Raw genomic sequence first — 45,144 nt, 5'->3', positions numbered from 1 at the left:
AAGCTGTCTGATTTAGTGTTGACAATCCATTTAGGGGTAGAGAACAGGGAGGCTTTTGCAAGAATTGATGACAAAGTTCCTCATAATAAAGAGATGAATCATAAACCGAAACATCATCTTTATGTCTGCAACAAGGAAAGTGATGCATTGCAGAAGCACATAACATTCAGAGATATATTAAGACAACAGCCGGATTTAGTAGCCGCATACTCATCTTTAAAGAAAGAGCTTGCAGAGAGATTTACGAATAACCGTACAGCATATACGGATGGAAAAACTCATTTTGTAAATACTGTTTTGAACGAATACAAGAGTATTTTGTAGGTGACTAAACCAGGAACTTCTCATAACACCGGTTTTCACATATTGGGACTACTGTGCATTGGTTGTCAGATGTATAAATCATGGAAGAGGCTCAGACAACAAACGACCCAGCCATAGATAAGAGCTATCTAAGGCTGGGTCGTTTCGTGAATACAAGAACGTTTTGCGCAATATTGCCAACTCATTGCTCACAACAAGGGAGCTAACTATGAAGCCTATTGGTCAAGGTAGGACGGCTGACATATTTGAATATAAACAAGGCAAAATCATTAAAACACCAGAACCCTATGAATTAACTTATTTAGACGTATTTAGTTCACAACCTTGCGATGCAAAGTTAGTCCGTCGGACTTGGATTTAAGCCTCTCGGGTTCGTAGATACAAGGACGATAGGCGAAGTATTTTTTATGAAAAGGAAAATTCAATCGATGAATATTAGAGGAGTTATTCTTGAAGGATATTCAAACGCGGGTAAGACTTCGCTGCTCAAAGCGATAAAACAAACTCAAGCACTCGATGAATCAGCGGAGTTGAGTGCTGTAATACTTGGGGAGCATTACTCTCAGATTCTGAATAATGTTCAAGGCGAATTTGTTCGATTATCAAGAGCTCAGCATCTCGAACTTTTGCGAAATAGGGTTGGTATGCTGAAGAATCTAAATGATTGGGCAGCCTATTTAGGCCCAGGGAAAAGAAAATCAAGAGGCCTTTTCTTTATCCTAGAGCGGTTCCATTTAAATCACCGAGTCGCATTCTCGGATTCAGATGATGCAGAAATAACAAGTATAGAGCATGATTTAATCAAATTAGGAGCTAAATGTTTATTGCTGACTATTTCCGACGATATAGTCGAGGAAAGAATAAAAAGTAGAAACCCTGAGGTTTGGATTAACAAATCAAGGGATGAAATCGATCTGGCATGCAAAGAATTGATTGATACGCAAAATAGTCTCAGGATTCAAGCATCCAAATCAATGGTACCGACAATCGAAATAAATACGGATAATAAAGAATGGGACAAGTATGCAGGATTAATCATAGAAGACAATGACTTCGCCTGACTATCCCACGATTATGCTATACGTAGAAATAGAAGGTATTAATGGATTTATTCAATTGATCAAAGAGATACAGGTTGTTAAGGATAATAACGATTGGGCTTACTTTGAAAGTATTGCTGGAGATTTTGGGATAGAAGGTTTTAATACTATCAATTTGAAAGTGATGGCTGAAGTTGCGATGAATGTGTATCACAATATATCTGCAGAGGGTAATAATTGATAATTACGAATATGTGGCCACAAGAAATTCATAAAAAATTTAATAACAGGAGTTGAGCACATGGCTATTTATTTACCACCATTATACTGTGGGTACGAAGCCAGATTGAAATTAATTAGAGACCTTATTTGGAATGATTTATTTGTACCTAAAGAAAAGGAATGCAGAGTTGTTGATATTATTGGATGGACGTATATCATTTGTCCAAAAGGAAGTAATGGAACTATTGAACATCGAATGAAGAATAGCATTATGAGTGATTATTTTGAAGTAATTGAAGATGGGATAAAACCGTGGATCGAAGATAATAAACTTTCCATAAGTGAACAAACACTGAGGAGCAAATTAGTTAAAGATATTAAAATACATATCAATAAGAGAGAAACCATTTGTATTGAGAAAGGAAGAACATATTATTGTTTGAAGGATCAAGCAACAGATGGAAGAATGTTTTGGAATCTAATCGAAGAAGAAACCTATGACAAAACGTTAAGACTTAATAATGAAGAATTTCTAAAGCATATGAAGATTCTTTAAGTAGAATTTCGAAATAGAATTTAGAACGAGATGATCAACTAAGTGAACTGGAGTGCAAAAGGTGAAGGAATTATGGGAGAGATCAAGTAAAAGCAAAAATATGCATATTAAATATGAGACTCTAAATAGTATGATTAGCCAAGTTTTCAGAGGCAAGCGTCTCATCAAAGCTGAACGAACACAAACAGGACTTAGTAATGGTACCTATAAAGTGGAGATTGAAGGAATTACTGCACCTTACTTTTTAAGGATCTTTGCTGGAGGTTCAGACGTAGCTTCAAAAGAAAAAGCAATCGCTGAGAGATTGCGCGGCATCGTGCCAGTTGCCGATTATATATATCTGGATGCAAGCAGAAAGCTAATTGAATATGATTGGGCAATAATAGAGTGGAAAGAGGGAGTGTTATTGCGTGATCTTCTACAAAGAGGAGATGAACGCCAGATTGCAAAAGTTGCGGAATCTGTCGGCAGTGTACTAGCTCGTATTCACAGTCATACATTTGAATGTCCAGGCTTTTTTGCAAGGGATCTTACCATCTCCACCCCATTTAACATGGATGAGAACGAATTTATCTCTTTTATTTCTGAAAGCTTGGAAAAGGGTGAAACTGGGGAATGGCTGGGAGCGGAAGCAACGGAGAAGGTTCGATCATTCTGTGAGTCTCACCGTTCACTAATATCCGAAATTCATGAACCGCCAGTCCTCGTTCATTCGGACTTCAATGGTTTAAATCTTTTGGTGATTGAAAGGCAAGATGGGTTCGAAGTATCGGCGGTATTGGATTGGGAGTTTGCCTTTTCAGGAAGACGCTATGTTGATATCGGGAATATGCTTCGGTATGAACACGACAATTCCTTGTTCGAACATCATTTTATAAAGGCATACCGGGGTTCAGGTGGATTTCTGGATGAGAATTGGGTTCTATTATCTAAGCTGGAGGATTTGATTGCCTTGTGTGATTTACTGAATCGTTCGACTTCGGAAATGCCGAACAGAATCGCGGATGTAAGACAGCTTATCATTAAGTCTGTACAATAAAATTCGACTAACGGAAACATGATAATAACTACCCTAAAGGATTAAAAAGGGGGTTAAAACCCATTAAAAAGCTAAATACAATCAATTTATTTGTTCTTTTTATTGTAATGAATTTGATATCAGGATGCAGTTTACAAAATAACAGTGATCGCAATAATCATGACGTTAGTAGTATTAAGCTGGAATGTATACAACTTTGTTTAAGGATGAATGAAAAGCCATTTGAAGATAAACAGTTTAAAGATTTAGATTCAATAGCTCTTTTTATGCAGGCTATTAATGAATCGAAAAAAATGAATGGAATTCTGGATTACGGAGCAATATTTCTTATGACTGTGTATTCTGTAGATGGAAGTCATTTGAATATAGAGAATATTGAATATCCGCAAAAAGGTCTCCTATTAAAGCTTCCCAATACGGAACAAGGTTATGAAATCCCAGAGAATATAAGTAAAGATTTGAAAGACCTAATATACAAAGCTCCCAAAGCGGAAACTTCTTAGAACACCGTACTCACGCATCAAGAATGCACTAGAACCTCGGTAAGCAGAGTTAGACGACAATCACGCGACTTCGTCACCTTAAACCATTCAGGTTCACACGGCACAATGAACACGAATCCTGCAAATAATAATTGGAGGCATAGTTATGACAGCAACAACATTAGTTAATAACAGGTTTATGCCGTTAATTTCATATACAGAAGGAGCGGGTGAAAAGTTTGGTTCTTCCGCTGCTTCGATAGTGATAATTCAGGACAACAAAGTGTTAACAGAATGGTATGCGGGACAGCATCATTTTAAGAAGGGAGCTCTCGCCGTAGCAACTGATTCTATGTTTAACTTATATTCACTAAGAAAGACATATGTCGGACTTGCTACAGCAATCGCGGTTGTAGAGAGCAAGTTGTCCGTGGACTGTAAGGTTTCTGATGTGCTCACGAATATACCTGACTACGAGTTGGGCAGTACGACAATAAGAGATTTAGCAACCAAGTCAGGTGCTAAATATTTTGGGCCAAACCGTATTGAGCGTGAGGAAGTAGCTTGCGACCTCATAAGAGAACTGACGGGATGTAATATTGCGGAACTGCTTACAGAACGTATATTTAAACCGATGGAGTTAACGGATACGGAATGGGCTTCGGTACCAAAAGAGAAATTAGTTTGTGATTTTCAAGCTGCAGACGGCTATGCGTCCGTTCGAATTGAGTCCAATGAGGGTCATGAAAGAAATCTGTATTCAAGTGCGAGAGACCTGGCACAGTGGGGAAATTTACATCTCAATAGAGGTTTCATCAATCATAGTCAGTTAATACCTGCTGACGTATTCACGCTCATTGAACAATTGCGGGTGGATACGGAGGATAAGAAGCGTATTTTTGGATGGTACTATCAGGATAAGTGGTTATTATGCATCGGGTGCAGCAGGTTGCCACTGTGTAGTTGTGCCAGATTTTCATGCAGTTGCGGTGCGAATGTTCAATAAATATATTGAGGACTACACGGAAGATCAGAATACTTTTAATCAAATATTCTATAATTGCCTTCAAGGAGTCTAACGAAAGTGAAACAATAAATGGTCGAGGGTGTGAATCATATGCAGAAAATACGAAGAACAAAAGTGGTAGAAGGTGTAACAGTTCCTGGGATCATTAATAATGGTGGTTCTTATTTCTATATTAATGTTGATGTATACGAAGATGGAATGTCAAATTGCTGGGAGCTTGTGGATTTGAAGGGGCTTCAAGAAAAGCTTCGTTCTGATTGGTTAACTCCAACAATCCCAGAACAGGAAGAACTCTCTATACATGGTCTAGGAATGTATACCGTTCAAGAAGCCGAATGGAAATTTGATAAGCCCGCATACTACAAGCATATAGAAAGCAAAATTAGAATGATTAATCCTGACTTCGAAAATATCTATGAAATCACTTCTTGGCAAAAAGAATTGGCGGAGAAACGACGAATAACGTACTCGCCTACAGCCATTAATTATTATGTTGTTCGTGAAATGTTCTATGAAACAATAACTGGCGATGAGTTTTCTATCTTCATGAAGTACGAAGGTACGAATTATTTAGTAAATCTAGTTGTTTACGAAAATGGGGAAGTGATTTGCTATTTCCAGGAGAATGAACTGACTTATCGTATAGAGGAGATTGCCGAACTTTTTAGAAATGGCACCTTCTTCACTGACTTTAATGAACCAACAAAAGTTATGTTATCTGATTTAGGTGAAGTAACCTTCTCACAAGCCATCTATCCAACAAATATTGAGGATAAATATACCGAGCTGATCGATATGTATAAAAAAGTTAAAGGAGAGAAGACATCTTTAGAAGAGTGTAGAGAAGCATATTATCGATATCTAGAGGATCCGATTGAGTTTTACCGCCAAAATCTAAAAGTAAAATATGAGCTTGTACCAGAGCATGAGAGAATGTACTTAGGTGATATGGACATTAAGGATTGGGATTATCGGAGAATCATCTACAGACCCGATGAGAAACGCGAAGTGTAATTGAACCGGTAGAGTCCCATAGTACATAGTACGGAGGCGACGTATCAAACAATTCGTACAAGGAGGTTTCATATAGGTGGATTGGTTATCCAAAGTTGAACCAATCAAATTCGATCCAGAAGAAATAATGCGAATACAAGAAATGCAATTGAAACCTTTCCGAATAGAACGGATAGAACTAGCATCTATTGATAAAATAAGCGAGCTTGCAATACTGTTTGTGGCGGGTTGCGTTTTGGGATCTGAGAGCACGATGGTTAGCCTGCCAACAAGGAATGACTGTTCAAGAACGAAAATACTAGAAGAAGTAGCGCCACACTTTAGAGATATCAAGTTAGTCTGGCGGGACAATCAACTTGATAACATCAATATGCAGCATATGAAGGAAGAATCGAAACAATTATTTTTGAATAGTGACGTAGAAATGATCGAAATCGTCAGAGACTTATACCGAACAGTTGATTTGACCAATCCGATGCATTCATCACATCGTCCAATTCAGCATTACCATATAGATGCAGCAGCTATCGAAACACTGCAAGTGAATCATACGGAGAGTATGAAGGAGTACATATGTAGGGAGTTTATGCATGAGAATGAGGAGCTCGTATTCCTTCCTTCTGGATGGTTTTTGAGCGATGCGTTAAAAGAATCTATTTTTTTGAGGTTCATTGCAGGATTTGTTCCTACGGTGCATTTATTAGCGGATCAAGACAACAAGGTAATAGCAATCGAATGCAAGAATCTAACTAATAGGTGTTAGGAAAATACAATCATTTAAATAAGTGGCTGAGTGATATGGATAAAAAATTGGCCTGCTTTAAGATACTGGATTAAATCCGGGTTTAACAAAGTGAAGGGAGTGTTGAGTTCATGAGCAGCATGACTTTTGAGAAAGCTATGCAATATGATAAATATCGGTTGCCTTATTCCGCGGAGGCGTGCACATTTGTCTTGAGAGAAGCCAATGCGAATCAAGGAATTATCGCTGATATTGGCGCAGGTACCGGGCTCCTTACTCGGCACTTTGTTGGGAATGTACAGAAGGTCTATGCCATAGAACCTGAAGAGGAAATGCGCAGAGTAGCATGTGACATTATCGGATCAAGAGAAGATATTGAATATATAGATGGAGTGGCTGAGGATACGAAAATACCAGATCAGTCCGTCGATCTAATTGTTGCGGCCAATGCATATCACAGGTTTCAACCAGAGAGTACAATACAAGAGTGGAAGAGGATTATGAAGCCAGGGGCTTCGCTGGCATTATTCTCCTATCATGATGATACTGGATTTTTAAGAGATACGATACATGTGTGCAATATAGACCATTATAAAACGAGACTAAGCGAAACACGACACAATAAGCCCGTATCCTATTTCTATGGCACGACAATACCGAGTAGGTATTTGTATGAGCAAGAACATGAAGAAACTTGGGAGGAATATTGGGGAGCAATCGTATCGGGAATGGAATCACCGAACGAGAGTGAAGCATGGTTTCCTGAATTTAAAGAAGCCCATCTTCGTAGATTCAATGGAATGGAACGGAATGGAGTAATAAGAGTCAGTTACAGTATGGAAGTATGGATAGGAAAACCGGAGTACAGAGAATGTTGAAGGAGAGTTGAAACCTAATGAAGGGAAGTCTATTAAAACCGTTGCATAGCTCATATGGTAGTAGGGCTACGCGTTGGGGTCTATCCTCCTTTGGATTTAGGATGTATAATCATGGAAACAGCGCCTCAGCCTAAGATAAAAGCTATCTAGGGTTGGGGCGTTTCGCAAATTCAATCGTTTTATTAAACAGAGCATGCGAGTATATCAATTATGTAGCGGGTATGATTCGTTCTCATGATCATGTTGTCATACATATTCAGGACATCGAAGGAATTACGGATACAAATCGTGATGACTATCGTACGATTTCGGAAATTGAAATTCAAGATCAGGATATCATTTTGACAAAAGAGAATCCAAATGCTTTCTGGGAGACAGAACTTGAGCAGATTCTCAAGAATCATGATATTGAATTCATTGTCCTGGCAGGGTATGCTGCAGAACATTGCGTATTGTTTACCTATAATGGCGCTCGTGAAAGAGGCTTTAATGCGGTGATATTACAAAATGGAATTGTAAGCAAACATCAGGATGTAATCACATCAACGTATAGAGATCGGAATATCATTTCGTACCCCGTAATTCAATATATGATCAATAAATGAAATAAGGGTATTTAATGAATGCCCGACCGAAATTACTGCAATTCAAAATAGTAGAGGGAAAAATGAAACATATTGTTTGGTTCGGATTGAATTTATGTCTAATAACCTTGATTTTCGTTGTTTCTATTTTTGCTTTTTCCTACTTTATACACGCCGAAGAGTACATAACACAATCCGTCGGCTTCATTGATGCTCAATTAAAACCTACTAGAGATGCCGTTATGTTTACTGTGTTATTTATAAGTTCTGGCTTACTTTTTATATCATTATCTAAATTTCAATTGGGGACATATGTAAGTAGATTGCTTACTTCATTTTTGATTATTTTCCTTCATATAATATTTATACTATATGGACTAGTGCTCTTCGAAGCAGCGTTTCCATTAACCGTAATGAGATTGGTCACAGTGATAGTAGGATTAACTGTTATTATAGTAAGCATTTTTGATTTATTAAGAAACACCAAAAAACAGAGAAGAAAAATAATGCAAACAACCATGGAAGGTTAAGTGCTACAGCTTAATCGCTTACGACCTTTATGCATGGTTTAAAGAATGCGAAATACCTGTGAGTCCGATAAGATCTGGAGATCTCGCACTCACACCGCGCTGATAAACTGCTCTTTGATCTAAGCAAGTAATTTTGGGGAAATTGGGCCAGACATCTAATCAGCAAGACTATTTTACGAAGCCACACAGCAGTGTGTTACTTTGAGCGTTCCAGATTGATGGATACAACAACTCAATAGGACTAAACGGCTATTAAGAAATCCAAGAAAGACGGTAATGTTATGGCATTCTGTATTGAATTCAAATTACTTGAAATGAATGATAACAAAGCCATCTATGTATATGGGGATTGTTCAGAGAATTTTGAGGGGATATTTGAATTAGAGCTAGAAAAGTTATTCACTGGTGAGATTCCTAGTGATACGAGCATGACACAAATAGTGAAAGTAATTCGACCCTGTCTAAGTGACGGAGCTTATCAGCATAAAGCAAACAGGGCATTTAGTAAGATCTATAAGCATTATAAAGAGACAGGAACCTATTTAATAGAAGGTGGCTATTATGCATAGCATAGAAGTAGGAAATTACTAATTTCACAAATTAGTACATCATAAGCCTAAGGAGATCATCATTATGATTCAGAACTTATATGAGACACATTTACAAGTGAAGAACCTGGATAAATCGATTGAATTCTATAAGAATCTAGGTCTTGAACTATCTTTACTCGATGGAGAAAGAAGAGTTGCCTTTTTCTATATCGGGAAGGATCGACAATTGCTTGGTCTTTGGGAAGTTCCGGAGAGTAATGAGGTGCAAAGAAGACATTTTGCATTCGGAACAGATGTGGAGTTATTAACAACAGCATTTGACTGGTTAAAGGAAAAAGGGATAGAGCCGATTCAAGCTCTTGGCAAAGAGCCGACGGAACCGATCGTACATACATGGATGCCAGCGGCAGCCATTTATTTCAATGATCCTGATCATAATGAACTTGAACTGATTGCATGGTTGCCAGATCAGCCTCAAGATATAGGATATGTGCCTTATTTAAGCGAGTGGAATGAAATTGCGAAAACAAGCAAGAGTAGTGGGAACTAGCTGTAATACAATAAATCCCGTAAGTATCATTCGAAGACGTCTTGTGAACAAAAGGAGAAAATGAAGAAAGATAAAATAGGAGCTGCTCGTACAAAGATCATCACTCTGAATTTTATTACATTGCTTACTCTTTTAAGTTCGACCTACAACTTTGTTCGTGCTATTACGAGTGATTTCAAAATGATTCACTATAAAGGCTCGATGATTACTGATGTTGTTTTTGAGAATTTACTTTTTCGTATACATACAGACTCGGAGATATATAGTCGATTTTGTCATCCTATACTGATTATCCTGATTGGGATAGCAATAAATATAATTTATTATATGGTTACAATCATAATTGAAGGTAAAAAGGTTCATTCTGGATGAACTTAGGTCAATACATCAGATACAAATAACGCCCCAGTCCGAGATAACAGCTATCAAAGGCTGGGTCGTGTTGTATTTACAGCACCGATATAGTCAATTAAGAAGTGAGGATGCTAATGGAAATAGTAGGGGCAGAAAATAGAGAAGATATACTGAGATTAGTCGGTCACATATCTCCTCAAGCTAGAGAATTTGTGAGCGAAGCGTTTCATGAGCAAGCTGTATCCGTCTTTCATTTTACTCGAACGGAAGAAGCTCATGGTGTATTTTGTGTAGCTGAGAATGATGATTGCACGATTGCGTATGTTTCCTTTCTAAAAATGTCAATGAACGAATCAACCCTCATCCTAGGGGTAATTGCTGAAACAATCCGGACGTTCTTGGCGAGAGTCGATGGTAAGGAACTTTGCTTTAATGTATATGGGGAAAATGAAGAGGTCATTGCGTTTATAAGAAGCATCGGATTTCAATCGGATATGGAAGGATATCATCTCATATATACCAAGACAGAAGTACCAGATGTGCCGCCGTCACAATTGATTGAAAAGCAGTTTGAACCTTCCATGCTGCAAGAATTTATTGAATTATTTGATCGGTGATACCTCCAATTACAGCTGGAAAATGGTCAGATAACGGATTGGCATAGCTCTAATCGGGTAGAGTTCCTTAACTTGCTTCAAAACAAGACACGCAGCGATGAACTTCGTTCATTTTGGCTAGAGAATCAATTGATCGGTTCTTATCTCATCCATAACAATTACATTCAAGACTTGGTAGTGAATCCAGATTACCAGAATTGTGGGTATGGCGGTGTGATATTGGCACACTGTGTTGCACATATGAGAGCGAACAAGGGGATAGATAACGTTTGTCTGCGTGTGGCGAAATCCAACTGGAGAGCTAAACGATTCTATGAACGAAATCACTTTGAAGAACTGGCCAGTTTTGCAGAGCATACTTACATTCCAGGTTAAGCAGAAACAATGTGCAAAGTGATAAATTCTAGCTGAGGGAGTATGTTATGAATAAGACATGGTCGAAGAATATACCCGCTGTTCAATTTCGAGTGGCAAGGCCCACCCATCAATTACAGAAGATTGTTGAATTCTACTCGGAAGGTCTTGGTCTCGAAGTTGTAGGTTCTTTTGTAAATCATAATGGCTACGATGGCGTAATGATCGGTCTTCCGGATGTTCACTATCATTTGGAGTTTACACAGGATGTACATGCAGTGCCTGTACCGCCCCCCTCTTCAGATAATTTGCTGGTGTTCTATATACCAGACGTACAGGAACGGGATGATATCGTTTCTAGATTAGTCACTTTGGGCTACCCTATTGTGGAACCAGAAAATCCTTACTGGCAGCAAAATGGGATAACCATTTGTGACCCAGATGGATGGAGAATTGTGTTGCAAAATACGACCGGGCTTTCATAAGGCGGATGGAGATGAGTGATGTAGTGATGATCAGATTAATTCCGACTACACGAGAGAATTGGAAAGATGCATTAAACTTGCAAGTTCAAGCACATCAAAACCATTTTGTTCCAACAGTAGCAGTGTCTTTAGCCAAGGTACATATCCGTCCAGATGGCAATGAATATAAATATCTACCATTTTGTGTGTGTAATGCAGAGGGGCGATTAGTGGGCTTTGTCATGATTACGGTAGATGATACAACAACCCAGTCCTATTGGCTAAATGGATTGATCATTGATAAAAATGAACAAGGTAAGGGATATGGGAAGGAAACGATCAATTCTGCAATTCGATATATTAGAGAAAATTACTCGCAAAGCGAGTGTGTGAATCTAACAGTATGTGTAGATAATGTAGCAGCTAGAAAGCTGTATGAAAAGCTCGGGTTTTGTGAGACTAGGGTTGTATATGAGGATGAGATTGTTTATCGATTCACATTTTAGCTATATCCAAAGGTAGTGGGTATGCCAAAGAAGCAATGAAACAATGACTAGTGACATTTCGAGAGGAATGGGGCAGGAGAATGAATATACGAGTTCTTCAAGATAGTGATGCACAGGCCTATCAGGAGCTTAGATTAATAGGGTTGCGGACAAATCCTGAAGCATTTGGTTCTACTTATGAGCGGGAAGCGAAATTCACACTGGAAACGGTAATGGAGCGAGTCAAACCAAGTAAGGACAAATTTGTGATGGGTGCGTTTGATGACGAAGGAATGCTGATAGGAATGGCTGCTTTTGTGCGAGAGAATGGGATGAAAACTGCCCACAAAGGAAATTTGTTCGGGATGTATGTAAGAGAAGAAATGCGTGGGAAAGGGGTATCGAAAAATCTGCTGCTTGCTTTAATTGCGAGGGCGAGCGAAATCGATGGCGTAGAGCAGATCAATTTAACAGTGGTATCAAGCAATGAACCAGCTAAGAGGCTGTATTCCTCGGTCGGATTCCAGACCTATGGCATTGAGCGCTGTGCCTTAAAATATAATGGGCAATATTTCGATGAAGACTGGATGGTCTTGCGACTTACTGGTGGTGTATGAATTGATGATTAGAAAAGCAGGAATACAAGATTTGAAAGCTATGATTCAAATTGATATGCAAGTTGAGGGCGTTATTCAATCCTCAATGTCGGAACAACAATTGAATGAGCATGCGAAGAAAATAAAGAGATTTGCTAGCGATGAAGACAAAGGTGCATTTATTTATGAAGATGAGAATAGTAACGAGAAAATAGGCTTGCTCATGTATACGGTTGTGAATCGGGATGCTACTTATCTTTGGACATAGACCACAAGGTGCTGCGCATTCCCATAGGACATTATCTATTCGCTCCACTTCAAAGGAGGATATACATGCTTGGACTGCCAACTGGTCAAGTCTCTCTCATTCCTTGGACGGAACAATGGACGATTGAATTTATGGAAGAAGAGCGAAGAATAAGACGTGAAATCCGTGAAAGCATCGTGGCAATTCATCATATTGGTAGTACTGCCGTACGAGGGTTATCTGCCAAGCCGATCATAGATATAGCTATCGAGATACCGTCATTTGATGAAGGGAATCATTGTGTTCCGGGTTTAGAGAAGCTGGGGTATTCATACAAAGGCACGGATGTACTGCCTGATCGCCATTACTTCAATAAAGGTGAGCCAAGAACACATCAAATCCATATGTATGAGAGTGGAAGTGAATATTTATATAAACAAGTAACACTTCGAGATTATTTAAATGCAAATGAAGAAGCAAGAATTGAGTATCAACTCCTGAAAGAAAGATTGGTGAAGGAGTACTCTACCAATAAGTTTGCTTATTCTGAAGCAAAGACAAATTTTATCAAAACAATCATTCGGAAAGCAGAACGTACTAACAAGTAGTATCAGCCTTGCTACACCACATCGTTGGTGTCTCTTTACGGGGCTCATTCAAAAATACTGGAGTCGAAAGATGAATATAAACAGCTTCCGGCAGCAAACGGAGGTTATGAGTAAACTAGCAACCGCTGTAAATAGCAAGCGAAATAATATTGTTCCTCATGTCGATCGGATGGTGACCATAACTTAGATGGAAGGTGTAAAGAGCATTGTTATTGGCGATTGGCATATCTCTGTTATTGACGTTCTCTTTCATAATCGTTCAGAGCATTTTGAAAGTAGTAACTCGAGTTGATGTCGAGAAATCAACAATCATTTTTTGGGGAATGACCGTAATTGTAGTATCCGTTATATCTCTATGGTGTGGGAAGCAGTATATTTATAAAATACCAGAACGCGTCATGCCAGTGATGACATTATTCTTCATTGTTGCAATAGTAAATGTCTTCTTGGCTCAAAGGTCAGGATATCGTCCGATCGGGATTTACGATACCATTCACTTTTGTTTAACTTACCCTCTGCTTGAAGAGATGGTATTTCGAGGTTTAGTGCTTCCGCTATTAAGCAGCAGCTTGCCCACAAGCTCATCCCTAACCATAATGGGGTTATCGGTTACCCCTGCTGTTCTGATAACAGCCTTTCTTTTTGCCATCTGCCACCTTCAATATTATAGGTTGTCACGCATGAGTATCCGATTTATGCTATTTGCATTCTTTGGGGGTATTTTCTTCGGCATAATCGCTGATCATACCCACTCCATATTGTTGCCTCTTATGCTGCATATCGAGTTTAATGTACTAAGTGTCTATTTTAGCAGAAGAAGAATGTCGGTAGGCAGTTGAAAAGGAGAATGATAGATGATATACCCAGAACTTGAAACGGAAAGATTGCTGATGCGGGAATTAACTATGGAAGATGCGGATGCCGTATTTAGACACTTTTCCATCCCAGAAGTTACGAGATTTATGGAGATAATATTCAATCGCAGAGGCTGCTTAAGAAAATGGGATTTGATCAAGGGAAGAAATTGAAGGACAATCTCATGTACTTTACATTAAGAGCAGCTATGGATTCATCCAAGGCGTAAGCTGTTGAAGTTCACATACGATTTGAGTAATATGCAGTAAAAATAGGAGTGATCCCTGATGAATCAGTTGGATAAGCGATACCCCATTGGTAGATTTGAGCACACCGGAGAGATTTCGTCTTCGCAACGCGATCTTTGGATCAACGAGATTGAAGAGTTCCCTGTCAGACTGAAGGATGCCGTAAGAGACTTATCTGAAGAGCAGTTAGACCTGGAATATCGCGAAGGTGGATGGACAATACGCCAAGTTGTACACCATCTTGCAGATAGTCATATGAATAGTTTTATCAGATTCAAGCTTGCTCTAACGGAAGATACACCTGAGATTAAGCCCTATTATGAAGAACGATGGGCTGAACTGCCGGACTCGGTACATACAAATATCCAATTATCGATTCAGTTGCTCGAAGCATTGCATCAGAGATGGGTTGTGTTATTGCGATCGTTATCTGAGGCTGATTTTCAAAAACAGTTTTACCACCCGGGTTCCAAAGAAGTAATTCGATTAGATTATAATGTGGGATTGTACGCTTGGCATGGCAATCATCATATTGCCCATATTACCGTGTTAAGAAAAACACAGAATATATAAGTGCACATGATGCAAGAAGATGAAACGTATCCAAGTAACCGTACTATCGGGTTATCGGGGTACGTTTTCTATTTGATAGAGGAAAATGAGAGTGAGGATCGAACATGTTCTATAGGAATATAATGGGTATCGATGGCCAGTGAGTGTTGCCACTTCATGGAGGACGAATATGGAACTGTTGGTTGTTGGTGATGTGCATGGTTCTCATCCAGACAGCGTGTTGTGGAATCGAGGGAAACTCAAGAATATTGGTAAATTGCAAATTATCGGACACACGCCTTGCAAGTTAGGGAAAGCGGAATTTGATCGCATAAGCAGCACGTTGATTATCGATACAGGGGCATATCGACCTGTTGGGCTTACAGCAGTCAAAGAGGACCAAGATGGCGAAATAGAAGAAATCATATTCGAACCAACGCTCTTGATTGATGTGATGAGCGAGAAAGGCTGAAGGTGTAATCATGAATAGAACTGTAATGTTTCCCGATCCATCGCTGCATCCTGAGTGGATACAACCGCATAGCCCTGAGTGGTATGCAGAGCTGAATGATATCGTAGGAGAATACCAGTATCCGTGGAAATCTACCTTTGAAGAACCAACGGCGGAAATGATTTATGAAAAGGAGATAATGTCGCATCTCACTAGTGATTCACGGATATTAGATGTTGGATGTGGGCACGGTGAATTTACTAGACGTTGGAATCATAGAGTGAGGGAAGCTGTTGGAATAGATAATCGAGAGAATTTTATTCGAAAGGCGCAGCAGCTCAATGGAAGTGAGTCGGTACATTTCATGCTCGTAAATGCGGAGGATGCATTGCTGCCCTTTGCAGACAACACGTTCGACCTCGTTTATACGAAGAAGGGGCCGTGGTTATACGAGGAGGCATCTCGAATTCTAAAGCCGAATGGGATGATGATGGGTTTATATCATGGAGGGACAGATGGTGGGCTTAGAAGCCTGCTCCCTGGATTGTTTACCCTGCTATCTTATGATCCTTACGATTTGGATGATTTGGTCACGAGATATCAGTTTCAGCGATCAGCCGGATTGGCCGATTTTCAGGTTCAACTGGTTGAGGAAGTAGAGTATTTGACAAGGCCAGAAGATGTGCTCATAAAGAAGTGCTTTGGGCAGAGGAAGGAAGTTCGTGAATATGTCTGGTCAACTTGTCTTCGGGGCGTTGAACAGGTATTTGCAGAGCATGCAACTGACAAAGGATTAAGAGCAATCAATTTTCATTATGTAGTTAAGGCAAGAAAATCGTGACTGGTAACTCCGTTTACATGAATGGCAAGTATCATGACCGGCTCTAAGTTGGGCTGACTGAAGAGGAGTATCGAGAGCGAGGCTAGATGAAACAATTTTATCTATATATTTTGTGCATGGCGATTCCATGGCAAACTCTTATTTTTTAATCGATTCGTGAGAATCGATTTTTTTTGTTCTATTTTGTCCCACGCAATAAACATTGATTTACATAAAATAAAAGGAGCGATAGCGAGATTGTTCAATCGCTAGGTAGTAGATTCCTATTACATGGTACGTTTTCACAATCTATCAGGAACTACTTTCCTGAGGGAGGGAAGCTGGATGTCAAATCCCAATATACCGAACATTACACCCCAAATAAGTATTACTAGAGACGATGCAATCAATTTATTGCTTATTTCAATGGCTATGGAAGAGCTCTCGCTTAGTCATCTAGTGAACGCGGAGGCAGAGAAAATTCAATATGTCCTTGGGACGCTTCCTGGGTTAGAAGCTCCTGCAACTATTAGCGATGTATTGCAAACCAATGCCAGCGTTCGCAACGTGTTGGCTGCGACGATTCAAAAGGAATTGATTATTGAGGACAAATTGGAGCAGGTACTGAATGCGGCAGCTGCTCCGCAAATGGGGGCGACGGGGGCTACTGGCCCAACAGGGCCTACCGGCTTATCGCCAACTGGAGCTACTGGAAGCACCGGAGCCGCTGGAAGCACGGGGGCAACAGGCGAGACTGGTTCAGCGGGGGCATTGGGCCCGACAGGGGCGACTGGGCTGACCGGATTGACAGGGGCAACCGGGTTAACAGGTGGAACTGGAGCCACCGGGGCTACGGGTACGGCTGGATCAACTGGCGAGACTGGCCCAACAGGGGCCATCGGAGCGACTGGTGCAGCTGGAGCAACGGGAACGACCGGGCCAACCGGGCTGACTGGAGCAACGGGCGATACGGGTGCAACAGGAGCAACGGGAGTCGCCGGAGTAACAGGAGCAACGGGAATTACCGGGCCGTGTCCGGATTGTCCACCAGGGCCGACCGGAGCGACAGGTCCTAATGGGGTTGGCGCTACAGGAGCAACGGGAGCGGCAGGTGTGACTGGAGCAGTTGGTACGACTGGAAGCACCGGAGCCACCGGAGTAGCTGGAGCCACCGGAGGCTTGATTACGGTGAACAACGCTGACTTTGTCACTGTCGGAACACAAACGGTAGCGGACGGCGCTCCGCTTATATTAGAAACGAATTTAACTGTAAATGGTACATTAATCACACATGTGCCTTTGACATCCACAATCGTACTTGCTCCAAATCATACGTACTTCGTTGATTATGAGACGCAGGCTACGACTGCCGGAACGACCGCATCCGCGACTCTGCAATTCAATGGAATTAATGTCATCGTCACGACTGCAAGTTACGATACCGTTGCAGGTGTAATCGTAGAGCTGTCCTCACACACGATCATTCAAACCGGGGGGACTCCAGGTACGTTAGAGCTTATCAATACGTCAGGTGTGGCAACGGATTTTACGAATGTGTCGATATCGGTAATTGCTATATTGTGATTTATAAGATGAGGCTCAGTATTTTCCCATATGGCGAGCACATCAGCTATGATGCTAGGTCTCTTATTATGGCACTTCATAAGGGGTGAGTGAAATGTCGCAAGCAAACATACCCAATATTACACCTACTATTTCGATTTCCAGGGATCAAATAATTCCTCTATTGCTCTCTTCGATCGCATTGGAGGAATTAGGGCTAAGTCATATTCTTAACGCTGAAGGCGAGAAAATTCAATTTGCATTGGGAACAATTCCAGGCTTGACCACAGTGCCTACAATTCCAGAATTGCTAGCGCTGAACAGCAGTACACTAGATACATTGAAAGTGGTCGTGCAGCAGGAAATTGTATCACAGATGAAACTCGATAGAATTGTAGAGGGTCTTGTTCCCTTGCTAAGCTCTGGTGCTACGGGATCCATAGGACCCACAGGGGTTAATGGACCGACTGGTGCAACTGGGGTTACAGGTCCATCTGGAGCAACTGGGCTTACTGGCATCACAGGGCCTGTCGGTGCGACTGGAGCAACCGGAGCAACCGGTTCTTCTGGTGTAACCGGAGCAACAGGCACGATAGGTGCTACTGGGCCAACAGGCTCGACGGGAGCGACCGGAGCAACGGGCTCGATCGGAGCAACCGGCACTACAGGCGTGACAGGTGCAACTGGCTCTACTGGTCTAGCCGGATCAATCGGGCTCACTGGTAATACAGGAGCTGCAGGTCCGGTCGGTCCTACTGGCCCTACCGGTATAACAGGCAACGCCGGCCCTGTGGGACCTACAGGTATCTGCCCTACTGGCTGCCCAACGGGAGCGACAGGGGCAACGGGAATACCGGGGCCAACAGGAGCAACGGGAGCAACGGGTGTGACCGGAGCAGTGGGATCCACTGGAGCCACCGGAGCGACAGGGGCAGCGGGGGTAACAGGGGCGATGGCGCTCGCTACGGCGAATTTCGCGAGTATCATTACACCTGGACCTGCAGGTCCGGCGGGATTTTTGGAGTTCGCTACGGCAAGATTGCTGAGCGGGAGCTTAATATCGTTCACTCCGGGTTCGAGCACGATATTGCTTCAACCCGATCATACGTACTATATCGTGGCACAAGTTGATATTGATGCGAGCAACCCTTCAGGAGGACTCGATGTGATTCTGACTTTTAATGGGGAAAGCATCCTAACGATATTTATGAGTACCGTTGCGGGGGATTTCGCAACGTTAAAGGGAAGTGTCATCGTGAATGCACCATCCGGAGCACCGTCCAGCATCATGCTGTTCTCACGCTCCAACAGCAATCGAAACGTAAATATAAGCATTATTGCGCTAAATTAGCAATCTGATGATGTCAGCAAGGGAGTGAGAAATCGTGTCGCAAGCCAATATCCCTAATATTACGCCGAATATTTCTGTGTCGACGAACGAAGCGGTGAATTTGCTGTTAGCCTCAATAGCGTTAGAGGAGTTAGGACTAAGCCACATTGTTAATGCGGAGGCAGAAAAGCTCCAATTCACGCTAGGAACGCTGCCGGGATTAACTACGACTGCTACAGTGAGTGATGTACTGGCAGTAAACGACAGTATCGTGAATACGTTGCGAGAAGCGATTAAGCTCGAATTCGTGCTTAATAACAAGCTGGAAGAGGTGCTGCAGATACCAGTCGGTACAAGAGGGCCAACCGGAGCAACCGGAGCAGCGGGCTCAACGGGGGCAACTGGCGCAACAGGAGCTACTGGCCCTACTGGGTCAATTGGGGTGCCCGGAGCGGCGGGCTCAACGGGCGATACAGGTGCAGCTGGCATTGCTGGCTCGACGGGCTCAACAGGAGCTACTGGCAGTACGGGGGCGGGAGGCGCTGCAGGAGCAGCTGGTTCTACTGGGGTAACCGGAGCAACTGGACTTCCTGGCAGCACAGGCTCAACGGGGCCAACCGGAGCAACCGGAGCAACTGGCGCACAAGGTGCCGTAGGTATCACAGGTAGTACAGGCCCAACTGGCGGTACAGGCCCGATTGGAGCGACCGGAGCCACTGGGCCAACTGGAGTATGCCCTTGTGTTACTGGGCCAACCGGAGCGACTGGGGCTAGTGTGACGGGAGCAACCGGAGCTACCGGGGCGACCGGAGCAACCGGAAGTACCGGGGCAACCGGAGCAACTGGAGCAGCCGGAGCGACCGGAGCAACCGGAGTTCAGATCACGGCGAACAACGCATTCATCCGTTCTCCTGGTTCTATTCTGGTTACGTCTGGCAGCGCAATTCCGTTCGAGGAGAATTTCACGTTGAACGGCACCTCCATTACGCATACTCCTGCCTCGACGGATATCGTGTTGGCACCGAATCAAACCTATTATATCGCCTACCGGACGAAGGCAGAGCTGCTCACAGCGGGTAACATTACCGCACATGTTGCTCTGCAATTGGATGGAACAACGATTCCGGGAACAGATTCACAGATGCAGTCCTTGCCAGGAGCTTCTCAAGCCATTACGTCATTATTATCGAATACGATCATTAATACAGGAGCTAGTTCAAGTATTCTGACTTTAGTTAATCTTGAACCCAATGATAGAACCTTCGACCAGACGTCGATTACGATCATTAAGCTACAATAGCAGCTGGGGGCGAATAGAGATGGGAAGCAGTGCGAATTTCGGTTGTTCGGCCGGCTGTGGATCGATTCCGGTCAATGGCGCCCCTGCGATGTTATCAGTCATTGTCCAGAACGGTACCTCCATACGGCTGCAAGGAATGACAAACATTCTTCTTGATGCGAGTAAAGCGTATTTAGTCGAATATAATGCTGATTTTACCACGGCATCGAGCAACCACATCATCGCTACAGAGCTTAGATTGAACGGAAAGCTAATACCGGGGTCGCAAAGCTTCTCTTTTCCTACCACAATTCCATTTGGACAGAATACGCCTACTGCGAATGCGACCGGAGGAGCGATATTCAATACTCCCTCCAGTCCGAATCCGAGTATTTTGCAGCTGATCGGCTTTTCACCAGTTGAAGCTTCTGGATCGAATTTCAGCGGCGTTAACGTACGTGTGACGGAAATCGACAATTTTGCATCTGCTGGGGTGACAAGGAATAACGCTGCAATTTTTAGCTATGGCTATGAAAATGTAGGGCCGGTTTCACCGGTTCCCTTCTTAGCGGCGAAGGTGACGAATGGCAGCGGCATAACGTTCTCTACGAACAATCGGACAGTGATTGATTTGGCTCCGAATGCAACCTATTTTGCATCCTATAGCTTCATCGAGAGTCCATTAATGGCTAACTTGTCTGTCCTTGTTCAGTTGACATTGAACGGGATTCCATTGGATCAGAGCTTATCGGTCGCCCCATCATTAGCGGACGGAGTATCCCGATCAGGTGGAGCGGGGAGCGCCGTATTCAATACAGGGCCAGGAACTAATAAACTGCAGCTTATGAATATGAATATACAGGAGATTAAGTTTGTCTCTGCAAATGTAAATATTATCCAAATTGGTTAAACAAATTGCAAGTGCCACATCAGTAGTTTTTATTACTCTTGTGGGATGATTTCTGGAATAGAACAAGGTCGAGTTTAAGGGGTATGTACCCTCTGAGCTCGCCCTTGTTTTTTTATTGCCGCATGCGTATATCTCTTATTTTTGACAGGAGATCGAGGTCGTGGAAGCGATTGGTCTCCCGCAGCAAGTATGCTCATAACGGTACGCTGTTGGCGAATATTGGCAAGGTAAATATAATAGAGACAAGGATATTCGTTGATGAGAGGAGGGGAAGAATGCGCACGATAAAAATCATCTTTGTTGCGGCTATGTTCCTCGTAATTACCTCATGCACCTTTCTGAAATATGATCAGCTCTTTATTGTTCAGCAAGGCGATACAGCAGACGTTCCATTTCAGGAAAAGAAGAATGGCAGAGTTACCGTTGTTTACAATGCATCTACCGTAGATTTTGTTGTGTCGGCTAGAGGACTTCAGGCAGGGAAGGGATATAACATATCGGTAGCAGATGCCAATGGGAAAGGGGTAATGTTTGGCCCGAAAGAAAATGTAGTGATACGGCTAGGAACCATCGAAAATGAAACGATATTTAAGTCGAATGGAAAAGGGAATCTGTTTGTTTCCATGATCAATCCCGTTCGAATTGCTGAGGCCCGAGAAATTGTGCTGCAGATTAAGGCTGCAGATGGAACAGAAATCATAAAGTCCCGCCCATTTCGGTTGGAAAATTGAGTGACTACAGCTCAGGATAGTTGAGGCGGAGGATTGAAAATTCTAGGTAGTGAGACATATCAGTTCGGAGTGAGAGGGAGTGGTGATATGAATCAGGCTGTTGTGACTAGAGCCACCCAAGCCGAAAAGCAGCGAATAAAACAGCTAATCCAGTTCTATATTTATGATTTTACAGAATATACTGGTGCGGCCATTCAAGAAGACGGTACGTATCGTCCAATGCCGGACATCGATAAGTATTGGGATGATCCCATAAGGCATCATCCTTACCTCATTACGATAAATGGTGAAGCAGCGGGATTTCTATTGATCAGGGTAAGAGCTGAGCAAAGGCACTACTATGATTTTGCACATTTGTTTGTTATGCGTAAATTTAGACGTACGGGAGTAGGTCGGATTGCAGCGGAGCATATATTTAAGCAATATGGCGGCGAGTGGGAACTGCATCAATTAGAGAATAACGTTCCCGCGCAGAGATTCTGGGATAAAGTTATCGACGAGATCTCTGATGGCACAGTAACGGTAAAAATGGAGAACGGAAGAAGATATCAACGCTTTGCCTGCAAGTTGATGTATAAGTTGTGTTGGTTCTTGTTGGCTATATGACGAAGCAGAGAGTACGCTTGGAATGGCGGGGAACATGTGAACTCAGGAAGCAATTGATTACACGAATAACTTATACACTCAAATGCGTGCATATGTAGGTTCGATTCCTGATCCAGAGAAGATCATGACCTACCGAACACGGAGGGGAGTAGAGGTTCACAACACGGTTTCCGACATCGTGTACCAAATCGTGAATCACGGTTCTTACCATAGAGGCAACATTTCTACTATGCTAAGACTGTTGGGACACGAAGGGGTATTGACTGATTACATTGCTTACATCCATTCTAGCGAACAGATGTAGAAACGTAAACGTATGTTGATATATTAGATCGAACATTGAGGTGAGAGATATGTCCAAACTTTATTCGATGGTGCAAATTCTAGGCGGAGAGGAAGATTTGCGAGATGATCGCAAAAAGCTTCAATGGAAAGCAACCATTCCACCCTTTCTTCTTGGAGCTTATCCGGTTACGAACGGGTTATATGAGGCGGTTGTAGGAGAATCGGATACCGCTGCTAATTCTTCACATTCTCATCACATGCCCGTAGTGAATATTTCGTGGAAGGACGCTGTTGTCTTTTGTAATCTACTATCACAAAGATCCGGATTGACGCCATGCTACTCGATAGGGAGCGATGGGGAGACGGTTCAATGGAATGTGGAGGCAGACGGCTATCGCTTACCGACCGAAGCAGAGTGGCAATATGCATGTAAAGCAGGGAATTCTAGCTACCAGTATGGCGAGCTGGATCAGATTGCTTGGTACAATGATAATTCACAAGGCATGCTCCATGAGGTTGGGAACAAGGAGCCGAATGCATGGGGATTGTACGATATGCTCGGCAATGTATGGGAATGGTGCTGGGATATTTATGATGAGCAGGTGTACGGCTCTTATAGAGTCTTTCGCGGGGGGAGCTGGGCTGAAGAAGCAAGAGGATGCGGAGCAACCTGCCGTCGGCGCAGCCATCCCACATTCCGTATCGAGGATCTTGGATTCCGCCTAGCAAGGTCGTTGAACCGTTAGCACCCCTGTGTGATGCAAGCGTATGATGGCAGCTGTATTCAGCATGAATGAGAAGGAATAGCGGATTGAGCGAACATGTGGAGGTTCAAATGGGAAATTACTGGTTGCTGCTGGTGATTATTGCTTCATTATCGCATGCATTCTGGAACATCATGTTGAAGCAAAGTGAGGACAAAACGATATTTCTGTGGTCGCTACGGGTATGGTCTGTCATCTTATTTCTACCCGTTAGTATAGTGCTGTGGCCTAAGGACGAACACATAACTTGGGAATGGGTACTTATGGGGCTCGGTAGTATTTTGCTCCATAGCTTCTATGCCCTTATCCTCTCTAAGGCATATGAGAAGAATGACTTTACCTTAACATATCCTATAGCTAGGGGGCTAGGCCCGCTAATCGTTGTGGCAGTTGGGGTTACGCTGCTCAAAGAACCTTTTACATGGATGAGTATTGTAGGAAGTGTACTTATTTTTACAGGGATCTATGTGTTGTACACTGGTCTTGGCCGCGGGGGACAGTCGATTCGTTCCATGTTCACTTCGCCCTATCCGCTATTAGTCGGCCTTTCCATTGCTGGTTACACCTTATTCGATAAGCTGGCGGTCTCTATCGTACACCCGGTATCCTTAAATGTAATCGAAAATATGGGGCAGGTGCTCTTACTAGGGAGTCTGCAAGTGAGAGGGTGGGAAAGAGTTCGTACACATTGGAAAAAATACTGGGGCAGTATGGCGATTGCAGGGGGATTAGCTGGATTATCATATATTCTCGTATTGATCGTTCTAACGGAAATTCCCGTTAGTTATGTTGCGCCAGTGCGAGAAACCAGTATTGTTATCGGCTCCTTCCTTGGCATTTATCTCTTGAAGGAACGATTTCAATTGCAGAAAATATGGGGAGCCGTTCTTATTTTTGCTGGTGTAGTGTGTATTGTGATGTGAAGGTATGGAGCAGGGATAATACGGATGACTTCTGTTCACGACTATGAGATTGTAACCTATGAAGTGAATTTGGAGCTGCATCAAATTAGGATACATACGAGGTTCAGTAATAACGATCAGATATTGGAGAAATGTTGAGGTTGAGTTGATATCCATAGATGCTTGCAAACAAGAGAAAGCTGATTTTCATTTATGACCGACTGGAGGAGTTATGGAGGAAGTAATTACAACCATATATATGGTTCGTCATGGTGAATCGCCTAAGACGGAAGGAAATGAAAGAACGCGTGGCTTGACGGAGAAAGGCAAGGAAGATGCTCGTATTGTCGCGGATATCCTACAAGAAGAGGGGATAGATACGTTCGTATCTAGTCCATATTCGAGAGCAGTCCTCACTTTGGAAGGTCTGGCGAAGTCCCAAGGGAAAGAGATTCACGTCTTTGAAGATTTGAGAGAAATGGTGTTTGTCCCCGGTGATCGCATTGTAGCGAACGATGAGCTGTATCCTGTGGTCAGAAGGATGTTTGCGGATGCCGCTTATTCGCTACCTGGAGGAGAAACGATTGCGGTTTGTCAGGAGCGGGCTATGCGCGTATTACAACAAATCGTACATACCAATAGAGGCAAAAAGATTGCGATTGGCACGCATGGAGCTATCATGACATTAATGATGAGCTGCTTCGATAGTCAATATGATGTAGATTTTCTGTTCCAGACTTCCAAACCCGACATTTACAGAATGGAATTGAATGAGAAAGATGAGTGTATAGGCGTTCAGAGATTGTGGAGAGTAACTGCACGTTAAACTCTACCAAGTAGAGCAGTGTGGATGATGGCAAGTTAAGAAAGCAAATGAAAATTGGTTCGCACGAATGGAATGAAAATATGTAAAAATCGTTTTTGGTCTGTTTATTATCTCCCACCAGCTAGGAATGAGGTTACAATCCATATACGGATGCAAATTTCTAGCATTTCATCATAGAAACTACAGCAGCATAAGTGAGGGATAACAACGCAAATATCGACTATCATTCCGTGCTCCCGGCGGGCATTACACTCAAAAGTTTGGATGCAGAAACAGACGTATATAAGCACGAAACCGTGCTGTGGAAAGGCTTTGATCACGATGGCCCAGTTCCCATAGATGAAGTAACCATACAGAAGCAGAAAGCGATGCTGTCTGCAACCCATATGAACCCATCCTTGCATATTGCTGCGGTTAATGAGGACGGGGAATTTGTGGCTTATTGCGGATTATGGTATAGTCCCCAAACCGATTATGCGTATGTCGAACCTGTAGTCACTATCCCGAGTTATAGGGGGAAGGGACTTGGTGCTGCGGTTGTAGTAGAAGCGCTAAAGCGCTGCAGTGTATTAGGAGCGAACAAAGCGTATGTCATTTCAGATCATCCCTTTTACAAGGCGATAGGATTTGTCCAGCATTCCCGGTACTCCTTCTATTGGCACAATGAATAACGGACAGCGATACGTAATCGTTTCATGCGGGTTCAGCAGTACGGATGAATGGGCTGGGCATATCATACATATTCATGTCATGAAGGAAAGGGTTGCGGTTTCTAGGACGGAGAACAGATGCGGTGAGCAGTGATTATCATTGTGTGCTACAACGACAGTAAGGAGATCGCATTGAAAAAATATATGGGAATCGGTAGGAAAGAAGGATAACGATGATTACAATAAGGTCAATTACGGAAAATGATTTGCTGGCATTAAGCCAGCTATATCAAGAGCTAATGGGGCAGCAGACGAACCAATCGAAGCTGGAGCAGGTATACCGAACGATTCAGCTTAATGAACAATACATCATTCTAGGAGCATTCGACGAGGAGCAGTTAGTAGGTTCCTTGATGGGCATTATATGTCATGATCTTGTGGGAGATTGTAAGCCATTCATGGTAATTGAGAATGTGATTGTATCCCCAGTGGTTCGCAGGCAAGGTGTTGGTAAGAAGCTAATGCAGGAAATTGAAAACATGGCGCGGCAGCGTGATTGTTATTACATCATCTTTGTATCTGGCGAGCAGCGCAAAGAGGCGCATCAATTCTATGAACGGCTCGGCTTCAAGGATGAGAAGGTAGAAGGGTATCGGAAGCATCTAACTTAGAGCGCTGATATCGTACATGAGAGAATGTTTTGGCAAATAAAATGCGTTATTGTTACGATCTCACAAGGTAAGAGGAAGAAGCGATTCATGGCTGACTGTCTGAAGATTGATATTCACGTATTAATCATGAAACAGGAGTGATCTGGTATGGGTATAGCTATGTTTTTTTCTTTTTTATCTTTTGTCTTCTACATAGGAGCATTTGTCATCTCAATCTATTGTCTTGTTCTCTTTATTAAGCTAGCACGGCGGGGAATCAGAGCATTGGATCTGTACATTCAGGAAAAGGAAGACGGGATCGAATGAAAGGACAAATGAGTCCGCGAAGAGAATGGTGATGGGATTGCAAAACACAGCAGCTCTATATGGTGGAACAGAGCGGAAAGGAGCGATTCACAGATGAATGCATCACCTAGGCATACACTTGTTGCAGCCGTGATTGTAAGGAACAGCAATCATGACATTTTGCTCATTCGTGGTGCGAAGCGGGGATGGGAGATTCCAGCTGGACGGGTGGAAGAAGGGGAATCTATTACAGCTGCAGCCGTTCGCGAAGCTAGGGAAGAAACAGGCATCGACATAGAGATCATCAAGTACTGTGGACTATTTCAACATGTAAGGGATTCCGTGTGCACAGCGCTGTTTCTCGCTAATCCTATTGGAGGAACCCTCCAAACGACCGAGGAAAGTGACGAGGTCGGTTACTATTCTGTAGAGGAAGCGCGAAGCAAGATCACTTGGCCAGGGTTTCGAGAACAGATTGATCTCTGCTTGAATCAGGAGGGGCCATTCATGATAGAGTTTCATCGTTGATATTGAATTGATATGCATACCGATTCCTACGCAACTTGGTACATGACGAAATGAGCTGGCGTATGAATGGGAAAATAAATTGGCTAAGAGAGAGGATTGATTCAACATGACAACTTATCATTTCCACCCGATGACGAAGGAGCAGGCAGCTATCATTTGTACGTGGAAATATGAGGGTATCTATTCCTTGTACAGTATGGATGGGGATGACGAGTCCATCAATGAGATGCTAGAAGAAGAATTCTATTATACCGTCGATGACGAGAATGAACTAATCGGCTACATCTGTATTGGCAACTCTGCCCGTGTTCCGGGAGGCTATGCGGCTGGTATCTATGAAGATGAGCAAGCAATTGATATCGGACTCGGACTTCGACCCGACTATACAGGAGAGGGAAAAGGGGTGGAGTTCCTAGCTCAGGTTATGGACTACATTCGAAAACTGAATCGAGGAGAGAAGATTCAATTGGTTGTCGCTGCCTTTAACGAAAGAGCGATTAAGGTGTATGAGCGTACTGGGTTTGTTAGAGGAATCTCGTTCACAAGTAAAATAGGAGAGCAGGACACTGAATTTATAGTGATGAGATATTCTCCTGCCCAGTAAAGCCAAATAGAGCGAGTGAAGGAATGATACAGCTTTTATGATTGAAGATTCGCTGCATGTCAACTGGCAATAGAATCGCAACTGGAGGGGATGCAATGCAAGCTACAGTGGTTACACTACAGGCCATGCAACTTGTAGGATATCAAATTGAGGCCACGATAGAGGAGTTTGAATCGGGTCTTGGCAGGCGTACCTATCAAAAGCTAGTGACACAGAAAGATGAAATTCACTATCGCAACAATGATGATGTGCTTATGGTACAGATCTATCCCGAGAAATCCGACTTTGATCCGATCAAGGATCGGTTTATTCAAATTTTTGGATATGAAGTGGCGAGTCTGGGAACGATTCCTCCGCAAATGATAAGCCATAACATCCCTGAGAGTAAGTATGTGACTTGCACACACTATGGTCTCGAATCCGAATTATGTCGGACGTATGAGTTCTTATATGGCGAATGGATGCGTGAGACAGGCAATGCAGCGCGCTCCTATGATTTTGAGAAATGGGATGACCGTTACAAGCCTAACAGTCAGGACAATGAAATTGATATCTTTATCGCATTGGTATGATCTGTTCCTTCGTAGATTCCCCATCTGCTTCGTGAAAATGGTATAGTAGAGATACTACTCTATTCGACGAAAAGGAATGCTGACAGATGAACTATAAAATGATCGTACTTGATTTGGATGATACATTGCTGCGTGATGATCGGACGATATCCCCGCGCACCAAGCAAGCGCTTCTTGATGCACAAGCCGCTGGGGTGAAGGTAGTGCTCGCCTCAGGGCGACCAACCTATGCGATGATTGACATTGCACAGGAACTGGAGCTGGATCGATTCGGCAGCTTTATTTTATCGTTTAACGGTGCCAAGATTACGAATTTCTCGACGAAAGAAGAACTGTTCAGCAGTACGCTGCCAGTAGAAACGGTTCGTGATATATACGCGCTTAGCCAGCAAGAGGAAATGTCTGTCTTGACCTATGTGGGCGATGATATTGTAACGGAAGCTTGCAATGAATTCGTAGAGAAGGAATCCGAAATTACTGGCATGCCGATCTTGGAAGTGGATAGCTTCGTAGATGCAGTACAGCAGCCTGTCGTAAAGGTGTTGATGGTCGGGAATGCGGACAAGCTTGCCATTATCGAGAAGAAACTGCAGAAGCAGCTGGAGGGGCAATTAAGTGTCATGCGCTCTAAACCGTTCTTCTTGGAATTCACCGAGCATGGTGTAGACAAGGGCACTAGCCTTCATGAGCTGATTCAGAAATTAGGAATTCGGCAGGAGGAAGTCATTGCGATGGGCGACAGTTATAACGATGTTGCCATGATTAAGTTTGCTGGTCTCGGTGTAGCGATGGGAAATGCCCCAGCAGATATCCAAGCGTTAGCGGATTATGTAACGGATACGAATATGAACGATGGCGTAGCCAAGGTTGTTGAGAAGTATGTGCTTGGCGAGCTTGTTGCGAAGTAGGGATCAGCGTATCGGAGGAGAACCTTGTGAGGGTTCTCTTTTTTTATCGCGGTTAAACTAACAACTTAGATTTTGGTTCTGGCGGTAATTATGGTACCATTCATAAGATAGATTCGGTTACGATTGCCGTGCCAACAAGGAGTAAGTTATAGATGATTGGCACGGTTACTATGACATATAGAGAGCAGGGTTGCAAGGAATGGAAGATAGACAACAACGATACCGCTTTAGCGAAGCACCAATATGGGATTTGCAGCGTGCATACTACGAACGAAAAGGGCTCAAGGCATGGAATAATGATCAGGTGCCCCAATACATCACAAGCAATCCGATGATCGCTACTGGATATGCGGACATTATTTTCGGTTTTCTTCGGGATCGGGCTGAACGTGGAGAGCGCTCGGAACCCGTTATCATTATGGAACTGGGAGCGGGAGCAGGAAGGCTTGCCTTTCATATTCTTCATAAGCTGTGTGAACTTCGTGATGATGCAGGAATCTTGCTGCCCCCATTCCGGTATGTAATGACGGATTTAGCTGCCAAAAATGTGGAAGGATGGCGGGAGCATCCTCAATTGAAGCGCTTCGTGGAACAGGGGATACTCGACTTTGCCACATACGACGCAGTTCATGATAAGGAATTGAATCTCAACATTGCTCAAGAAACGATTCGTCCAGGCGATTTGACACAGCCGCTGCTTATTTTGGCGAACTATTTTTTTGACAGTATCCCGCAAGAGCTGATTTATGTAGGAAATGGCGAGATCTATGAATGTGATGTTCTCGTTGAGTTCAAGGAAAAGGACGATACTGCTCCAGTAGATCCGCTTAGAAATATGACGCTGACCTATGAGCATCGCCGTGCTCCGGCATACGAAGATGAAGCCTATCCCTATCGAGAAGTAATCGCGCTGTACCAGCAGGAGCTTGAGGATTCTCATGTCTTGTTCCCAGAGGTAGGATTGAGATGCTTGGATAGACTAAATAAGTTGTCCCAGCAGGGATTTGTGCTGCTTACTGCGGATAAAGGCGATCATAGACTGGATAACTGGAAGTTTAATGACCCGCCTGAAATCGTTCACCACGGCGGCAGCTTCTCACTGACAGCGAACTATCATGCGTTCCAATATGCATTTGAGCAGAGAGGCGCTCTGGCGCTGTTCCCGCCGAATCATTATAAGGATATTAATGTCGGTTGCATCTTCATGCTGGAGGATCCCAACAATTATGTGAATACCCGATTAGCGTATCGTCAAGGAATTGAACGATTCGGGCCGGATGATTTCTTCAGTCTGAAGGTGTGGGTGGATCGGCATCTGGATACGATGGACTTGCAGCATATTTTAGCCTTCTGGAGACTAGGCGGCTATGACGCGGAATTTTTCATACAGAGTGCGAAGCAAATTTCAAGCTTGCTCCCTGACGCCAACGATGAGGAGATGCTCGATATTCAGCAGGGTATTCACATCATGTGGTCCGCTTTTTATTTCATGGAACAGAAGTATGACGTGGCTCTGGATTCAGGACTGATCCTCTTTGAAATGGGGATGTATGAGGATGCGAAGCAGTTCTTGGAGACGTCAGTAGCAAGTGATGATGATCCTGTTGCGACTGTAATATTCTGCTTGGCGATTTGCTGCTATGAGCTCGGTCAGGAGGACACAGCGCTGAAGTACACTCGCGAAGCACTGGTACTGGAGCCAGATCATGAAGAAGCTCTGGAACTGCTGAGATGCTTCGAGTAAGGAAAGCTTGCTTCATGAATAGAGTATACGTAAGGTGAAGTAGCAGTGTATGATAGTAAGATGGGAAGAATTCCATGTACCATTTGAGGATACAGGGAAAACGTTTATGATGAGCCGGATCAGTCGCTCCGTTGGAGGAGTGGACTGATCCGGTTATTTGGTTAGGACTTCTAGTAAGCGATTGCATATCGAGTGTATAATATTGTTAATTCGATAGAGAGGTGGCACCAATGAACATATCTAACATTTCCAATGAAGAATATGAGTTAAGTGGATTAACGATTAAGGGTATTATGAATCAGCAGTATTGTGTGTTTGATTTTGAAGGAACCGGCATCGACCATCATCTCGACCATATTACTCAAATAGGTGCATTGAAGATGGATGCAAGGGGGATTCAGGAGGAGGAACCCTTTGTAACACTTGTGCGTTCGCCGAAGCCAATCCCTGAACATATTGCAGAACTTACGGGAATCACGAATGAGGCGATTCATGAAGCGCCAGATTTTGCTCAGGTCTATGAGGCATTTACGCAGTTCATTGGCGAACGAATTCTCGTGACGCAGGCGGGTTATGAATACGATATTCCTCTGTTGCGCAAGGAATGTGAACTAGCCGGATTGCCGATGATTAACAATCTCGTATTGGATACGAAGGCCATGTTCACGAACATTCATCCAGAGCTTGCCGATATCCCCTCAACTGATTTCCTCATCCAGTACTATCAGATTGACGATACGGACATAGCCAGACATGATGCAGTGGGAGACAGCGTTCTGATCAGTCGACTTTTCGTAAAGATTCTTGAAGAGTATAAGGAACGAGGACTGGGTGATGTGATCATAGAAGATGCCCTGCGGGTGAAGAGGTTTAGGAGACCGTATTAAGGTCAGTAGGGTTGTATACATATCTATTATTGAGTAGTAAATTGCTGCATACGAGAAAGAGGAGATTGTAAGTATGTCCAAGGTTGAGTTGACGAATATGTGCATGATCTATGATCCTGACACAAATCGGGTATTGGTGCAGGAACGTGTGAAATCGTGGAAAGGCCTTTCGTTTCCAGGAGGTCATGTGGAAGAAGGAGAGAGTCTGGTAGATTCCACGATTCGAGAAATGAGAGAAGAGACAGGACTTACGGTATCCGACTTGAAACTATGTGGAATCGTCTATTGGTACAACAATGAAACAGGCGATAAATACTTCGTCTTCAGCTATCGGACGAGCATTTTTGAAGGACAACTGATAGAGCGGACGGAGGAAGGCCCTATATATTGGGTGGACAAGGATGAACTGCCGAATTTGCCGCTGTCAGAAGGGTTGAAGGAGAGGCTCCCGATGTTTTGGGATGATAATCTCTCTGAGGCATTCGGGGTGTGGAATGAGCAGGATGCAGGAGTATTGAAGCTGCGATAAGAAGCTGCGAGACAGTCTTCAACCGATTACATTTGATTACGTATTCTCCTCGCCGCAAGAGAGAGCTGTGCAGACCGCAGAGATTGCGACAGGGATAAATCCCACAATTGATTCAAGACTGGATGTGTATGATTTAGGGGAAGCCGATGGTCTGCTAAAGAATGAGGTAAAGCTGCTAGGGGGGATTCCTGATCCCAATGTATATGGAGGAGTCGAAGAACCACGCAGTTATGCGAAGAGGGTATTTGCATTCATGAATGAGCTGATGGAGGACGAAAGTCTCCAAGAAGTGAATATTTTAATTGCTGGTCATCGCTGTACGACTGGATGCATTGGCGCGTATTACAATGGGGTGCCGGATGATTGGAACATCTTGAAATATTCATCTGGTAATGGCGAGTACAAGATGTATCCGTTTCAGGCTAAGCGGAAGGTGCAGATATAAATGAACGCGCAGCCCATACCTGTTAAGGGCTGCCGTCACTTGGGGGAGCAAGCGATGTTGAGAACAAACCATTTATGTCGATTGGAACGGACATCATATGAAGCTGACGTGGATTCCTTTTGAAGAAGCACCGGATATTACGAAGGTAACGAGCGTACACGGATGCTGCTTCCACAAAGATAAAGTTCTGCTCGTAAATGTAGCGGGAAGAGGCTTTAATTTGCCAGGTGGACATGTGGAAAATGGGGAAACGCCGGAGGAGGCTTTCCACCGGGAAGCACTGGAAGAAGGCTCCGTAGAAGGGACGATTCAATATATAGGCATGATTGAAGTAAGCGCAGAGGAGAATCCACTATACGATCCGAATGGCAAATACCCGCTTATCGGGTATCAGCTGTTCTATCGAATGGATATTACGAAGTGTCATCCGTTCTCCAGAGAGAATGAAACGACAACACGAATTTGGGTGGAGCCGAACGAAGTCCCCTTTGTCATTCAGGAGCATGAATTAGCCTTGCTCGTGCTTCAAGTGGCTCTTGAAATTGGTGCGCCTGTAAACTAAACAACATCATAGGCGGCAGAAGAAAATAAAGTGTTTTCTTAGTACTTAGGTTAAGATTTAATGAATGTTGTGAATATAACGTTGTCTGAATGATACGCAAATCTTATATGTGAGGGTGAATTCGTTTGAAGGAAGGACTAATTGTGTTTTTGAACGGAACTTCAAGTTCAGGAAAGACTAGTATTTCTATGGAACTAAAAAACCAGAAAGAGATTCCTTTTCATCATTTATCCATAGATGATTTTTTTCATAATTACTTTGATTTTATTAATAATAAATTTCCAGATACTGAACCTAAAAAAGAAGTGGATAATATCGGACAAATCATTTTTGATCCCATAAACTCAGTGTACTATGCAACAATTAAATTGTTTTCAGAAATGGGTTTGAATGTAATCGTCGATACCGTAATCGACAATGACATGCGGTTTAATGATTATCTTGATGTACTTTGTGATTATCCTACATTATTTGTAGGTGTAATATGCTCGAAAGAAGAACTCACAAGAAGAGAGCAAATCAGAGGAGATCGAGAGATTGGACTCGCAAATTCCCAGTACGACAAAATATATTCTTTTACTGAATATGACCTTGAAGTAAATACTGAAGAGTTGAGTCCAACAGAGTGTGCCGAAAAAATATTAAGTTTTATTAAGTCCGATCAGGATTACGCTGCATTTAGAAAATTAAGTAAAAGGGAGATTAGTGTTTCATAGTAAAGCGAATCCTTCCGATGCGGTTTGTCAGCCAATCATAAATTGAACGAAAGTCTTAGCTGCGGCCGGATTTGCTCCACCCCGCTCAAGATCTTGCCCTCAGTTTTATCGTTTATTTTCTGAACAATAGGAACGTGATCGAAACCCAAGCGATGCGCAGTCTGTAAGATTGCACAACGCTTGGGTTTTATCGTGCAAGCAGCATGAAAATTGATCCCTTGACTCTCCCCTTAACTGGAACGTTATACTCGGTACAGAACAGAAGAGCAAGGAATGTTTGTTGCCAGGAGGAACATGAATGTTTAAAATAAGCGAATTTTCGAAGCTCAGTCAGGTGTCTGTCAAGACGCTTCGTTATTATGATCAATTGAACCTGCTCAAGCCAGCTCACATTGACCAATTCTCAGGTTATCGATACTATACGGCAGATCAAATGTTTCAGCTTAATCGCATATTGGGATATAAAGAGCTTGGCTTTTCGTTAGAGCAGATTCGCGAACTGATGGGGGAGCATATCCCGCTTGAGCAAGTCAGGGGGATGTTCCGCTTGAAGCAGAGCGAGATCGAGTCCATTCTGGAAAAAGAACAGGCTAAGCTGGATCGGATCAAGGCTCGCCTAGAATGTATCGAGTATGAAGGGAAGGTCTCAACGGTACATGACGTCGTTCTGAAGCGGGGCGAATCTCAGTTGGTGGCCTCTTATCGACAAAAAGCCTCATTGGAGCAAATTCCTGAGCTATTTAGGCTATTGGATGATTATGTGAAGAGTTATGGTCAATCACTGCTATCAAAATTAACACTGTGGCATAGCTGCGAGGAATGCGAGGACAATATCGACATTGAAGTGGCGCGCGTGCTAACGCAAGATATCCCAAGCTGTGCGCCTTTTATAGTAAAACGATTGCCGGAAATCCCGATGATGGCCACACTAATTCATCATTGTCCGACAACAACTCCATGTTCAGCAAGCTCAGAGGTGGCGCTGTGGATTGAACAAAATGGGTATCGCATGGTAGAAAATGAGCCGAGGCGCGAAATTTGTGTGCCGCATGACCAAAACAATGATATAGAAGCTCACGTGGCGGAAATCCAAATTGCCATTGAGCGAGTATAACGAAGAAGTAGAATTACGTAGAAAAGGAGTGAAAGCCTTGACCAGATATCAAAGGCTTCTCACATTGAATTTATTTGCACTTACCTTTGTATTAGGTACGAGTGAATTTGTCATTGTTGGATTGCTGGCGGAAATATCGACAGATCTGAATATCGCAATCTCGACTGCGGGTGCTGTCGTATCTGCTTTTGCACTCGCCTTTGCCATTGGCACACCAATCTTAACGGCTGTATTTAGCCGCTTTTCGAAATTCCCGCTCATGCTGACTTTGCTTGGAATATTTATCATCGGCAATATCTTTACTGCCTTGTCTACGACATATGCGCTGCTTTTTATATCCAGGCTCATAACAGCTATCGTAACAGGAGTACTAATTGCGCTGGCAATGGCGGTTGCGAGTGAATCGGTTCCTGCTGACAAACGGGGTACAGTCATTGCCATCATATTCACAGGCTTCACGGTTGCGAGTGTCGTCGGGGTGCCGCTTGGTACGTATATCGGCCAATGGGGCGGGTGGCATCTGACGTTTTGGTTTACATCGGGATTGGGCGTCTTGTCTCTGCTAGCGAGCTCAGTTTCGATTCCTAAGGGATTGAAGGGCATGCGCAGTTCGCTGCGGAAGCAAGTTGGCTTCACCGCCAATCCCCGTGTCATTATCGCCTTCCTGATTCCAGCATTAAGCATTGGGGCGACATATACGGTATACACGTATTTATCACCTTTTCTCCAACAAGTGTTAGCGGTACCGGAACAGTTTATTGGACTCGTCTTTTTGCTCTATGGGATCGTCACCGTCTTCAGCACACTAATAGGTGGGAAATTGGCTGCAAGCAACGGGATCGCCAAGCTGCGCTACGTATTTCTCATTCAAGCCGTCATTCTTGCATCGCTGTATGCAACATCCCAATCGCTTATTGCGGGACTGATTAGTATTTCATTCATTGGATTAGCCATGTACACCATGACCTCAACGATCCAGCTGTACTTTATTGATCTGGCGAATCAACAATTTGCGTCTGCTAAAGATTTCGCATCATCGTTAGCTCCCGTATCCGTGAATGTCGGGATCGCAATCGGATCGGCATTAGGGGGCTTCGTTTCGACGAACATGAAGCTTATCGATGTCTCATGGGTTGGCGGAATTGTTGCAATCGCTGCCTCACTTCTCGCCTTTATTAGCTACTCGCTTGATCATAAAGCGTTATTGATGCGTTCGCAAAACCTTCCTGTGCAGGGCCATTGTGATTCAAAATGTTAATGAGATGAGCTGAATGAAGGTTATCTTCATAACAAGTCAATAAAATAAGGACTATCCACAGAAGCGGGATTTGTAATCCTAACGCTTGAGGGGTAGTCCCTTTCGAATTTTACTAATTTTCAATTATAGGGATCGCGTAGGATGTTGAACGTTCGATCTCTTGTTGTTTTCGAACATGATGATCGATATCGAAACAACTGCCATTACAACAGCAGTGATGATCGCTGCCATTACGGATGATTTTACGATAAATACATTCGCTAAGGCGTTGGAACAGCTATGGAATAACACACAGAGCCAGACGCTATTGCTTATCTTTCGAATACATGCCAATGCGAAGCTTAGACCGATGATTTGAAAAGTAAATACAAGAAAACTTTTTCCGTATTGTCCTGTTCCTACGATAAAAAATAGTGGCAAATGCCATACCGCCCAGATCACACTAGTTACAAGCGTTGCAGGAATAAAGGACATCCTCTTCTCGAGTGCGGGCTGCAAAATATATCTCCATCCGGCTTCTTCCAAGCCACCTCCAATCACCATCGCAGGTATCAAAAGAATGACATAATACCAAGGCATCACGATATCAACATCTGAGAGAAATCCTCGCACACCGAAATGAAGAAGCAAAAATAATGGCAGCAGTAAATACAACTTTAGACTGTGCTTAACGTCAAAAAGATTGCGCAGCCATTCTCTCAAGGAAGAGACTTGCCCGTCTCGTTTTAAAACATAATACGAGACGATCGTAGGAGACCATCCTCCGATAAGAATAAATAGATACATCCACGAAGCTGTTTTGGTCGTGAGCCCCGAGTAACCGAGAGCAATTGCGAGTCCGCCTGCAAGTGCCATCAGCATATAGGTGAAGAGAACAAACTTTACGTATGTCTCTCTGCCTTTTATTCTGGTAGGTAACACATCATCCCTCCGTAGTCATTCATTCGATTTGTCCGAAATCAATTGCATTTGCTGAAATAGGAAAAATTTGCGCACTTAATCAAGTATATGATTATCTATCAATATTTCAAGGTCTATCTGCAAGTGTGCGCAGAAGGAGATTTAGAATAAGGGTCGAATGGAAGAAGATAGAATAAGGAAGCTGGTAAGCTGGAATCCTCTCATCAAGAAAAGAAAGGTAGAGATGAAATGACTGAAATCAATGAAATATTGAAACAGCTAAAAGAGGTCGGTGTGCATCATCTGAAAAGCGATGCTGCTGTCATGCTGGAAATGTTACATGGCACACAGGATGCAGCTAGAATCGATATTCTGATCAATGAGCTGTTGTCTAGCATGACAAGGTATAAACTGCAATCCATATTGCTTGAGTGTTCTCACACTCTATTACATGAGCTGCCCGTCGTGCAGCAAAAAATGTGCCTCGTTGGTGAACGAGCGATATATACCAGGGAACTTAGAGAACAGTTAGGCATATCTGTTCCCGCCTATGAAATTTGGCCCGTAAATGAACCAAAGGCTATCGCTTTTCTAGCGGAAGTCATGGATACGAGTAGGCATGATGCAGCAAAATTTCTTGATACCATGAAGATTGAATTGCCATCTCAAGTAGATAACATGTATACCGTTTACATGTTCAATAACGAGCCCGTAGGCGTCGTGTTTCCTCATATCGAACCAGATACGAACCAAGAAGGACGCCTATTTTGGATAGGCATTCATCCTGCGTATAAAGGGAAGGGATTGGGAAGAGGGTTACATACAATCGGGCTGTATCGTTTGCAGCATGACTTTCAAGCAAAATCGTATCTCGGGGCAACGGAAATCGAAAATGCTCCGATGCGAAAGATTATGGAAGCCAATGGATGCGTGCAGCAAGCAACGGTGGTCTCGCTGAAGTATTCCATTGCATAACTCAATGCGAGAAGGTGGAAATCAATATGATTCTCGAAGTGGCCGCATTACATATCATTCCGGGGCAAGACTCAGCGTTTGAGCAAAGCTTTAAACAGGCTTCCAAGATCATCTCTCGTATGAAGGGCTACATCGATCATGAACTGCAGAAGTGTATGGAGCAAGAGAATAAATATATATTGCTAGTCAGATGGGAGACGCTAGAGGATCATACAATTGGATTTAGGGGTTCGGAGGAATATCAGGATTGGAAGGCACTCTTGCATCACTATTATGATCCATTCCCGGTAGTCGAGCATTACGAGAAGATCGAGCTCGGATAACGTTTATGCACATTGAGAATAAAGAACAGGCCTTTCGGAATTTATATGCTTCACTAAAACTCGGCGGATATTTGATTTTGTCGGTAAGCAAGGATTCGGAATGGTTTGAGTTCAACGATAGGAAATTGCAGCTCTATCCTGCTAGCGTTGATACGTACAGGCAGTTGTATAAGCAGACGGGATTCCTACTAGAGATGGTAGAAGAGACAGAGAGCAAGTATGCAACCATAATGAAGGGCAAGAAGATATAGAAGGGAATGGACGAACATGACCGCATACGCAGTAAAGCTAGCCACAATCGAAGATTTGCCTGAGCTTGCGGAGATATTTAATTTGTATCGCGTTTTCTATGGTCAGGACTCAAATGTAGAGCAAGCCAGTCGTTTTTTATTCGAGCGGTTTGAGCATCGAGAATCGGTTGTTTTTATAGCCCGAGATCATGATATGAAGGAAATAGCTGGTTTTACGCAATTATATCCCTCCTTCTCCTCCATTTCGATGGAGAGAACTTATATCCTCAATGATCTATTTGTGCGGTCTGAACATCGGAAGCAGGGGATTGGACAACTCCTGTTGGAGGCAGCGGAGAACTATGCACTACAGATGAATGCCAAAGGACTTGAGCTGTCGACAGCCATTGATAATGAACAGGCACAGCGTTTGTATGAGCGTAATGGGTTCGAGAGAGATGAAGAGTATTCCCATTATTTTCTGCGAGTTGGGAGATAAGGGGAAAGCGAACAGATCGCGGCCTGGAATGAGCAGGGATTCCACGAAATAAAATGGCTGTATGACATAAAGATCAGCAAGACTCAAACGGAGTTAGTCTTAATGAAGAGAGGGATGTCGGTGAATCGAAAAGAGGAAGTTGCTTGCATTGAGGAATATGTGAGAGTTTATAATTCATTCGATATAAAAGGGATGGTCGAGCTGCTGCATCCAGACATCGTATTCCGGAATGTTGCCAATGGAAAAGTAACTATAGAGACACATGGAATTGAACCCTTCCAACAGCTCGCACAGCAATCAGCGGGATTATTTTCGAGTCGCCGACAAAGCATTCTACAATATATTTCCAGTGACGGCCGCATTGAAGTAGATATTGACTACGAAGGCATCTTGGCTGTTGATCTTCCGACCGGATTGAAGGCTGGGGATAAGGTTCAGCTAACAGGGAAATCCATTTTTACATTCACTAGCGGGAAAATATCAAGTATTGAAGATCATAGTTAACGATGGTATACGGGCAATTAATCGCATATATCTTTGAAAAAGTCGTTTCTTCAAGTTATGCTGTACAAACGTGCAGCCGATTTCGGAAAGCCGGCTTTTTTGTGTGAAAGTCAAAAAAATGCATTTAGGAGTCAGAATTATATCCTGTGCCAAGGCATGTTCTATCCTATAGTAGAAGAAATCAATATGCTTAGTAATCAGAGACGGAGGTTGGCGTACATGAGGCAGAAATGCAGTATGTATGCTGACCTATTTCTCATTGGGCAAAATTATGCACAATGAAGTCAAAATAAGACACACACTCCTTTTGGGCGGATCGTTATAGTTGAGCTATCCGATTATGATAACGCTTACAATTATATCATCAAATCATTGGGAGGAAATACATAATGAAAAAATGGCCACATCGCATTATTCGTGTCACGTTAGCGGTGTTCTTGTTGTGCTCTCTAATTCCCGTTAAGGGACTGCCAAATGCTAGAGCGGAAGCAGGCAATCTGCTTAACGGCAGCTTTGAAGCGGGACAGCCTGCAGGGGGACATTGGAGCGAAATACAGCCCAGCTACTGGAGTGAGTGGGTTCCATCCGGCGAGCCGAGCCTTTCCTTAGATCCGGATATCTATTATGAAGGGGAGCGGTCGCTTACTATCAGCAGTGCTGAATCTGCGCGGGCAGACGTTCTGCAAATCGTTGACGTAACGCCAGGCGAAACGTACACACTCACGGGCTGGCTGCGGACTAAGGACTTGCAGTCGAGTGTTTCTTACGGCGGGGCTTTTATTCGCACGCAATATTTGAACAGCTCGAATGATAAAATCAGTTCTGGTCCATCCTCATCGCCGCTGCTCGGAACGCATGATTGGACGGAGCAGCGTTTGGAACTGTCCATTCCGCAGCAGGCAAACCGGTTGAAGGTGGAACTGTTCTATGAGAGTGCGGCTGGGGAGGCATGGTACGATGCGATTCGCCTAAGTAGTAGCGGCAGCAATCCAATCGATCCTCTAGCTGATGCCGCACAATTCAAGGCTGTGCGCGACAAGCGCATTCAGCAATTAACCGGCAATACCAGTTATCATTCGGCGGATTCGGATATGAATGCGGCGATTGCTTCTTTAGTGGAGAATGTAAGCAATGGCAGCGGCACTGGGTTCTGGAATACGATGAACAAGCAGGCAGATCGCAGCTCGCTATGGAGTGATCTGTCTAGCCGCACCGAATCGGCTCATGTAACGGGGGCATTTCAACGCCTGCGGCAAATGGCGCTGGCATACGCTACGCAAGGCTCGTCGCTGTATCGCGATCCGCAGCTGCGCGAAGATCTCATGAGCGGACTCGATTGGATGTATGCCAATCGCTACAATGAGCGTGTCGCTCCTTATAAAAACTGGTGGGATTGGGAGATCGGCTCTCCGCAATATTTGAACGATATTACGGTGTTGCTGTTCGAGGATCTGTCTGTTGATCAAATCAACAGCTACAATCGCGCGATTGATGCGTTTGTCCCAGACCCGACAAGAAGAACGGTGCAGCCCAGCCTTATCGAAACGGGCGCTAACCTAGTAGACAAGGCCTTCGTTGTGATCCTAAGAGGAGCGACGGGTGCTTCGGATGCGAAGCTGATGCAAGGCCGAGACGCGATAAATCCGGTATTCCCATATGTAACTCGGGGGGACGGTTTCTATGCGGACGGCTCATTCGTGCAGCACGATGTCATTGCATATACAGGCAGCTATGGAACGGTATTGCTGGATCGGCTGTCCGAGATGCTCTATTTGCTGAATGGATCGCCATGGCAGGTTATCGATCCGCAGGCGGCGAACATATACCGCTGGATTGAGGATTCCTTCGAGCCGCTTATATACAAGGGAGCTATGATGGATATGGTACGCGGCCGTGCAATATCCCGCGAACTGTCGACCGATCACACTGCCGGCCGCGGCGCGATCAAGAGCATCCTGCGGCTGTCCGAGGCCGCTCCTGCTGCGGAGTCTACTCGCATGAAGTCTGCCGTCAAGGCATGGCTTCAGCAGGATGTCTCCTTCGACAATTACTATGTTGGCCTAGGAACATACGATATCGCTTTAATGAAGAACCTGCTGCAAGATTCCTCCATTTCACCAGCGGAAGATCTGGTCAAGCATCAGGTATTTGCCGGCATGGATAGAGTCATTCATTTGCGGCCAGACTTTGGCTTCGGTATCAGTATGTCTTCCAAGCGAATAGCGAGCTATGAGTACGGCAATGGAGAGAACAAGAAAGCATGGCATACGGGCAATGGTATGACTTACTTATACAATGACGACCTTACCCAGTACAGCGACGGTTACTGGGCTACTGCGGACATGCTGCGATTGCCGGGCACGACCACAGACGGATCATCGAGTCCCTTGCGTGATTGGAAATATTATCTTAGTCCAAAATCATGGGTAGGCGGAGCCTCCCTCGATGGTCAGTATGGGGCAGCCGGGATGGAACTGGCTGTGGAGAACAGCTCTTTAACAGGAAAGAAGTCATGGTTTGCCTTCGACAATGAAATCGTGGCGCTTGGTACAGGCATTACGGGCGGGGATGGGCGTCAAGTCGAGACGATTGTCGATAACCGTAAAGTAAGTGAAGGTAGTGGGGCACTAACTGTAAATGGTACCGTTCTACCGGTACAACCAGGGTGGTCGGAGAAGTTTTCTGACGTGTCATGGGCTCATTTAAACGGAAACGGCAAGGGGAATATTGGATACTATTTCCCGAAAGCAGCTATGCTTCAAGGCAAGCGCGAGGCCCGTACGGGAGCGTGGAAGGACGTCAATAATGGCGGCTCTGCATCACCGATTACGAGAGAGTATGTCAGTCTTGCCTTCAATCATGGCGCGAATCCGAATATCGGCTCCTATTCGTATGTGCTGCTGCCGAATTATGATGCGCAAGCGACGCTTCACTACAGCCAAGCACCGGACATTACCGTGCTGAGCAATGGTACGAGCGTGCAGTCTGTTCGCGAGCATAAGCTGGGTATAACTGCGATCAACTATTGGTTGCCTGCGGTTGTGGACGGAATAGCGTCCAAGCAACCGGCCTCCGCACTGGTGAAGGAGACGGATTCGGAGCTGGTCATTGCCGTATCCGATCCAACCCAGAACCAATCGCAAGTCGTGATGGAATTGAATCGCAAGGGGTGGAGGCTGGCATCGGCGGATTCAACGATTACGGTGCAGCAGACAGAGCCTTCGATTAAACTGACGGTGAATACTGCGGGAGCCAAGGGACGTACACATACTGTTCGTTTTACGAAGTAGAGACCGGGTCGGTAGTGTCAACCGCCAACATCCATAGAGCAAGTTGTTGTAAGCAGCAACGAAGGTAACGTCGTATGTGCAAATCCAAAAGTCCTTACGTACATCAAGCATCGCTGATGTGAGTAGGGACTTTTTCAATGCAGAAGAAATTAACATGGAGCTTTATGTATCTGCCTTTTATATGCTTGACCTTAACGCTGGGATAAAGTGTATGTTGTAAACAAGAAATATCGTCGGCAATCGGAAGGATGAGGGGACGAAATTTCTTAGCGTGTAATGACATCCTATTAATGAGGTGAGAGGGAATGAATGAAAAGCAGGTTGTTCGAATCGGAAGTAGAGTTCGTTTACGCAATATTACATTAGACGATATAGATCAATTATACTCGTTCATATACGGTGAAGCAGAGCCGGAATGGAAGAAGTGGGACGCTCCGTACTATCCTCTTGAGAGCAAGAGTTATGAAGAATATCAAGAAGAGATGACGAGATTTTTAGATATGGATCCGAAGCCTACGCCTGAAATGTTAATAGAAGTGAACGGCGAGATAATCGGCTTTGTGAGCTATTACTGGGAACACAAGCCATCCAATTGGCTGGAGATCGGCATTGTAATCTATAATCCACAGTATTGGAATGGAGGATACGGAACAGAAGCATTGCGTTTATGGATCGATCATTTATTTGCCGAACTGCCGCTCGTAAGAATCGGTCTGACGACCTGGTCCGGCAACGAGAGGATGATAAGGGTCGCCGAAAAGCTTGGCATGACATGCGAAGGGAGACTTCGAAAGTGCCGGTTATACAATGGGTTATATTACGATTCTATTCGTATGGGCATGCTGCGCGAAGAGTGGGAGCAACAGGGCTGAGCTCAGAATCGATCATTTTTTATAATGACATGGAAGGATTCAGGGTCACTGTCATTTTTGAATCGAAGTATGCACTTTGTTTTGGATGATACTCGTGTATACTCAAGATATATGCTATTTGAGCTCATGCAGAAATGAAGGCACTAATCTATGAAAGATGGGGGCTATGAGATATGCCAGATAACTACAGTGTTTCACGTGGTACAACCGAGGAAGCTGAATATGTACGAAATAAATTGATTGAGTTCAATAAAAAGATTGTCCCAAATGTTAGATTCGAAGAGGTTCATCTTTGTGTCAAAAATGATACAGGCGAAATTATCGCCGGACTTAACGGTATCGTATGTTGGAATTGGATGGAGATCGATATTTTGTGGGTAGATGAAGGACATCGCGGAGAAGGCCATGGCGCGCAATTGCTGCAGGAAGCAGATCGCATCGCCAGAGAAAAGAACTGCACCTTCATAACCTTGAATACGTTCAGCTTTCAGGCGCCGGAATTTTACAAAAAGTATGGCTATGAAGCAATTGCGATTATTGAGGACGCACCGATTGGCTTTCGGCACCACTTCTATAAGAAGGGTCTGCTAGCAAAATAATAACTTCCATCCATTTATCGGTTGCGGTTGCGAACATGCGGCACTACTAACTACAGCGTAACAATTGGATTGTCAACACTAAATCAGACAGCT

The 45,144-nt window shown here is 43.7% G+C and carries 57 protein-coding genes; 56 read left to right on the top strand and 1 reads right to left on the bottom strand.

Going from position 1 to position 45,144, the window contains the following annotated elements; genetic code table 11:
- The 48 genes from BBG47_RS17415 to BBG47_RS17180 all read left to right on the top strand — a co-directional run.
- A partial coding sequence (locus BBG47_RS17415) for a GrpB family protein (RefSeq protein WP_139070720.1) occupies positions 1-324 on the top strand: 324 nt, incomplete at its 5' end.
- A gap of 428 nt (positions 325-752) precedes the next feature.
- Complete coding sequence (locus BBG47_RS17410; RefSeq protein ID WP_065292740.1) at positions 753-1,385, top strand: hypothetical protein; 633 nt, start codon at positions 753-755, stop codon at positions 1,383-1,385.
- Positions 1,372-1,605, top strand: a complete 234-nt coding sequence (locus tag BBG47_RS17405; protein ID WP_065292739.1) for a hypothetical protein — start codon at positions 1,372-1,374, stop codon at positions 1,603-1,605. The genes BBG47_RS17410 and BBG47_RS17405 overlap by 14 nt, the downstream gene beginning before the upstream one ends.
- Positions 1,606-1,665: 60 nt before the next feature.
- Complete coding sequence (locus BBG47_RS17400; protein WP_065292738.1) at positions 1,666-2,142, top strand: hypothetical protein; 477 nt, start codon at positions 1,666-1,668, stop codon at positions 2,140-2,142.
- 130 nt (positions 2,143-2,272) lie between these two features.
- Positions 2,273-3,181, top strand: coding sequence for a phosphotransferase family protein (locus BBG47_RS17395; protein WP_254659850.1), 909 nt, complete (start codon positions 2,273-2,275; stop codon positions 3,179-3,181).
- 206 nt (positions 3,182-3,387) lie between these two features.
- A complete protein-coding gene (locus tag BBG47_RS17390) occupies positions 3,388-3,684 on the top strand; it encodes a hypothetical protein (protein ID WP_065292736.1) in 297 nt (98 codons plus the stop codon).
- Between the two features lie 145 nt (positions 3,685-3,829).
- The gene (locus BBG47_RS17385) at positions 3,830-4,669 is read left to right on the top strand and encodes a serine hydrolase domain-containing protein (RefSeq protein WP_254659849.1); all 840 of its coding nucleotides are present in this window, start codon (positions 3,830-3,832) and stop codon (positions 4,667-4,669) included.
- A 111-nt stretch (positions 4,670-4,780) separates the two neighbouring features.
- Positions 4,781-5,704 (top strand): DUF7638 domain-containing protein, encoded by a 924-nt coding sequence (locus BBG47_RS17380; RefSeq protein WP_065292748.1) that lies wholly within the window; start codon positions 4,781-4,783, stop codon positions 5,702-5,704.
- 76 nt (positions 5,705-5,780) lie between these two features.
- Positions 5,781-6,467, top strand: a complete 687-nt coding sequence (locus BBG47_RS17375; protein WP_065292735.1) for a hypothetical protein — start codon at positions 5,781-5,783, stop codon at positions 6,465-6,467.
- 110 nt (positions 6,468-6,577) lie between these two features.
- Complete coding sequence (locus tag BBG47_RS17370) at positions 6,578-7,324, top strand: class I SAM-dependent methyltransferase (RefSeq protein ID WP_065292734.1); 747 nt, start codon at positions 6,578-6,580, stop codon at positions 7,322-7,324.
- A 221-nt stretch (positions 7,325-7,545) separates the two neighbouring features.
- Complete coding sequence (locus BBG47_RS17365; protein WP_065292733.1) at positions 7,546-7,929, top strand: cysteine hydrolase family protein; 384 nt, start codon at positions 7,546-7,548, stop codon at positions 7,927-7,929.
- 1,142 nt (positions 7,930-9,071) lie between these two features.
- Positions 9,072-9,539, top strand: coding sequence for a VOC family protein (locus BBG47_RS17350; RefSeq protein WP_065292730.1), 468 nt, complete (start codon positions 9,072-9,074; stop codon positions 9,537-9,539).
- Positions 9,540-10,027: 488 nt separating this feature from the next.
- Positions 10,028-10,510, top strand: a complete 483-nt coding sequence (locus BBG47_RS29030; RefSeq protein WP_083189402.1) for a hypothetical protein — start codon at positions 10,028-10,030, stop codon at positions 10,508-10,510.
- Between the two features lie 72 nt (positions 10,511-10,582).
- Entirely contained in the window at positions 10,583-10,885 is a 303-nt protein-coding gene (locus BBG47_RS29025) for a GNAT family N-acetyltransferase (RefSeq protein ID WP_175400562.1), read from the top strand.
- A gap of 47 nt (positions 10,886-10,932) precedes the next feature.
- Positions 10,933-11,349: a VOC family protein gene (locus BBG47_RS17335; protein WP_065292728.1), complete on the top strand. Its 417-nt coding sequence runs from the start codon at positions 10,933-10,935 to the stop codon at positions 11,347-11,349.
- Positions 11,350-11,360: 11 nt separating this feature from the next.
- Entirely contained in the window at positions 11,361-11,834 is a 474-nt protein-coding gene (locus BBG47_RS17330; RefSeq protein ID WP_254659848.1) for a GNAT family N-acetyltransferase, read from the top strand.
- 80 nt (positions 11,835-11,914) lie between these two features.
- Positions 11,915-12,430 carry a GNAT family N-acetyltransferase gene (locus tag BBG47_RS17325; protein ID WP_065292726.1) on the top strand — a complete coding sequence of 172 codons (516 nt, stop codon included), beginning with the start codon at positions 11,915-11,917 and terminating at the stop codon, positions 12,428-12,430.
- A 4-nt stretch (positions 12,431-12,434) separates the two neighbouring features.
- Positions 12,435-12,677, top strand: coding sequence for a hypothetical protein (locus tag BBG47_RS17320; protein ID WP_139070718.1), 243 nt, complete (start codon positions 12,435-12,437; stop codon positions 12,675-12,677).
- 65 nt (positions 12,678-12,742) lie between these two features.
- Entirely contained in the window at positions 12,743-13,264 is a 522-nt protein-coding gene (locus BBG47_RS17315) for a GrpB family protein (protein ID WP_065292724.1), read from the top strand.
- 323 nt (positions 13,265-13,587) lie between these two features.
- On the top strand, positions 13,588-14,103 hold the full coding sequence (locus BBG47_RS31215) for a CPBP family glutamic-type intramembrane protease (RefSeq protein WP_139070717.1): 516 nt from the start codon (positions 13,588-13,590) through the stop codon (positions 14,101-14,103).
- Positions 14,104-14,118: 15 nt separating this feature from the next.
- Positions 14,119-14,292, top strand: a complete 174-nt coding sequence (locus tag BBG47_RS29975) for a GNAT family N-acetyltransferase (RefSeq protein ID WP_175400560.1) — start codon at positions 14,119-14,121, stop codon at positions 14,290-14,292.
- A gap of 114 nt (positions 14,293-14,406) precedes the next feature.
- Positions 14,407-14,940, top strand: coding sequence for a YfiT family bacillithiol transferase (locus BBG47_RS17305; RefSeq protein WP_094183177.1), 534 nt, complete (start codon positions 14,407-14,409; stop codon positions 14,938-14,940).
- 169 nt (positions 14,941-15,109) lie between these two features.
- Entirely contained in the window at positions 15,110-15,391 is a 282-nt protein-coding gene (locus BBG47_RS17300; protein WP_065292723.1) for a hypothetical protein, read from the top strand.
- Between the two features lie 10 nt (positions 15,392-15,401).
- Entirely contained in the window at positions 15,402-16,211 is an 810-nt protein-coding gene (locus tag BBG47_RS17295) for a class I SAM-dependent methyltransferase (protein WP_065292722.1), read from the top strand.
- A 324-nt stretch (positions 16,212-16,535) separates the two neighbouring features.
- Positions 16,536-17,774, top strand: a complete 1,239-nt coding sequence (locus tag BBG47_RS17290) for a collagen-like triple helix repeat-containing protein (protein WP_065292721.1) — start codon at positions 16,536-16,538, stop codon at positions 17,772-17,774.
- Between the two features lie 94 nt (positions 17,775-17,868).
- The gene (locus BBG47_RS31090) at positions 17,869-19,104 is read left to right on the top strand and encodes an alpha-helical endospore appendage domain-containing protein (RefSeq protein ID WP_083189396.1); all 1,236 of its coding nucleotides are present in this window, start codon (positions 17,869-17,871) and stop codon (positions 19,102-19,104) included.
- 34 nt (positions 19,105-19,138) lie between these two features.
- Positions 19,139-20,383, top strand: coding sequence for a collagen-like triple helix repeat-containing protein (locus BBG47_RS17280; protein ID WP_083189394.1), 1,245 nt, complete (start codon positions 19,139-19,141; stop codon positions 20,381-20,383).
- A 19-nt stretch (positions 20,384-20,402) separates the two neighbouring features.
- Entirely contained in the window at positions 20,403-21,272 is an 870-nt protein-coding gene (locus BBG47_RS17275) for a hypothetical protein (protein ID WP_065292720.1), read from the top strand.
- Between the two features lie 275 nt (positions 21,273-21,547).
- Entirely contained in the window at positions 21,548-22,003 is a 456-nt protein-coding gene (locus tag BBG47_RS17270; protein WP_065292719.1) for a hypothetical protein, read from the top strand.
- Positions 22,004-22,090: 87 nt separating this feature from the next.
- Positions 22,091-22,609: a GNAT family N-acetyltransferase gene (locus BBG47_RS17265; protein WP_065292743.1), complete on the top strand. Its 519-nt coding sequence runs from the start codon at positions 22,091-22,093 to the stop codon at positions 22,607-22,609.
- An 82-nt stretch (positions 22,610-22,691) separates the two neighbouring features.
- Positions 22,692-22,913, top strand: a complete 222-nt coding sequence (locus BBG47_RS29015) for a DinB family protein (RefSeq protein WP_083189391.1) — start codon at positions 22,692-22,694, stop codon at positions 22,911-22,913.
- A 49-nt stretch (positions 22,914-22,962) separates the two neighbouring features.
- Positions 22,963-23,640, top strand: a complete 678-nt coding sequence (locus tag BBG47_RS17260; RefSeq protein ID WP_065292718.1) for a formylglycine-generating enzyme family protein — start codon at positions 22,963-22,965, stop codon at positions 23,638-23,640.
- An 89-nt stretch (positions 23,641-23,729) separates the two neighbouring features.
- Positions 23,730-24,581 (top strand): SMR family transporter, encoded by an 852-nt coding sequence (locus BBG47_RS17255; RefSeq protein WP_065292717.1) that lies wholly within the window; start codon positions 23,730-23,732, stop codon positions 24,579-24,581.
- A 211-nt stretch (positions 24,582-24,792) separates the two neighbouring features.
- Positions 24,793-25,386, top strand: coding sequence for a histidine phosphatase family protein (locus BBG47_RS17250; RefSeq protein ID WP_065292716.1), 594 nt, complete (start codon positions 24,793-24,795; stop codon positions 25,384-25,386).
- Between the two features lie 194 nt (positions 25,387-25,580).
- On the top strand, positions 25,581-26,057 hold the full coding sequence (locus BBG47_RS17245; RefSeq protein WP_083189388.1) for a GNAT family N-acetyltransferase: 477 nt from the start codon (positions 25,581-25,583) through the stop codon (positions 26,055-26,057).
- Positions 26,058-26,269: 212 nt separating this feature from the next.
- Positions 26,270-26,707, top strand: a complete 438-nt coding sequence (locus tag BBG47_RS17240; RefSeq protein WP_065292714.1) for a GNAT family N-acetyltransferase — start codon at positions 26,270-26,272, stop codon at positions 26,705-26,707.
- Positions 26,708-27,106: 399 nt separating this feature from the next.
- Positions 27,107-27,520, top strand: coding sequence for an NUDIX hydrolase (locus BBG47_RS17235; RefSeq protein ID WP_065292713.1), 414 nt, complete (start codon positions 27,107-27,109; stop codon positions 27,518-27,520).
- A 106-nt stretch (positions 27,521-27,626) separates the two neighbouring features.
- A complete protein-coding gene (locus BBG47_RS17230; protein WP_065292712.1) occupies positions 27,627-28,124 on the top strand; it encodes a GNAT family N-acetyltransferase in 498 nt (165 codons plus the stop codon).
- A gap of 95 nt (positions 28,125-28,219) precedes the next feature.
- On the top strand, positions 28,220-28,696 hold the full coding sequence (locus BBG47_RS17225) for a GyrI-like domain-containing protein (RefSeq protein ID WP_065292711.1): 477 nt from the start codon (positions 28,220-28,222) through the stop codon (positions 28,694-28,696).
- 86 nt (positions 28,697-28,782) lie between these two features.
- Entirely contained in the window at positions 28,783-29,604 is an 822-nt protein-coding gene (locus BBG47_RS17220; RefSeq protein ID WP_065292710.1) for a Cof-type HAD-IIB family hydrolase, read from the top strand.
- 199 nt (positions 29,605-29,803) lie between these two features.
- Positions 29,804-31,348, top strand: coding sequence for an SAM-dependent methyltransferase (locus tag BBG47_RS17215; protein ID WP_065292709.1), 1,545 nt, complete (start codon positions 29,804-29,806; stop codon positions 31,346-31,348).
- A gap of 230 nt (positions 31,349-31,578) precedes the next feature.
- Positions 31,579-32,235, top strand: coding sequence for a 3'-5' exonuclease (locus BBG47_RS17210; RefSeq protein ID WP_065292708.1), 657 nt, complete (start codon positions 31,579-31,581; stop codon positions 32,233-32,235).
- A 73-nt stretch (positions 32,236-32,308) separates the two neighbouring features.
- Entirely contained in the window at positions 32,309-32,764 is a 456-nt protein-coding gene (locus BBG47_RS17205) for an 8-oxo-dGTP diphosphatase (protein ID WP_065292707.1), read from the top strand.
- A 4-nt stretch (positions 32,765-32,768) separates the two neighbouring features.
- On the top strand, positions 32,769-33,209 hold the full coding sequence (locus BBG47_RS17200; protein ID WP_083189387.1) for a histidine phosphatase family protein: 441 nt from the start codon (positions 32,769-32,771) through the stop codon (positions 33,207-33,209).
- A gap of 97 nt (positions 33,210-33,306) precedes the next feature.
- The gene (locus tag BBG47_RS17195; RefSeq protein ID WP_065292705.1) at positions 33,307-33,771 is read left to right on the top strand and encodes an NUDIX domain-containing protein; all 465 of its coding nucleotides are present in this window, start codon (positions 33,307-33,309) and stop codon (positions 33,769-33,771) included.
- Positions 33,772-33,896: 125 nt separating this feature from the next.
- Positions 33,897-34,487 (top strand): chloramphenicol phosphotransferase CPT family protein, encoded by a 591-nt coding sequence (locus BBG47_RS17190; RefSeq protein WP_065292704.1) that lies wholly within the window; start codon positions 33,897-33,899, stop codon positions 34,485-34,487.
- A 298-nt stretch (positions 34,488-34,785) separates the two neighbouring features.
- Positions 34,786-35,601: a MerR family transcriptional regulator gene (locus BBG47_RS17185; RefSeq protein WP_065292703.1), complete on the top strand. Its 816-nt coding sequence runs from the start codon at positions 34,786-34,788 to the stop codon at positions 35,599-35,601.
- 28 nt (positions 35,602-35,629) lie between these two features.
- Positions 35,630-36,859 (top strand): MFS transporter, encoded by a 1,230-nt coding sequence (locus BBG47_RS17180; RefSeq protein ID WP_368072454.1) that lies wholly within the window; start codon positions 35,630-35,632, stop codon positions 36,857-36,859.
- A 123-nt stretch (positions 36,860-36,982) separates the two neighbouring features.
- Here BBG47_RS17180 and BBG47_RS17175 read toward each other — a convergent pair whose 3' ends face one another.
- Positions 36,983-37,780, bottom strand: coding sequence for a CPBP family intramembrane glutamic endopeptidase (locus BBG47_RS17175; protein WP_065292701.1), 798 nt, complete (start codon positions 37,778-37,780; stop codon positions 36,983-36,985).
- Between the two features lie 228 nt (positions 37,781-38,008).
- Between BBG47_RS17175 and BBG47_RS17170 the strand changes: the two genes are divergently transcribed.
- The 8 genes from BBG47_RS17170 (at position 38,009) to BBG47_RS17135 (ending at position 45,051) form a co-directional block, all read left to right on the top strand.
- Positions 38,009-38,734, top strand: coding sequence for a GNAT family N-acetyltransferase (locus BBG47_RS17170; protein ID WP_251489081.1), 726 nt, complete (start codon positions 38,009-38,011; stop codon positions 38,732-38,734).
- Positions 38,735-38,760: 26 nt separating this feature from the next.
- Positions 38,761-39,057 carry an antibiotic biosynthesis monooxygenase family protein gene (locus tag BBG47_RS17165; protein ID WP_065292700.1) on the top strand — a complete coding sequence of 99 codons (297 nt, stop codon included), beginning with the start codon at positions 38,761-38,763 and terminating at the stop codon, positions 39,055-39,057.
- 5 nt (positions 39,058-39,062) lie between these two features.
- The gene (locus BBG47_RS17160) at positions 39,063-39,308 is read left to right on the top strand and encodes a class I SAM-dependent methyltransferase (RefSeq protein WP_065292699.1); all 246 of its coding nucleotides are present in this window, start codon (positions 39,063-39,065) and stop codon (positions 39,306-39,308) included.
- A 16-nt stretch (positions 39,309-39,324) separates the two neighbouring features.
- Positions 39,325-39,786, top strand: a complete 462-nt coding sequence (locus BBG47_RS17155; RefSeq protein WP_065292698.1) for a GNAT family N-acetyltransferase — start codon at positions 39,325-39,327, stop codon at positions 39,784-39,786.
- A 120-nt stretch (positions 39,787-39,906) separates the two neighbouring features.
- Complete coding sequence (locus BBG47_RS17150; RefSeq protein WP_254659845.1) at positions 39,907-40,290, top strand: nuclear transport factor 2 family protein; 384 nt, start codon at positions 39,907-39,909, stop codon at positions 40,288-40,290.
- A 389-nt stretch (positions 40,291-40,679) separates the two neighbouring features.
- On the top strand, positions 40,680-43,580 hold the full coding sequence (locus tag BBG47_RS17145) for a polysaccharide lyase family 8 super-sandwich domain-containing protein (protein ID WP_065292697.1): 2,901 nt from the start codon (positions 40,680-40,682) through the stop codon (positions 43,578-43,580).
- A gap of 305 nt (positions 43,581-43,885) precedes the next feature.
- The gene (locus tag BBG47_RS17140; protein WP_065292696.1) at positions 43,886-44,452 is read left to right on the top strand and encodes a GNAT family N-acetyltransferase; all 567 of its coding nucleotides are present in this window, start codon (positions 43,886-43,888) and stop codon (positions 44,450-44,452) included.
- Between the two features lie 173 nt (positions 44,453-44,625).
- Positions 44,626-45,051: a GNAT family N-acetyltransferase gene (locus tag BBG47_RS17135; protein ID WP_065292695.1), complete on the top strand. Its 426-nt coding sequence runs from the start codon at positions 44,626-44,628 to the stop codon at positions 45,049-45,051.
- Positions 45,052-45,144 lie beyond the last annotated feature (93 nt).

The organism is Paenibacillus sp. KS1 (assembly GCF_001680695.1).
Lineage (GTDB): Bacteria > Bacillota > Bacilli > Paenibacillales > Paenibacillaceae > Paenibacillus_B > Paenibacillus_B suaedae.
Note: the sequence above shows the minus strand (reverse complement) of the source record. Positions and strands in the feature narration are given on the sequence as shown.

Excerpts from the sequence above, each read along its gene's own strand:
- BBG47_RS17155 (WP_065292698.1), top strand. The coding sequence starts at position 39,325 with ATGACCGCATACGCAGTAAAGCTAGCCACAATCGAAGATTTGCCTGAG.
- BBG47_RS17185 (WP_065292703.1), top strand. The coding sequence starts at position 34,786 with ATGTTTAAAATAAGCGAATTTTCGAAGCTCAGTCAGGTGTCTGTCAAG.
- BBG47_RS17255 (WP_065292717.1), top strand. The coding sequence starts at position 23,730 with ATGGGAAATTACTGGTTGCTGCTGGTGATTATTGCTTCATTATCGCAT.
- BBG47_RS17160 (WP_065292699.1), top strand. The coding sequence starts at position 39,063 with ATGCACATTGAGAATAAAGAACAGGCCTTTCGGAATTTATATGCTTCA.
- BBG47_RS17370 (WP_065292734.1), top strand. The coding sequence starts at position 6,578 with ATGAGCAGCATGACTTTTGAGAAAGCTATGCAATATGATAAATATCGG.
- BBG47_RS17380 (WP_065292748.1), top strand. The coding sequence starts at position 4,781 with ATGCAGAAAATACGAAGAACAAAAGTGGTAGAAGGTGTAACAGTTCCT.
- BBG47_RS17230 (WP_065292712.1), top strand. The coding sequence starts at position 27,627 with ATGACAACTTATCATTTCCACCCGATGACGAAGGAGCAGGCAGCTATC.
- BBG47_RS17335 (WP_065292728.1), top strand. The coding sequence starts at position 10,933 with ATGAATAAGACATGGTCGAAGAATATACCCGCTGTTCAATTTCGAGTG.
- BBG47_RS17290 (WP_065292721.1), top strand. The coding sequence starts at position 16,536 with ATGTCAAATCCCAATATACCGAACATTACACCCCAAATAAGTATTACT.
- BBG47_RS29975 (WP_175400560.1), top strand. The coding sequence starts at position 14,119 with ATGATATACCCAGAACTTGAAACGGAAAGATTGCTGATGCGGGAATTA.
- BBG47_RS17385 (WP_254659849.1), top strand. The coding sequence starts at position 3,830 with ATGACAGCAACAACATTAGTTAATAACAGGTTTATGCCGTTAATTTCA.
- BBG47_RS17165 (WP_065292700.1), top strand. The coding sequence starts at position 38,761 with ATGATTCTCGAAGTGGCCGCATTACATATCATTCCGGGGCAAGACTCA.
- BBG47_RS17325 (WP_065292726.1), top strand. The coding sequence starts at position 11,915 with ATGAATATACGAGTTCTTCAAGATAGTGATGCACAGGCCTATCAGGAG.
- BBG47_RS17350 (WP_065292730.1), top strand. The coding sequence starts at position 9,072 with ATGATTCAGAACTTATATGAGACACATTTACAAGTGAAGAACCTGGAT.
- BBG47_RS17235 (WP_065292713.1), top strand. The coding sequence starts at position 27,107 with ATGAATGCATCACCTAGGCATACACTTGTTGCAGCCGTGATTGTAAGG.
- BBG47_RS17140 (WP_065292696.1), top strand. The coding sequence starts at position 43,886 with ATGAATGAAAAGCAGGTTGTTCGAATCGGAAGTAGAGTTCGTTTACGC.
- BBG47_RS17225 (WP_065292711.1), top strand. The coding sequence starts at position 28,220 with ATGCAAGCTACAGTGGTTACACTACAGGCCATGCAACTTGTAGGATAT.
- BBG47_RS29015 (WP_083189391.1), top strand. The coding sequence starts at position 22,692 with ATGCGTGCATATGTAGGTTCGATTCCTGATCCAGAGAAGATCATGACC.
- BBG47_RS17275 (WP_065292720.1), top strand. The coding sequence starts at position 20,403 with ATGGGAAGCAGTGCGAATTTCGGTTGTTCGGCCGGCTGTGGATCGATT.
- BBG47_RS17305 (WP_094183177.1), top strand. The coding sequence starts at position 14,407 with ATGAATCAGTTGGATAAGCGATACCCCATTGGTAGATTTGAGCACACC.
- BBG47_RS17260 (WP_065292718.1), top strand. The coding sequence starts at position 22,963 with ATGTCCAAACTTTATTCGATGGTGCAAATTCTAGGCGGAGAGGAAGAT.
- BBG47_RS17390 (WP_065292736.1), top strand. The coding sequence starts at position 3,388 with ATGAATGAAAAGCCATTTGAAGATAAACAGTTTAAAGATTTAGATTCA.
- BBG47_RS17320 (WP_139070718.1), top strand. The coding sequence starts at position 12,435 with ATGATTAGAAAAGCAGGAATACAAGATTTGAAAGCTATGATTCAAATT.
- BBG47_RS17210 (WP_065292708.1), top strand. The coding sequence starts at position 31,579 with ATGAACATATCTAACATTTCCAATGAAGAATATGAGTTAAGTGGATTA.
- BBG47_RS17410 (WP_065292740.1), top strand. The coding sequence starts at position 753 with ATGAATATTAGAGGAGTTATTCTTGAAGGATATTCAAACGCGGGTAAG.
- BBG47_RS17300 (WP_065292723.1), top strand. The coding sequence starts at position 15,110 with ATGGAACTGTTGGTTGTTGGTGATGTGCATGGTTCTCATCCAGACAGC.
- BBG47_RS17395 (WP_254659850.1), top strand. The coding sequence starts at position 2,273 with ATGATTAGCCAAGTTTTCAGAGGCAAGCGTCTCATCAAAGCTGAACGA.
- BBG47_RS17220 (WP_065292710.1), top strand. The coding sequence starts at position 28,783 with ATGAACTATAAAATGATCGTACTTGATTTGGATGATACATTGCTGCGT.
- BBG47_RS17330 (WP_254659848.1), top strand. The coding sequence starts at position 11,361 with ATGAGTGATGTAGTGATGATCAGATTAATTCCGACTACACGAGAGAAT.
- BBG47_RS17240 (WP_065292714.1), top strand. The coding sequence starts at position 26,270 with ATGATTACAATAAGGTCAATTACGGAAAATGATTTGCTGGCATTAAGC.
- BBG47_RS17315 (WP_065292724.1), top strand. The coding sequence starts at position 12,743 with ATGCTTGGACTGCCAACTGGTCAAGTCTCTCTCATTCCTTGGACGGAA.
- BBG47_RS17145 (WP_065292697.1), top strand. The coding sequence starts at position 40,680 with ATGAAAAAATGGCCACATCGCATTATTCGTGTCACGTTAGCGGTGTTC.
- BBG47_RS31090 (WP_083189396.1), top strand. The coding sequence starts at position 17,869 with ATGTCGCAAGCAAACATACCCAATATTACACCTACTATTTCGATTTCC.
- BBG47_RS31215 (WP_139070717.1), top strand. The coding sequence starts at position 13,588 with ATGACCGTAATTGTAGTATCCGTTATATCTCTATGGTGTGGGAAGCAG.
- BBG47_RS17170 (WP_251489081.1), top strand. The coding sequence starts at position 38,009 with ATGACTGAAATCAATGAAATATTGAAACAGCTAAAAGAGGTCGGTGTG.
- BBG47_RS17400 (WP_065292738.1), top strand. The coding sequence starts at position 1,666 with ATGGCTATTTATTTACCACCATTATACTGTGGGTACGAAGCCAGATTG.
- BBG47_RS29030 (WP_083189402.1), top strand. The coding sequence starts at position 10,028 with ATGGAAATAGTAGGGGCAGAAAATAGAGAAGATATACTGAGATTAGTC.
- BBG47_RS17205 (WP_065292707.1), top strand. The coding sequence starts at position 32,309 with ATGTCCAAGGTTGAGTTGACGAATATGTGCATGATCTATGATCCTGAC.
- BBG47_RS17270 (WP_065292719.1), top strand. The coding sequence starts at position 21,548 with ATGCGCACGATAAAAATCATCTTTGTTGCGGCTATGTTCCTCGTAATT.
- BBG47_RS17135 (WP_065292695.1), top strand. The coding sequence starts at position 44,626 with ATGCCAGATAACTACAGTGTTTCACGTGGTACAACCGAGGAAGCTGAA.
- BBG47_RS17250 (WP_065292716.1), top strand. The coding sequence starts at position 24,793 with ATGGAGGAAGTAATTACAACCATATATATGGTTCGTCATGGTGAATCG.
- BBG47_RS17215 (WP_065292709.1), top strand. The coding sequence starts at position 29,804 with ATGGAAGATAGACAACAACGATACCGCTTTAGCGAAGCACCAATATGG.
- BBG47_RS17405 (WP_065292739.1), top strand. The coding sequence starts at position 1,372 with ATGACTTCGCCTGACTATCCCACGATTATGCTATACGTAGAAATAGAA.
- BBG47_RS17365 (WP_065292733.1), top strand. The coding sequence starts at position 7,546 with ATGATTCGTTCTCATGATCATGTTGTCATACATATTCAGGACATCGAA.
- BBG47_RS17265 (WP_065292743.1), top strand. The coding sequence starts at position 22,091 with ATGAATCAGGCTGTTGTGACTAGAGCCACCCAAGCCGAAAAGCAGCGA.
- BBG47_RS17295 (WP_065292722.1), top strand. The coding sequence starts at position 15,402 with ATGAATAGAACTGTAATGTTTCCCGATCCATCGCTGCATCCTGAGTGG.
- BBG47_RS17195 (WP_065292705.1), top strand. The coding sequence starts at position 33,307 with ATGAAGCTGACGTGGATTCCTTTTGAAGAAGCACCGGATATTACGAAG.